Below are 56,253 nucleotides of genomic sequence, written 5' to 3' on the forward strand. Positions count from 1 at the left end.
TTCGGTCTTGCGTTTCCGACTCTATCAGACCGTTTCCGGTTCCGATTTCCTCGGTGCTTTCCAGGTTCTCGCTTTCGCGTTTCCCTTTCCGGCGGTTCCGACTCTATCAGATCCTTTCGGGCCTGACTCCCAGTCAGAGGGGCTTGTCCTCGCGGCTGTTGGGCCGTTCCGACGAGTGAGACTTTAGCGGACTCCGTGGCCCCGCGCTAATCGGGGCTGCGTTCTTTCGAACGCGGATTCCTCATTTCGCAAATACGCATGCCAATTAAACGACGGCAGCCGGATCGACGGCAGTCGACTAGTGGTTGGTACTTGCGGAATGGCTGTCCGGGGACCGACCGGAGTCGGCGCTCACGTCGGACAACTCGGAGAACACTACGTACCGGGGCGGGGAGTGTCAACTCACGTCCGGAGGGGACCCCGGAGGCGTACCCTGGTCCGCATGACGACGCGTACGTACACCCAGCTGTGGTGGGCCGCCTGACGGCGGCCTGAGCTACGTACGCACTCAACGGCCGCCGCTTCGGCGGCCGTTTTCGTATCTCCCTCCGGAGCTCCTGAGGGTCGGGCCGCCGGGACGGCGGTCTCGACCAGGAGACGGAGAGAAGAGATGACGCGGGTCTTCAGTGGGGTCAAGCCGACCGGGCATCTGACGCTGGGGAACTACCTGGGGGCCATGCGGCGGTGGGTCGCCGTCGATCAGCACCGGGCGGACGCGCTGTTCTGTGTGGTCGATCTGCACGCGCTGACCGTGGACCACGATCCAGCGCGCGTGCGGCGGCTCAGTCGGCAGGCTGCGACCTTGCTGCTGGCGGCGGGGCTGGATCCGGAGCTGTGCACCGTGTTCGTGCAGAGTCATGTGGATGAGCACGCGCGACTGTCGTACGTGCTGGAGTGCGTGGCCACGGACGGCGAGATGCGGCGGATGATCCAGTACAAGGAGAAGGCCGCGCGGGAGCGGGAGCGTGGGGGGAGTGTGCGGCTGGCCTTGCTGACGTATCCCGTGCTCATGGCGGCCGACATCCTCGCGTACGGGGCCGATGAGGTGCCGGTGGGGGATGACCAGACGCAGCATGTGGAGCTGACGCGAGATCTCGCGGTGCGGTTCAACCAGCGGTACGGGCATACGTTCGTGGTACCTCGGGCCACGCCTCCGGCGGTGGGGGCGCGGGTGATGAATCTGCAGGAGCCGCTCTCGAAGATGGGGAAGAGCGATGACACCGGTCCGGGGATCGTCTATTTGCTCGATGAGCCGGATGTGGTGCGGAAGAAGGTCATGCGGGCCGTGACCGACAGCGGGCGGGAGGTCGTGTACGACCGGGAGGCTCGGCCGGGTCTCGCCAATCTGCTGGAGATCCTCGCGGCGTGCACGGGTGGGAACCCAGAAGCGCTGAGCGGTGTATATGAGTCGTACGGCGCTTTGAAGAAGGACACCGCAGAGGCCGTGGTCGAGGTCCTCAGGCCCGTACAGGAGAGGCACAAGGAGTTGTGCGCGGATCCTGGCTATGTGGAGGGGGTGCTGCGGGATGGTGCGGAGAAGGCTCGGGCGATGGCCCGGCCAACCGTCGATGCGGCGTATCGGGCGATCGGGTTGCTGCCGGCGGCTGCCGCTGCCGATATCGGCGTGAGCGTTTAGGGAGTGGGCGGGGCCGCCCCTCCCTTGGGTTCCCTGGGGTGGGGCGGCCGGCTCGGTCAGCTGTTGCCGGAGGCCAGTTCGCGGCTGCGGTCGCGGGCGGCTTCGAGGGCGGCGATGAGGGCGGCTCGTACGCCGTGGTTCTCGAGTTCGCGGATGGCGTTGATCGTGGTGCCCGCGGGGGACGTGACGTTCTCGCGGAGCTTGACCGGGTGCTCGCCGCTGTCGCGGAGCATCGTGGCGGCGCCGATCGCGGACTGGACGATGAGGTCGTGAGCCTTGTCCCGGGGCAGGCCGAGCAGGATGCCGGCGTCCGTCATGGCTTCGACCAGGTAGAAGAAGTACGCCGGTCCTGAGCCGGAGAGGGCGGTGCAGGCGTCCTGCTGGGACTCGGGGACGCGGAGCGTCTTGCCGACGGCGCCGAAGATCTCCTCGGTGTGGGCGAGGTGGTCGGCGGTGGCGTGGGTGCCGGCGGAGATGACGGACATGGCCTCGTCGACGAGGGCCGGGGTGTTCGTCATGACGCGGACGACCGGGGTGCCCGCGGCGAGGCGCTCCTCGAAGAAGGATGTGGGGATGCCTGCCGCGCCGCTGACGACCAGGCGGTCGGCGGGGACGTGGGGGGCGAGCTCGTCGAGGAGGGTGCCCATGTCCTGCGGCTTGACCGTGAGGATCAGGGTGTCGGCGCTCTTGGCGGCCTCGGCGTTGGTGACGGGCGTGACTCCGTAGCGGGCGCGGAGTTCTTCGGCCCGCTCCGGGCGGCGGGCGGTGACGAGGAGGTCGGCGGGGGCCCAGCCGCCTCGGATCATTCCGCTGAGCAGAGCTTCGCCGATCTTGCCGGTACCGAGGAACGCGACTTTCTGGGTCATGGCTGCGGGTGCCCTCCGGGGGTTGCGTCGTCCGGGGTTCATCCTCGCACCGGGCGTGGGGGTGTGGCTCGGTTGTCCGGTGGGCGGGACGTGGGCACCCGGGCGGCTACTGGGTCCTGCGTCGGAGGGTCGCGGCCCCGAGTCCGAGGACCAGCAGGGCGCAGCCGGCCACGATCAGGGCGTCGCGGACGAAGGCGGCGGTCATGTCGGTGTGCTTGAGGACTTCGTTCATGCCGTCGACGGCGTAGGACATCGGGAGGACGTTGGAGATGGCCTCCAGGACGGGGTGCATGTTGTCGCGCGGGGTGAAGAGGCCGCAGAGGAGGAGCTGGGGGAAGATCACGGCCGGCATGAACTGGACGGCCTGGAACTCGGAGGCGGCGAAGGCCGAGACGAAGAGACCGAGGGCGGTGCCGAGGAGGGCGTCCAGGAGGGCCACCAGCAGCAGGAGCCATGGGCTGCCGGTGACGTCGAGGCCCAGGAACCAGACCGCCAGACCTGTGGCGAGGGCGGACTGGATGATCGCGAGGGTGCCGAAGGCGAGGGCGTAGCCGGCGATGAGGTCGCCTTTGCCTAGGGGCATGGCGAGGAGGCGTTCGAGGGTGCCGGAGGTGCGTTCGCGCAGGGTGGCGATGGAGGTGACCAGGAACATCGTGATCAGCGGGAAGATCCCGAGGAGGGAGGCGCCGATGCTGTCGAAGGTGCGCGGGCTGCCGTCGAAGACGTAGCGGAGCAGGAACAGCATCACGCAGGGGATCAGGATCATCATCGCGATGGTGCGGGGGTCGTGGCGGAGCTGGCGCAGGACCCGGGCGGCGGTGGCGGTGGTGCGGGAGACGCTGAGGGCGCTGGTCGGGGTCGGGGTCGGCGTTGGGGCGACGGTGGGGGTGGGGGTAGTGGTCGGCGTGCTCATCGCGTCGTCTCCTTCGTCTCTGCCTTCGTCGCTGGCTTCTCCTCTGCCGGGCCCTCTTCGTGGTCCTCTTCCCTTTCCTTCGTCTCGCCCTTCTCCCCCTGGCGTCCGGCCGCGACAGCCTCGTCGACGAGGTGCAGGAAGGCGGCTTCGACGGTGTCCGCGCCGGTGCGGGTGCGCAGGGCGTCAGGGGTGTCGTCAGCGAGGATCTCGCCCTTGCGCATGAGGAAGAGGCGGTGGCAGCGCTCGGCCTCGTCCATGACGTGGGAGGAGATGAGGAGGGTCGCTCCGCGTCGGGCGGCGATGTCGTGGAAGAGGTGCCAGAGGTCGCGGCGGAGGACGGGGTCGAGGCCGACGGTGGGTTCGTCGAGAACGAGCAGTTCGGGGGTGCCGAGGAGGGCCACGGCCAGGGAGACGCGGCTGCGCTGGCCGCCGGAGAGGTTGCCGGCGAGGGAGTCGGCGTGGCTGGTGAGGTCGACGTCGTCGATGACCCGGGTGACGTCGGTGTGGCGGCGGTCGGCCGCCTGGCGGCCCGGGGCGAGGATCGCGGCGAAGTAGGCGAGGTTCTGGCGGACGGTCAGGTCGTCGTAGACGGAGGGGGCTTGGGTGACGTAGCCGATGCGGGTGCGCAGGGTGGGGTGGCCGGCGGGGTGGCCGAGGACGTCGAGGGTGCCGGTGACCTTGGCCTGGGTGCCGACGATGGAGCGCATGAGGGTGGATTTGCCGCAGCCGGAGGGGCCGAGCAGGCCGGTGATCTGGCCGCGCGGGACGGTGAAGTCGAGGCCGCGCAGGACGGTCCGGGGGCCTCGGACGACGGTGAGGCCTTCGGCGCGTACGGCGATGTGGCCTTCCGCCTGGCCAGCGCGGGCGGCGGGGGTGTCGGGGGGGCCCGGAGAGTAATTCATCATGTGATGAATAATGCTCTCGCTCGCGGGGGTCGTCAAGCGGGGTGCGTACGGCGGGTTCGATGGCGCAGGCGCGCGATGGAGTGATCGGAGGTGGATGATCCGGTTCGCGCGCCTCCGGAGCCCTCCATGGACCGGCGGAACGGGCTGCGCGATCAACTCCCGTTCCTGACAATGGGTTTCAGTGCCGCGTACTCCCCCGACGCGGCGCGCCCACGCATCTCCATGACCGTCGTGTTGTCGCTGATCGTCGGAGGTGCTGTTGTCATGCGCAGTGGTGTACGCAAGGCCGATCTGTTCGCTTCCCTCGTCGTGTTCCTCGTCGCCCTGCCACTGTGCGTGGGCGTCGCCATGGCCTCCGGTGTGCCCGCCGAACTGGGGTTGCTGACCGGCATCGTCGGCGGGCTGGTCGCCGGGGCGCTGCCCGGCAGCAGCCTCCAGGTGAGCGGGCCGGCGGCGGGGCTGACCGTGCTGGTCTACGAGGCCGTGCACCGGTACGGCGTCGGGGCGCTCGGCGTGCTGGTGTTCGGGGCCGGGCTGGTGCAGCTCGGGCTCGGGGTGCTGCGGCTGGGGCGGTGGTTCCGGGCGGTGTCGGTGGCCGTCGTGCACGGGATGCTCGCGGGGATCGGGCTCGTCCTGGTCGCCGGTCAGGTCTATGCGCTGGGCGACGCGACCGCGCCCGGCGGTGGGCTGGGGAAGCTGGCGGGGCTGGTGTCGTTGCCCTCGCTGCTGGATCCGGTGGCGTTGTCAGTGGGGGGTGCCACTATGGCCGTACTGCTGCTGTGGCCGCGATGGAAGCGCGGGGCTCGCCTGGTGCCCGCGCCGCTGGTCGCGGTCGGCCTCGCGGCGGCGGTGACCGGGGTGTTCGGCCTGGAGGTGCGGCGGGTCGAGGTGCGGGGCCTGCTGGATGCCGTACGGCTGCCGGAGGCGGCGGATCTCGGGCGGCTCACGGAAGTGGGCGTGGTGGGGACGGTCGTCGCCTTCGCGTTGATCGCGTCCGCCGAGTCCTTGTTCAGCGCGGCGGCGGTGGACCGGCTGCACGACGGGCGGCGCACCGACTACGACCGTGAGCTGATCGCGCAGGGCGCGGGAAACGCGGTGTGCGGGGTGCTCGGTGCCTTGCCGATGACAGCGGTGATCGTGCGGAGCGCGGCGAATGTGCAGGCGGGGGCGCGGACCAAGGCGTCCCGGGTGCTGCACGGGGTGTGGCTGCTGCTGTTCACGGCCGTCGTGCCGGGGGTGCTCGGGTTCATTCCGGTGGCGGCGCTGGCCGCACTGCTGGTGCATGCCGGGTGCAAGCTCGTGCCGGTGCGGGAGGTGCGGGTGCTGTGGCGGGGCCACCGTGGGGAGGTGGTCGTGCTGGTGGTGACGGCGGTGGCGATCGTCGCCGGGAATCTCTTCGAGGGGGTGCTGTTGGGCCTGGCCCTGGCGGTGGCGAAGACCGCGTGGGACGCCAGCCATGTGCATGTGGAGACCGAGGACGAGGGCGAGGCGGGGATCGTCGTACGGGTGCTGGGGCATGCGACGTTCCTGCGGCTGCCGAAGCTGCTGGACGAGTTGGAGGCACTGCCGCGGGACCGGGAGGTGCGGCTGGAGCTGGGCGGGCTGCGGCATGTGGACCATGCGTGCGCGGCGGCCCTGGACGGGTGGGCCGCCGCGCGCGGTCAGGCGTCGTTGATGGCGACGAGCAGTTCGACGTCGTAGGTCTCCTCGACGACTCCGTCTGGGAACACCTCCAGCAGGTGCCGGCGCTCGGCGGTGAGGAAGGCCGTGGCGCGTTCCTCACCGGCGACGAGGAAGATCGAGTGGCTGCCGATGTTGGCGAGGTGGGTGTCGAGGGGGACGCGACGGCTCCAGCGGACCAGGCGCTTGGCGAAGCCCAGGCCGCCGGCCGGACCGGCGAGGGCGGCGCGGGCGCCGGCGCCGTTGAGCTCCACGGCCGGGACGGCGCCGATGTCGGCGAAGCTCTCGGCGATGCGCTGCGCCTGGGCGGCGATCCACGGCACATCGAGGGGATAGATGTTCCACCACAGTGCCAGCGCACCGCCCGGCCGGAGCACGCGGAGTGCCTCCGGGACCGCGAGGGCGGGGTCGGTCCAGTGCCAGGCCTGGGCGTAGGTGAGGAAGTCGGCGGAGGCGGTGGCCAGGGGAAGGACGTTGCCGTTGCCGCGGACGATCGGGATGTCGGGATGGCTGCGGCGGAACTCGGCGGCCATGCCGTCACCGGGCTCGACCGCGACCACCTCGGCTCCCCGGGCGTGCAGGAGCGCGGTCGCTATGCCGGTACCGGCGCCGATGTCCGCGACGCGGGCGCCGGTGAGGGGGCGGCCGGCGAGGTCCTCGATCGTGTCGAAGAGGGCGGACGGATAGGAGGGGCGGTTCGCCGCGTACTGGGCTGCGGCCGCGTTGAAGGAGTGGGCGCGGGCGGTGTGCGAGGGAGCCGTCATAGGGCCATGGTGGCCGAGGTGGGTGCAGGGTGCAGTGAGTTTTGGGTGAGAGGGGGAGAGCGGGAGAGCGTCGGGGCGGTTGGCGCGGAGGTGCGGCCTCAGAGGTGCCGCGGGTCAGTCCGAGGTCCCCGCGTCACGAACGGCGGCGCTTCTTCGACGGGTTGCCGGTGCGGCGGGTGCTGCGCTTCTCGTACTGCCGCAGTGCGGTCTCGTACTCCTCGCGGTGGAGTTTCTCGCCCGGGGCCTCGGTGAGGGAGCGGAAGAAGTAGGCGAGGAGAGAGCCGACGAAGCCGATGGCCAGGAGGCCGCGGAGGGAGGCCTGGCGGTCGGGGTCGGGGCGCTTGGTGAAGCCGTCCCAGGTGTGGCGGAAGGCGAGGGCGCTGCAGATCGCGAACATCACGACCATGAGGAGGGTGACGAAGCCGCCGATGTCCGCGATCTGGAGGCCCTGGTAGGCGAAGCGGAGGATCAGGCAGGAGGCGACGGCGGCGGCGAGGGAGCCGGCGGCGGCCCCGATACGGCGGCCGGTGTAGCCGTTGTCGTGGTCGACCCAGGTCGTGCCGAAAAAGCGGATGGGTTCCGGGCGGGGGCCGGGTGCGGAGCCCGCGGGGGTTGCCTGGGTGCCGTTTTCGTCGCTCACGCGTCGATTATGGCTCCGGGGCGGGCGCGGGCTCCGCGGGGGCTCAGCAGTGCTTGGCGACGTAGCCGTCGCTGCCCGTCTTCACGTAGGTGTCGGAGACGTAGACGTTGTCGGCGGTCTTGTCCCAGATGTTCGACGTGCCGAGCGGGCCGGTGATGGTCTCGCCGGGCGTCTGGCAGACGATCGAGATGACCTCGCCCGGCTTGTAGGTCTTGATGATCTGGTAGCTGGTTCCCGGGCCGCTACGGGCGTTCACGTTCGAGGTGCCGACGATCGGGTAGCCCGCGGCGGCGGCCTCGGAGGCGGTGCCGAGGACGGTGAGGAAGGCCGCGGCGGTGCTGGTGAGGAGGAGGGAGCGGCGCTTCAGGAGTTTCATGGGGGGTTCCTTTGGGTCTTGCCGGGACTTCGAGACGGACGAGATGGACGTCCGCCAGGTGGGGGTCAGGCGCAGCGTGGCGCGATGTAGCCGTCGCTGCCGGTGTTCACGTACGCGTCCGAGACGTACTGACCGTCGTCGATGTTGTCCCAGATGTTCGACGTGCCGTAGGGACCCGTCACCGTCGTACCCGGCGTCTGGCAGAAGATCGGCACCTTCGCGCCCTCGGCCAGCACGCGTTCGATGGTGTAGTTCGTGCCCGGGCCGCTGCGGACGTTGAGCCGGTAGCCGGGCGCCACGTCGTAGTAGCGCAGGCTCGCCGATTCCGCCACGGGCGCCATCGTCATGAGGAAGGCGCCCGTGGCGGCGGCGAGCAGGACGGATCTGCGTGTCCGGGAGGTCACTGAGGGGTCCCCTGGAAGTAGTGGGCTGGAGATCAGGAGCAGCGGTCGGCGACGTAGCCGTCGCTGCCGGTGAGTACATAGGCGTCGGAGACGTACTGCCCGTTGCTGATGTTGTCCCAGATGTTCGAGGTGCCGTACGGGCCGCTCACCGTGGTACCCGGCGTCTGGCAGTAGATCGGCACCTTGGAACCCTCGGCCAGCACGCGGACGATGCTGTAGCTCGTGCCCGGGCCGTTGCGGACGTTGAGACGGACGCCCGGCGCGATCGAGTAGTAGCGAACCGTCGCGGCGGCTGCCAGCGTCTCGGTCTCCTCGACGCTTCCTGACTCTTCGACGCGGTCAACAGACATGGAAAGCCTCCCCCCGTTGGTCCCCATGACTGCCATGGGGTCCCGTTGATTCCCCTGAATCACGCCATGAAACACATGTACGCAACTCGCGCACGGAGACTAGCAAGCCGCCTCTGTCTCGTACGAGTCATCGACTAGGCTCCGTGCGTCGCGCGCGCGAACGAACAGCACGGGGGTGGTTCCATGGCGCCACAGCACGACACCGGAGCGGGCGCGGAAGCGGAACTTCCCGAGTACGCCGGTCACTACAAGCTGGAGTCCCGCCTGGGATCGGGCGGGATGGGCGTCGTGCATCGTGCGCAGAGCGCCTCCGGGATGACGCTGGCGGTGAAGGTCGTACACGCCGAGTTCGCCAAGGACCCTGAGTTCAGGGGGCGGTTCCGGCAGGAGGTCGCCGCGGCTCGGCGGGTGAGCGGTGCCTTCACCGCGCCTGTCGTGGATGCCGATCCGGAGGCCGAACGGCCTTGGATGGCGACGCTGTTCATTCCCGGGCCGACCCTCGCCGACGAGGTGAAGCGGAACGGGCCCATGGCGACCGGTCAGTTGCGGCGTCTCATGGCCGGGCTCGCGGAGGCGTTGCGGGACATTCACCGGGTCGGGGTCGTGCATCGGGACCTGAAGCCGAGCAACGTACTGCTGGCCGAGGACGGGCCGAAGGTCATCGACTTCGGCATTTCCCGGCCAAAGGACAGTGAACTGCGTACCGAGACCGGGAAGTTGATCGGTACGCCGCCGTTCATGGCGCCGGAGCAGTTCCGGCGGCCGCGGGAGGTGGGGCCGGCCGCGGACATCTTCGCGCTGGGGTCCGTTTTGGTGCACGCGGCCACGGGGCGTGGGCCGTTCGACTCGGACAGTCCGTATGTCGTGGCCTACCAGGTCGTTCATGACGAGCCGGACCTGACCGGCGTACCGGAGAATCTCGCTCCGCTCATCGGGCGGTGCCTGGCCAAGGAACCCGAGGACCGGCCCACGCCGGACGAGTTGATGCGGGAGCTGCGGTCCGTCGCGGCCTCGTACGACACGCAGGCGTTCATACCGACGCAGCGCACGGGCGATCCGCCTAAGCCCGCTCCGAAGGCCACGGACCCGGTACGTCGGCCCAGGCGGCGCCTGCGCACGATCGCGCTGCTCGTCGCCGGAGCGCTGGTGCTGGTCGCCGGTGGCATCGTCGCCTCCGTCCAACTGCTCGGCGAGGGGCGTTCCCCGTCGAAGGAGACCGCGCCGCAGCCCGAGGTGACCGCGTTCCGCCCCTGGGCGGCGAAGCCGGTTTCCGGGAGCAAGGGTGCGTCGCGGTGCTCGTACGGGGCGAAGGAGCTGCTCTGCTCCCAGTCTGGGCTGGTCTTCGCCCTCGATCCGTCCGACGGGAGCTTGCTGTGGCGGCACTCCGTCGCCCCGTCGAGCGTGAGCAGACCGCCCGTCCTCACCGGCGGCCTCGTTCAGCCGCTCGTGGACGAAGGCCGACGCCTGGAGGCGCTCGACCCCGCCTCGGGCGAGACGCGTTGGCAGCGGACCATGCCCGAACACAACTCCCTGCAGACCGCTGGGGAAACGCTGCTGGTCACCCGCCTCGACGGCACGGTCACCGGCTTGGACGCCACGACGGGCGATACGAAGTGGACCCGTCGGATACCGGGTCAGCCGTCGCCGTTCTTCTTCTCGTTCGCCGGGGATCCGCTGGCGTACGCGACGGCTCTCTCCGGCGACGCGTCGACCACGCGGGTCACCGCGGTGGACCCGGCCACCGGCGCCGTGCGCTGGGACGCGCGGCTCCACGGGAACCTGACGCCCATCGGCGTTCACGACGGCTCCGTCTTCTTCCGCTCCATCAATGAGGTCTACGGCGACACGGACGCGGTGGTCCGCTACTCGCCGGCGTCCGAGTCGTCGCGCCGGGTGGCACTCCCCGTGGCGCGCCCGGACGCCCAGGCCACGGTGCGGGGGAACGTCGTCTACGTGCTGGCGGCGAGCGGATCCCTGGATGCCGTGGACACGCAGTCACGCAAGCGGATCTGGCATCTCGAGACATCCGTCAGCCGCGGTTCGGTGCCGGTCGCGGACAGCCGTCATGTGTACTTCACGGCGGCCGACGGGCGACTGCTCGCCGTCGACGCCGGCGAGGGGCGGCTCGTCGGACAGACGCCGGCCCGCCTGGGTTCGTCCTCGGGCACGGTCGCCGGCTTACTGCCGGAACCCGTCCTCACCCCCTCCCACATCTACGCCACCGCCCCCGACGGCACCGTCTTCGCCGTGCCCGCGAGCGACCCCGCGACCTGGTGACACGACACGACAGGGGCCGCCCCCGAGGAGGCGGCCCCTGTCGGACCTAGAACTTGACCTGGAACCGGACCCAGAACCCGGCGATAGACCTCAGCCCAGCTTGGACACGTCCCGCACCGCGCCCTTGTCCGCGCTGGTCGCCATGGCGGCGTAGGCGCGCAGCGCGGCGGAGACCTTGCGCTCGCGGTTCTTCGGGGCGTAGACCCCGCCCAGTGCGGCCTCCCGGCGGGCCAGTTCCGCGTCGTCGACGAGGAGTTCGATGGTGCGGCCGGGGATGTCGATGCGGATGCGGTCGCCGTCCTCGACGAGGGCGATGGTGCCGCCGGCCGCCGCCTCCGGGGAGGCGTGGCCGATGGAGAGGCCGGACGTGCCGCCGGAGAAGCGGCCGTCGGTGATCAGGGCGCAAGCCTTTCCGAGGCCGCGGCCCTTCAGGTACGACGTGGGGTAGAGCATCTCCTGCATGCCGGGGCCGCCCTTGGGGCCCTCGTAGCGGATGACCACGACGTCGCCCTCCTTGACCTCCTTGAGGAGGATCTTCTGGACGGCTTCCTCCTGGGACTCGCAGACCACCGCCGGGCCCTCGAACCGCCAGATGGACTCGTCGACGCCCGCCGTCTTCACGACACAGCCGTCGACGGCGAGGTTGCCCTTGAGGACCGCGAGGCCGCCGTCCTTGGAGTACGCGTGCTCGGCGGAGCGGATGCAGCCGCCCTCGGCGTCCTCGTCGAGCGTGTCCCAGCGCTCGGACTGGGAGAAGGCCTCGGCGGAGCGGACGCAGCCGGGGGCCGCGTGCCACAGGTCCACCGCTTCCGGGGACGGGGAGCCGCCGCGCACGTCCCACGTCTTCAGCCAGTCCGCGAGGGACGGGCTGTGGACCGAGTGGACGTCCTCGTTCAGGAGGCCCGCGCGGTGGAGTTCTCCCAGCAGAGCCGGGATGCCGCCTGCCCTGTGCACGTCCTCCATGTAGTACGTGCGGTTCTTCGCGACGTTCGGCGCGACCTTCGCGAGGCACGGCACCCGGCGCGAGACCGCGTCGATCTCGTCGAGGCCGAAGGGGACCTCCGCCTCCTGGGCCGCCGCCAGCAGGTGCAGGATCGTGTTGGTCGAGCCGCCCATGGCGATGTCGAGGGCCATGGCGTTCTCGAAAGCCGCGAAGGAGGCGATCGAGCGCGGCAGGACCGTCTCGTCGTCCTGCTCGTAGTAGCGGCGGGTGATGTCCATGACCGTGCGGGCCGCGTCCTCGTACAGGCGGCGGCGGGCCGTGTGCGTGGCCAGGGTCGAGCCGTTGCCGGGGAGGGAGAGGCCGATGGCCTCGGTCAGGCAGTTCATCGAGTTGGCGGTGAACATGCCCGAACAGCTGCCGCAGGTCGGACAGGCGTTCTCCTCGATACGGAGCATGTCCTCGTCGGAGATCTTCTCGTTCACCGCGTCGGACATCGCGTCGACCAGGTCGAGCGTACGGACCGTGCCGTCGACCAGGGTCGCGCGGCCGGACTCCATCGGGCCGCCGGAGACGAAGACGGTCGGGATGTTCAGGCGCAGGGCCGCGTTCAGCATGCCCGGCGTGATCTTGTCGCAGTTGGAGATGCAGATCAGGGCGTCGGCGCAGTGGGCCTCGACCATGTACTCCACCGAGTCCGCGATCAGGTCGCGGGAGGGAAGGGAGTACAGCATTCCGCCGTGTCCCATCGCGATGCCGTCGTCGACCGCGATGGTGTTGAACTCGCGCGGGATGCCGCCGGCCTCGACGATCGCCTCGCTGACGATCCGGCCGACCGGCTGGAGGTGGGTGTGGCCCGGGACGAACTCCGTGAAGGAGTTCGCGACGGCGATGATCGGCTTGCGGCCGATGTCCGCGCCCGGTACACCGGAGGCGCGCATAAGGGCGCGTGCGCCCGCCATGTTGCGGCCGTGGGTGACTGTGCGGGACCTCAGCTCGGGCATCGTCGCTCGCTCCTTCAGACAGTTGTGGCTGCTATCGAGCGTACGCCGGTCATCCAGAGGGCGGACAGAGTGTCCGGAATACGGGACACCTGTCTCACCTCGGAAGCCGCCGACAGTCCGCTCACGGCCCCGCTCGCAGTCCGCTCACGACCCCGTTCGGAGGGCCCTCACGGCCCCGTCAGATGCCCCTGCACCACCGGCGCCACCCGCGCGATGATCTGCTCCACGTCCGCCGACGCGAGCGGCTCGATCCGGATGACGTACCGCATCATCGCCACCCCCACCAGCTGCGCCGCCGCCAGCTCGGCCCGCAGCTCCGCGTCCGGGACGTCCAGCTCGCCCGCGATCCGGCGCAGCAGCTGCGCGGAGACGAGCCGGCGGAAGACGGTGGCCGCGGCCTCGTTGTTCACCGCCGACCGGACGATCGCGAGGAGCGGCTTACGGGTCACCGGGTTCTCCCAGAGCCCGAAGATGACCCTGGTCATGCGCTCGCCGACGTCGTCCAGCGGCCCTTCGAGGACCGCGTCCCGCACCTTCACCGCCGGTGAGAAGGCGACCTCGACGGCCGCCTCGAAGACCTGCTCCTTGGTGCCGAAGTAGTGGTGGACCAGGGCCGAGTCCACGCCCGCCGCCTTCGCGATACCGCGCACCGACGTCTTCTCGTACCCCCGCTCGGAGAACTCCTCGCGGGCGGCGTTCAGGATGCGGTCCCGGGTGTCGGCCGATTCCGTACGAGGGGGGCGGCCCCGTTTCCGGGCGATGGCGCCGTCGGTCACGGCAGCCTCGGCACCTTCACCGCGGACGCGAGGTGCAGCCGCGTGAACGCCAGCGCCTCCGCCAGGTCGGCCTCACGTTCGGCGCTGGACATGGCACGCCGGGTGTTGACCTCGATGACGACATGGCCGTCGAAGCCGGTCAGGGCGAGACGTTCCAGCAGCTCGGCGCAGGGCTGGGAGCCGCGGCCCGGGACGAGGTGCTCGTCCTTCGCGGAGCCCTTGCCGTCGGCGAGGTGGACATGGCCGAGGCGGTCCCCCATGCGGTCGACCATCTGCATCGCGTCGGAGCGGGCCGTCGCGGAGTGGCTGAGGTCGATCGTGAAGTGCCGGTAGTCCTCTTTCGTCACGTCCCAGTCGGGGGCGTACGCCAGCATCTCCCGGTCGCGGTAGCGCCAGGGGTACATGTTCTCCACGGCGAACCGGACGTCCGTCTCGTCCGCCATCCGCCAGATGCCGCTCACGAAGTCACGGGCGTACTGGCGCTGCCAGCGGAACGGCGGGTGTACGACGACCGTGGACGCGCCCAGCTTCTCGGCGGCCGCCTGGGCGCGCTGGAGCTTGACCCAGGGGTCGGTGGACCAGACGCGCTGCGTGATGAGCAGGCAGGGGGCGTGCACGGCGAGGATCGGGATCCGGTGGTAGTCGGAGAGGCGGCGCAGGGCTTCTATGTCCTGGCTCACCGGGTCCGTCCACACCATGACCTCTACGCCGTCGTAGCCGAGGCGCGCGGCGATCTCGAAGGCCGTCGCCGTGGACTCCGGGTAGACGGAGGCCGTGGAGAGGGCGACCTTCGCATCCGGGATCCGTACGACTGGTTCTGCCACGGGGGTCAGCCTAAAGGGTTCGGTCGGGTGGGTGCGGGGTGCCTATTCGCCGTTGTGGTGCTTGCCATAGGCGGGTGCGGGGGCGTTTGTGGTTGCTCGCGCCCACGCGGCGGAGCCGCACATCGATACAGCCCCGCGCCCCTGGGTAGCTACACCGAGCCCATGTGGTCAAGTCGACGCAGGATTACGCCCTCCCTGAGCGCCCACGGGCAGATCTCCAGGTTCTCCACGCCGAACAGGTCCATCGCGCCCTCCGCCACCAGCGCCCCCGCCAGCAGCTGCCCCGCCCGCCCCTCCGAGACGCCCGGCAGCTCCGACCTCTGTGCCGTCGTCATCCCGGTCAGCTGCGGTACCCACGCCTCCAGGGACTCCCGCTTCAGCTCGCGCTGGACGTAGAGGCCCTCGGTGGAGCGGGCGGCGCCTGCGAGGCGGGCCAGCTGCTTGAAGGTCTTGGAGGTGGCGACGACGTGGTCGGGGGCGCCGAAGCGGCTGAACTCACCGACGGTGCGGGCGATCTGGGCGCGGACATGGCGGCGCAGCGCCCTTATGTCCTCGGGGTCCGGGGGGTCGCCGGGGAGCCAGCCCGCGGTCAGGCGACCGGCGCCGAGCGGGAGGGAGACGGCCGCGTCGGGCTCCTCGTCGATGCCGTAGGCGATCTCCAGGGAGCCGCCGCCGATGTCCAGGACCAGCAGTTTCCCCGCCGACCAGCCGAACCAGCGGCGGGCGGCGAGGAAGGTGAGACGGGCCTCCTCGGCGCCGGTGAGGACCTGGAGCTCCACGCCGGTCTCGGCCTGCACGCGCGCGAGGACGTCGTCGGCGTTGCTGGCCTCGCGGACGGCGGAGGTGGCGAACGGGAGGAGGTCCTCGACGCCCTTGTCCTCGGCGGCCTGGAGGGCCTCCTTGACGACTCCGATGAGTTTCTCGATCCCCTCGGGGCCGATCGCGCCGCCCTCGTCGAGGAGTTGGGCAAGGCGCAGTTCCACCTTGTGCGAGTGCGCGGGCAGCGGGCGCGCGCCAGGGTGTGCATCCACCACCAGCAGATGCACCGTGTTCGATCCCACGTCGAGGACACCGAGTCTCATGTACGGAACGCTACTGCCACCTGCGCGATCCAGGTGGGGCGGGGCGTAAGCCCCTCCTTGAGGGGTGGTGGTCGGGCGACGGGCGGGCCCTCGGAGCCTTGCCAAGCCACTTACCCTGGACGCGTGCCAAAGACGAAAAAGGCGAAGACCGACAAATCTTCCAGCGGTTCCTCGTCACCGAAGAAGTCGAAGAAAGCCCTGGCAGCGGACGAGAAGGGGCTCGACTTCGCGCGCGCGTGGGTGGAGTTCCCTGATCCGGCGGACGACGAGCAGGTCTTCCGGTGCGATCTGACATGGCTGACCTCTCGCTGGAACTGCATCTTCGGCAGCGGCTGCCAGGGCATCCAGGCGGGCCGCGCGGACGACGGGTGCTGCACGCTGGGCGCGCACTTCTCCGACGAGGACGACGAGAAGCGGGTGGCCGGTCATGTGGCCAGGCTCACTCCGGAGATCTGGCAGTTCCACGACGAGGGCACCGAGCACGGCTGGATCTCGGAGGACGAGGACGGCGACCGCCAGACCCGCCCCTACAAGGGCTCGTGCATCTTCCAGAACCGTCCCGGCTTCGCCGGGGGCGCGGGCTGCTCGCTGCACATCCTGGCGCTCAAGGAGGGCCGCGAGCCGCTGGAGACCAAGCCGGACGTCTGCTGGCAGCTGCCGGTGCGCCGGACGTACGAGTGGATCGACCGGCCCGACGACACGCGCGTGCTCCAGGTGTCGATCGGCGAGTACGACCGCCGTGGCTGGGGTCCGGGCGGCCATGACCTGCACTGGTGGTGCACGTCGGCGACCTCGGCGCACGGCGCGGGCGACCCGGTGTACGTCTCCTACCGGCCCGAGCTGACCGAGCTGATGGGCAAGGCGGGCTACGACCGGCTGGCCGAGCTGTGCGAGGAGCGGCTGGCCTCGCAGCTGCCGCTGCTGGCTCCGCATCCGGCCGACCCGGTCGACCAGGACAGGCCCTAAGGCGCTCGGCACGGCTTACGACGTCGACGGGCTCGGGTCGCCGCTGTCGCTCGGCGGTGGTGTCGAGCTCGGCGGGTCGGACGGGGTGGCGTCCGTCGGCGTCGGGTCCGGGTCGGACGTCGAGGGCGGCGGATCGCTGGGGGTCGGGTCCGTGGGGGCCGAGGTCGTGGGGGTCGGGTCCGGGTCCGGTGTGGACGGAGGCGGATCGACGGGGGTGCCGGGGTCGGTCGGGGTGGGTGCGGTGCCGTAGCCCTCGATGGAGACGACGGCGCCGGCGGGTGAGACGGCCACACGCGCGCTCCAGTAGCCGGAGGGCTCGCGCAGATGGTCGACGTACACCTTGATCGTCAACGTTTCGCCGGGGGCCAGGGTTCCCGAGGACTGGCTGAGATAGAGCCAGGCCGCTCCGGTGGTCGCCGACCAGCGCACCGGGGTGTCGCCGGTGGCGGTGAGGGTGATGAGCGTGGTGTCGCCGTCGCTGCCGGCCGCGACCTCCAGGTGCCCGGCGCTCTTCTGGCCGGCGCCGGTGACGCTGATGACCTTCACCGAGACATCGGGCTTGCCGCCCTTGGTGAAGCGGTCGGCGGGCCGGGGGCTGGCGTTGCCCGCGTTCTCGTAGCCGCCGCTCGCGGCCTCGCCGTCGAGGCTGTCGGGGCCGCGCGCCTCGCTGGCGCTGGCCGAGCGGCCGTCGGCGCCCTCGGCGGCGGGGGCGCCCCGGTAGGCGGCCCAGAGGGCGAGCACGGGAGCCGCGACGACGGTGGCGACGACGGTCGTGGTGACGGCACGCGCGCGGAGACGGTCGCGGCGGGCCGCGCGGTCCTTGGGGTCCATCGGGAAGCCACGGCGGTCGAAGCGCGGCGCGGCCGCCCGGGAGAAGTGCGCCATGGCGATGTGCAGCGCCGCGCGCGGGGCCTCCAGGACGGGCAGCTCGGAGGGGGTGATCATGGCGCCGGGCCAGCGGCCCGCGACCGCGCGTTCGGCGGTACGGCGGCAGCGCGGGCAGTCGTCCACGTGCCGTACGAGCTCGCGCCGCACGGCCGTGCTGAGCACCAGCTGCTGGTCGCCGGTGAGGCGGGCGACGCCCGGGCAGGTGCCGGTCTCGACGACGGCGAGGGCCGCGCGCGTGCGCTCGACCTCGCAGGCCGCGGAGGCGAGCAGTTCGCGGGCGGCGGCCAGGTCCATGCCGAGCACGGCGGCGACCTCGTGGGCGGCCAGGTGGTGGCGCACGGCGAGTTCGAGCGCCTCGCGCTGCTCCGGGGTGGTGCCTGCCGCCTCCGGCCAGGCGAGCAGGGCGAGTTCGCGCCGGCGCTCCTCCTGGACGGCCTCGGAGACGGGCACGGCCGGCTGCTTGGCGCCGCTGTGCCGGCCCGCCGCGTGGGTGGCCTGACGTTTCTGCTTGGCCTCGGCCAGCTTGCGCAGACACGCCCAGCGGGCCAGCGCGTACAGCCAGGCGCGGCGGTCGCCGGCCGCCTCCGGGCCGCGGCGGCGCTCGGCGAGCGCGAGGACGTCGCCGAGCGCGGCGGTGGCGGCGTCGTGGTCGCACAGGACGGACAGGCAGTAGGTGAACAGGCCGTCCAGGTACGGCTCGTAGCGCGCCGGCGTGCGCTGCGCCAGCGTGCGCGCCGCACCGCGGTCGCGCGCCTCCCGTTGCGCCCGGTGCGCGCCGGTGGTGCGGGTCGAGGTCTCCGGACTGCTGCTCATCACCCGTGGACCGTAGGACGCACGCGATGGCCCCTTCTTCCCCCTTGAGCACTTTTACTCCGTACGGGTGAAACGATCCCTCATAAGGGGACAGGAACCCGGCATTCCGTGGCCGGTTCCCGACGTCGGTGGCCGGTTGACGCCGGGCGCGCGCGGCCGCCGAGGGGGATTGCGCGGCCGCCGACGGGCATTGTCAGTGTCGCCCGTTACGGTTCGTGCATGGCTGCCCGTACGAAGACCGCCAAGGACCGACCCGCCTTCCGCTGCACGGAGTGCGGCTGGCAGACGGCGAAGTGGCTCGGCCGCTGCCCCGAATGCCAGGCGTGGGGCACGGTCGAGGAGTACGGCGCGCCCGCGGTGCGTACGACGGCCCCGGGCCGCGTCACCACCTCCGCGCTGCCCATCGGCCAGGTCGACGGCCGCCAGGCCACCGCCCGCTCCACCGGCGTGCCCGAGCTGGACCGCGTCCTCGGCGGCGGCCTGGTCCCCGGCGCGGTCGTGCTGCTCGCGGGCGAACCGGGCGTCGGCAAGTCCACGCTCCTGCTCGACGTGGCCGCCAAGTCGGCGAGCGACGAGCACCGCACCCTGTATGTCACGGGCGAGGAGTCGGCCAGCCAGGTCCGGCTGCGCGCCGACCGCATCAAGGCCATCGACGACCACCTCTACCTCGCCGCCGAGACCGATCTGGCCGCAGTCCTGGGCCACTTGGACGCGGTGAAGCCGTCCCTCCTCATCCTGGACTCCGTGCAGACGGTGGCCTCCCCGGAGATCGACGGCGCCCCTGGCGGCATGGCCCAGGTGCGTGAGGTGGCGGGGGCGCTCATCCGGGCCTCCAAGGACCGCGGCATGTCCACCCTCCTGGTCGGCCATGTCACCAAGGACGGCGCCATCGCGGGCCCGCGCCTGCTGGAGCACCTGGTGGACGTGGTGCTCTCCTTCGAGGGCGACCGGCACGCGCGCCTGCGCCTGGTCCGAGGCGTCAAGAACCGCTACGGCGCGACGGACGAGGTCGGCTGCTTCGAACTGCACGACGAGGGCATTACGGGCCTCGCGGACCCGAGCGGACTTTTCCTGACCCGTCGTGACGAACCGGTCCCCGGCACCTGTCTGACGGTCACCCTGGAAGGCCGCCGCCCGCTGGTCGCCGAGGTCCAGGCCCTGACGGTCGACTCCCAGATCCCCTCACCGCGTCGCACCACCTCCGGTCTGGAGACCTCCCGGGTCTCGATGATGCTCGCCGTACTGGAGCAGCGGGGCAGGATCAGCGCACTCGGAAAGCGGGACATCTACTCCGCGACGGTCGGCGGAGTGAAGCTCTCGGAGCCCGCCGCGGATCTGGCCATCGCCCTCGCGCTGGCGTCCGCGGCGAGCGACACCCCGCTGCCCAAGAACCTCGTCGCGATCGGCGAAGTGGGCCTCGCGGGCGAGGTCAGACGGGTCACGGGCGTCCAGCGCAGACTGGCCGAGGCACACCGTCTGGGCTTCACCCACGCGCTCGTGCCGGGCGATCCCGGCAAGGTCCCTGCGGGGATGAAGGTCCTGGAAGTCGCCGACATAGGGGACGCTCTGAGGGTCCTTCCGAGGTCGCGTCGGCGAGAGGCCCCACGGGACGAGGAGGAGCGCCGGTAGACTTTGCCCTGGTCTCGCCCGTCCGTACGAACCGTATGTGCGAAACGGGAGCGCCCCAGAACCTGCGACCGGAGGAGTGCAGTGGCAGCCAACGACCGGGCAGCAGCTCCCGGAAAGTCCGGTGGGAGCTCCGGTGCCGATGGCCTGATGCGCGCCTCACTGAGCGCCGTGGCACCCGGCACGGCCCTGCGCGACGGCCTCGAACGGATTCTCCGCGGCAACACGGGCGGGCTCATCGTGCTCGGCTCGGACAAGACCGTCGAGGCGATGTGCACGGGCGGTTTCGTCCTGGACGTCGAGTTCACCGCCACGCGCCTGCGTGAGCTGTGCAAGCTCGACGGCGGCATCGTCGTCTCCTCGGACCTGTCGAAGATCCTGCGGGCCGGCGTCCAGCTGGTCCCCGACCCCACGATCCCGACGGAGGAGACGGGCACCCGCCACCGCACCGCGGACCGTGTCTCGAAGCAGGTCGGCTTCCCGGTGGTCTCCGTCTCCCAGTCCATGCGCCTGATCGCGCTGTACGTCGACGGCCAGCGCCGCGTCCTGGAGGACTCGGCGGCGATCCTGTCCCGCGCCAACCAGGCCCTCGCGACCCTGGAGCGCTACAAGCTCCGCCTCGACGAGGTCGCGGGAACGTTGTCAGCGCTGGAGATCGAGGACCTGGTGACGGTCCGGGACGTCTCCGCGGTGGCCCAGCGCCTGGAGATGGTCCGCCGCATCGCGACGGAGATCGCCGAATACGTGGTGGAGTTGGGCACGGACGGCCGCCTCCTGGCCCTCCAGCTCGACGAGTTGATCGCCGGCGTCGAGCCCGAACGCGAACTGGTGGTCCGCGACTACGTCCCCGAACCCACCGCCAAGCGCTCCCGCACCGTCGAGGAAGCCCTCTACGAACTCGACGCCCTCACCCACGCCGAACTCCTCGAACTCCCGACAGTGGCCCGCGCGTTGGGCTACACGGGCTCCCCGGAGGCCCTCGACTCGGCGGTCTCCCCCAGGGGCTTCCGCCTCCTGGCGAAGGTCCCGAGGCTCCCCGGCGCGATCATCGACCGCCTGGTGGAACACTTCGGCGGCCTACAAAAGCTGCTGGCGGCAAGCGTGGACGACTTGCAGACGGTGGACGGAGTGGGCGAGGCAAGGGCGAGGAGCGTACGAGAGGGCCTGTCCCGCCTGGCAGAGAGCTCAATCCTGGAACGGTACGTGTAAGCGCCCCGATAGGGGCGCGGGGCTGTATCGATTTGCGGCTCCGCCGCGCGGGCGCGACCAGCCACAACGAATCCGCAGCCGACCGACAACACCGCGCCCCACTACATCAGTCGCTCTCCAGCACAAACGACGTCTGCACCTTCGCATACCCCGGCGCAGCCAACTCCACGAGATACGTCCCGGCCCCAGCCGACCCCGCGGGAGGCGTCGCACACTGCGGAGCACTCGGCTTCCGGTCCCACTTCACGGTGTACGTGATGCTGCTCCCAGCAGGCGCCTCGAACACCAGATTCCCCGCGGTCTTCGGGCAGTCGGCGGAGGACCAGTAGTCGTCGTCGGCCGCGGCCTCGGTGATCGTCACCACCGCGTTCTTGGGCCCGAGATCGACCTTGCAGGCACTGCCGGAGGAGTTCACGGCGGTCACGAGCAACGTCGGCGTCTCACCGGGCCCGTACCCGTTGTGCAGACTGCTCACGGTCAACTTCACCGCGCTCGCCGTGCAGTTGGGCAGCGTGGACCCCGCCGGAACGGTGTCGTCCTGCCCGACCCCACTGCCCGTACCGCCACCGGCGCCCCCGGCACTGCCGTCGTCCGAACCGCCCGCGCTGCCGGAACCGCCCCCCGTACCGGAGGTCGAGGAACCGTCGCCAGCGCCGTCGTCGGAGCCCGACCCGCCGGAGTCACCCGGCGTCGACTCGTCGCGCCCGCCCGGGGCTTGACTGATCGCGGGCCCGGAACCCGAGGGACCGGGTGTGATCGAGGGCGCGGGATTCTTGCCGTTGGTCCCGTCGGCGTCGTTCTTTCCGCCACCGCCGCCCGAGGAGACGATCCAGGCGACCACGAGCGCCAACAGGGCCAGTACGGACAGCAGTACGGCCCTCCGTCGCCAGTAGATGGAGGAGGGAAGCGGCCCGACCGGATTGCGCAGAGATCCCACGGCGCAAACTGTACGAGAGATCGGCGGCTCAGCTGCCCCTACCCGCCGCCCGGGTCACAACTTTTCCGGATCATCATTCCGGAGCGAGCCGATCTCATCCCGGCTCGGCGACCGAGGCAGCCCCCGGCGTCCCCCTCAGGGGTGGCGGTACGCACGCGTGCCCGCTCCCGCATGGCAGGATCGGAAGGCCATGACTGCGCCCACGAAGTCCGACGCCCTCGCCCCTTCCGGCTCTCCCCTCGGCGAGAACCTGCACCTCCCCGTCATCGACTGGTTCGACGAGCACGCCCGCGATCTGCCGTGGCGCCGCCCGGAGGCCGGGCCGTGGGGGGTGATGGTCAGCGAGTTCATGCTCCAGCAGACGCCGGTCAGCCGTGTGCTGCCGGTGTACGAGCAGTGGCTGGCCCGCTGGCCGCGCCCCGCCGACCTCGCCGCGGAGGCCCCCGGCGAGGCCGTACGCGCGTGGGGGCGGCTCGGCTATCCCCGTCGCGCGCTGCGGCTGCACGGGGCGGCCACGGCGATAACGGAGCGGCACGGCGGCGACGTACCGACCGACCATGCCCAGCTGCTCGCGCTGCCCGGTATCGGGGAGTACACCGCGGCGGCGGTCGCCTCCTTCGCGTACGGGCAGCGGCACGCCGTCCTCGACACCAATGTGCGGCGCGTGTTCGCGCGGGCCGTGACCGGGGTGCAGTACCCGCCGAACGCCACGACGGCCGCCGAACGCAAGCTGGCGCGCGCCCTGTTGCCCGAGGAGGAGCGGACGGCCGCGCGCTGGGCCGCGGCCTCCATGGAGCTCGGCGCGCTGGTGTGCACCGCCAAGAACGAGTCCTGCCACCGCTGTCCGATCGCCGCGCAGTGCGCCTGGCGGCTCGCGGGCAAGCCGGAGCACGACGGTCCGCCGCGGCGCGGACAGACGTACGCCGGTACGGACCGGCAGGTGCGCGGCAAGCTGCTCGCCGTGCTGCGCGAGGCCCACGCGCCCGTGCCGCAGGCCGCGCTCGACCGGGTGTGGCATGAGCCCGTACAACGCGCGCGTGCGCTCGACGGGCTGGTCGCGGACGGGCTCGTCGAGCCTCTTCCCGGCGGTTTGTATCGGCTGCCGTTGACGTAACGGCGCCACATCACAGCCGCACCACCCCGCCAAATCACTCCGAACCGGCGCTATTCGGTGCGCCGGTTTACCCCTTTCCTACTTCCGTTACACAACCGACGGACAGCCGAGCGCTGGCCGCGCGCTGTCCCGCACAGCCCCGTGACAACTGCTCCGTAGCTTCATTGGCGTACCGCGGAAGAGCGGCGCACAGGCATTGGAGAACCGGCAGCGGGCGGGTCGGAAACGGGGATGGAGGCGGTCGATCATGGCGCAGGGCGAGGTGGCCGAGGTGCTCGACTTCGAGGAGTACGTGCGTACCCGGCAGGACGCGCTGCTGCGCAGTGCCCGTCGCCTGGTCCCGGACCCGGTCGACGCCCAGGACCTGCTCCAGACGGCGCTGGCGCGGACGTACCACCGCTGGGACGGCATCGCCGACAAGCGGCTCGCGGACGCTTACCTGCGCCGGGTCATGATCAACACGCGGACCGAGTGGTGGCGGGCCCGCAAGCTGGAGGAGGTGCCGACCGAGCAGCTCCCTGACGCCTCGGTCGACGACGCCACCGACCAGCACGCGGACCGCGCCCTGCTGATGGACATCATGAAGGTGCTCGCCCCCAAGCAGCGCAGTGTCGTCGTGCTGCGACACTGGGAGCAGATGTCCACGGAGGAGACGGCCGCCGCCCTCGGCATGTCGACGGGCACGGTCAAGAGCACGCTGCACCGGGCCCTCGCCCGGCTCCGCGAGGAGCTGGAGAGCCGCGATCTGGACGCACGCGCGCTGGAGCGTGAGGAGCGGGAGCGTTGCACGGCGGCCTGACCGACGCGGACCCCTCACCGGGCCGGGGCACTTTCCAGGCGGCGATCACGGCAGTGGCCGTGCTCGCCGCCCTCGCCCTTTTCGTCTCCGCCTGCGCCACCGGCGGCACCGGCACCCGTGACGAGGGCCCGGCGTACGTCGAGTCCTCGGCCGGCACCGACATGGCGGCGGGCGCCGTGCCCTCTCCCGCCCCGTCCGTCTCGGCGTCCCTCACCCATGTGGAGGCGGTCGAACTGGTCAAGGACGACCCCGCGGTCTCCGCCGAGGTCAAGGACGACCTCAAGCCGTGCGTCGCGGACGAGTACCCGGTGGACGTGGCCTACGGCGACCTGACCGGAGACTCGGCGGAGGACGTCGTCGTCAACGTGCTGACCTGCGGTGACGGCGTCGGCGTCGGCTCGTACGTGTATCACGAGGAGGGCGGCGCGTACGAGAATGTGTTCAGCGCCGAGGAGTCCCCGGTCTACGCCGAGATAGACAGCAGCGGCAACCTGGTCGTGAGCAAGCAGGTCTACAAGAAGGGTGACCCGGTGTCGGCCCCGTCCGGTGAGGACGTGATCACCTACCGGTGGGCGGCGGGCCGCTTCGTGAAGTGGCGGTACACGCACAACGAGCTCGGCGACATAGGGACCGAGCCGACCGAGCCGTCGCCGGTTCCTTCGGCATCAGCGGCTCCTTCGGCATCGGTGGTCCCGACGGAGTGAACCGATCGGGTCCCTCGATCCGATCACCTATCGAGAGCAACCGACCGGTCCAGCCGGATCAGCCCCATCGACACCCCATCGACACCCCATCGACAGCGACACGAGGACAGAGAGCAGCGGGATGGCAGACCAGACCCACGTTCTGTTCGTCGAGGACGACGACGTCATCCGCGAGGCCACCCAGCTCGCCCTGGAGCGGGACGGCTTCGCGGTCACCGCCATGCCCGACGGACTGTCGGGCCTGGAGGCATTCCGCGCCGACCGCCCCGACATCGCCCTGCTGGATGTGATGGTCCCGGGCCTGGACGGCGTCAGCCTATGCCGGCGGATCCGGGACGAGTCGACCGTGCCGGTGATCATGCTGTCGGCGCGCGCGGACTCGATCGACGTGGTGCTGGGCCTGGAGGCGGGCGCCGACGACTACGTCACCAAGCCGTTCGACGGCGCCGTCCTGGTCGCCCGGATCCGCGCGGTGCTGCGCCGGTTCGGCCACGCGGGCGGCGGCGACCGCGCCGAGGACACCGGTACGGCCGGTGACGGCGGGGTGCTGACCTTCGGCGAGCTGGAGATCGACACCGAGGGCATGGAGGTCCGCAAGGGCGGGGAGCCGGTGGCGCTCACCCCGACCGAGATGCGCCTGCTCCTGGAGTTCTCCTCCGCGCCGGGCACGGTCCTGTCGCGCGACAAGCTCCTGGAGCGGGTGTGGGACTACGGCTGGGGCGGGGACACCCGCGTCGTCGACGTCCATGTGCAGCGGTTGCGTACGAAGATCGGCCAGGACCGGATCGAGACGGTCCGTGGTTTCGGCTACAAGTTGAAGGCCTGAGCGGGGCGGACATGCGGGGGACATTTCGGCGCCTGGTCCCGGCGCGGCTGGAGCGTACGGGCATCCGTACGGGACTCAGATGGAAGCTCAGCGCCGCCATCGCGCTGGTCGGCGCGCTGGTCGCGATCGCGCTGAGCCTGGTCGTGCACAACGCGGCGCGGGTCTCGATGCTGGACAACGCCCGCGACCTCGCGGACGAGCGCATCAAGATCGCCCAGAACAACTACGAGAAGTCCGGGCGGGCCAACTTCCCCAACGTCAAGCGGAACGACCCGTCGCTGCCGACGCCGTTGCGGGACAAGGTCGAGCAGGGGCGCCGGGCGACCTATGTGACAGACGGGCCGGGCGGGGCGCCGGACATCTGGGCCGCCGTGCCGGTGTCGGACGGCTATGTGCTGTCCCTGCACACCGGGTTCACCGACCGCAGCACCGACATCCTCAACGACCTCGACCAGGCCCTGGTGATCGGCTCCATCGCGGTCGTCCTCGGCGGCAGCGCGCTCGGCGTGCTCATCGGGGGGCAGCTGTCGAGCCGGCTGCGCAAGGCCGCGGCCGCCGCCAACGAGGTCGCGAGCGGGGAGACGGACGTACGGGTGCGGGACGCGATCGGCGGGGTGGTGCGGGACGAGACGGACGACCTCGCGAGCGCCGTGGACGCCATGCGGGACGCCTTGGAGCAGCGCCTGGAGGCGGAGCGCCGGGTCACCGCGGACATCGCGCACGAGCTGCGGACCCCGGTGACGGGCCTGCTCACGGCAGCCGAGCTCCTTCCCCCCGGCCGGCCGACCGAGCTGGTCCTGGACCGCGCGAAGGCCATGCGCACGCTCGTCGAGGACGTCCTGGAGGTGGCCCGTCTCGACAGCGCCTCCGAGCGGGCCGAGTTGCAGGACATCCTGCTGGGCGAGTTCGTGTCCCGGCGGGTGGCGGCGAAGGACCCGGAGATCGAGGTCCGGGTGGTTCACGAGTCGATGGTCACGACCGATCCGCGGCGCCTGGAGCGAGTGCTGTTCAACCTGCTCGCCAACGCCGCCCGGCACGGCAAGCCGCCCATCCAGGTCACCGTCGAGGGCCGGGTCATACGGGTGCGCGACCACGGTCCCGGCTTCCCGGAGAACCTCCTCGCGGAGGGCCCGAGCCGCTTCCGCACGGGCAGCAGCGACCGCGCGGGCCACGGCCACGGCCTCGGCCTGACCATCGCGGCCGGTCAGGCCCGGGTCCTGGGCGCGCGGCTCACCTTCCGCAACGTCCGCCCGGCGGGCGCACCCGAGGGCGTCCCGGCGGAGGGGGCGGTGGCGGTGCTGTGGCTGCCGGAGCACGCGCCGACGAACACGGGGAGCTATCCGATGATGCCGTAGCCGTGGCCACAGTCGCTCAGAACTCCTTGGAGAAGTCCAGCTCCTCGCTGCGCTGGGTCAGCGAGTACCAGTTGCCGTTGTCGTCGCGGAAGATCGCCTCGATGCCGTACGGCCGCTCCTGGGGCTCCTGGATGAACTCGACCCCGCGTGCTTTGAACGTCTCGTAGTCCCCGCGGCAGTCGTCGGTCCGGAAGGCCCCGGCACCGATGACGCCCTTCCCCACCAGCGTCTTCAACGCCTCGGACGACTCGGCGTCGAGCCCGGGCCCGTCGAGGCTCATCAGCGCCAGTTCGACGTCGGGCTGGTCCTTGGCGCCGACGGTGACCCAGTGCATGTCGCCCATCGAGATGTCGTCACGCACCTCGAAGTCGAGCTTCTCGGTGAAGAAGGCCTTGGTGCGCTGCTGGTCGAAGGTCCATACGGTGGTGATGCCCAGGCCCTGGATCATGGCTCTGCTCTCCTGCCCGATGCGGTGGTCGGATGCGGTGCTCGGATGCGGTCGCTTCCTCTTCGTCACCGTAGGCGCGGCAGGCGTCAGGGCGCTTCTCCAGAGTTGCGGTCCTTGCGGGGAAACCCGCCCGCCCAGAACAGCGCGTAGCACCCGGGAATCAGAGCCGCCCCCTGCCCCACATGCTTGGCCCGGTACTCGCTCGGCGTCAGCCCGGTCCGTGTCTTGAAGCGGGCGGAGAAGGTGCCGAGGCTGCTGAACCCGACGAGGTGGCAGATCTCGGTGACGGACAGATCGGCGCTGCGCAGATACTCCTCGGCCCGTTCGATCCGCCGGTGCGTCAGATACTGCCCGGGCGTCTCGCCGTACACCTCTTTGAAGGCGCGGATGAAGTGGTACCGCGAGTACCCGGCATGGGCGGCCACCGTCTCCAGATCGAGCCCGGGGTCGGCCCAGTCCCGGTCCATGGCGTCCTTGGCCAGACGGAGCTGCCGGGTCCTGTCCATGCGACCGATGGTGGCACGCGGCAAGAAGAAGGCCCCCCGGGGCGGACACCTGCCGGGGGGCCTTCAGCTCACTGGGCTTGCTCGCTCAGCGCCGGATCGGACAAGGCCGGATCAGACGGCCTCGACCATGGGCGCCGGAGCCGATGCGTCCGCCTCCGCCTTGGGTCCCGCCCCCTTGAGCGGGACCTCCTTCACGAACACGGCCGCGATCAGCGCCACGACGGCCACCACGGATCCGAGCAGGAACGCGGAGTGCGTGCCGGCCGACACGGCGTGCTGGTACGCCTCCCGCGCCACCACCGGCAGCTTCGCCAGGCTCGCCGCGTCCAGCTGCGCGGACTGCTCGGTGACCTTGGACCCGAGCGACCCGGCCCGCTCGGCCATGACGTCCTGGACCCGGCTGTTGAACAGCGCGCCCATGATGGCGACGCCGAAGGAGGATCCCAGCGTCCGGAAGAGGGTCGTGGACGAGGACGCGACGCCCATGTCCTTCATCTCGACGCTGTTCTGGGCGACCAGCATGGTGATCTGCATGAGGCAGCCCATGCCGAGCCCGACGACGGCCATGTAGACACCGGAGGTGAACCGCGAGGTGTCGGTGTCCATCAGCGACATCAGGTACAGACCGACGACCATCAGCACACTGCCGAGGACCGGGAAGACGTAGTACCGGCCGGTGTTGGTGGTCACCCGCCCCGCGACCATCGAGGTCACGAGCATCGCGCCGAGCATCGGAAGCAGCAGCAGCCCGGAGTTGGTCGCGGACGCGCCCTGCACGGACTGCTGGTACAGCGGCAGGAACAGCGTCGCGCCGAACATCACGAACCCGGTGACGAAGCCGATGAGGGACATCAGCGTGAAGTTGCGGCTGCGGAAGATGTGCAGCGGCAGCACCGGCTCGGCGGCCTTGGTCTGCCAGAACACGAACCCGATCAGCGAGGCGACGCCGATGCCGATGAGCTCCATGATCCGCGCGGACGTCCAGGCGTACTCCGTGCCGCCCCAGGTGGTGACCAGCACGATCGAGCTGATGCCGACGGTCAGCAGGACGACACCGAGGTAGTCGATGCGCGCCTTGGCCCGCTTCTTCGGCAGATGCAGCACCGCGCTGATCGCGGTGAGCGCGACCACGCCGAGCGGCAGGTTGATGTAGAAGGACCAGCGCCAGCCCCAGTTGTCGGTGATGGTGCCGCCGACCAGCGGTCCGCCGATCATCGCGATGGCCATGACGCCGGCCATCATGCCCTGGTACTTGCCGCGCTCCCGCGGCGGGATCAGGTCACCGATGATCGCCATGACGCCGACCATCAGACCACCGGCGCCGAGGCCCTGAACGGCCCGGAACCCGATGAGCTGCCCCATGTCCTGGGCCATGCCGCTGAGCGCGGACCCGATCAGGAAGATCACGATCGACGACATGAAGGCGCCCTTGCGCCCGTACATGTCGCCGAGCTTGCCCCACACGGGCGTGGAGGCCGCGGTCGCCAGCGTGTACGCCGTCACGACCCACGACAGATGTTCCAGTCCGCCGAGCTCGCCCACGATCGTCGGCATCGCGGTGCCCACGATCATGTTGTCGAGCATCGCCAGCATCATCGTGATCATCAGCGCGAGCAGGACGACCCGCACGCTCCTGGGTTGTTTGCCGTCTTCCGGCACGGCCGCCGTCTGTGTGTCCGCCATACTTCCCACTCCCCCAGCTACTTACTTGCCGCCCGGCAAGTTGACTACACTGGGGAAGGTAGACCCCGAACTAGCCGGGCGTCAAGTAAGTTTTGCTCAAAGCCAAGGGCTTCACGGAGGATGGGCGGCACCATGGACGGCACCAAGCAGCGGCGCCGCGGGGACACCCGCCAGCGCATCCAGGACGTGGCGCTCGAACTCTTCGCCGAGCAGGGCTACGAGAAGACCTCCCTGCGCGAGATCGCCGAGCGCCTGGAGGTCACGAAGGCGGCCCTCTACTACCACTTCAAGACCAAGGAAGAGATCCTGGTCAGCATCTTCGACGATCTGACCCAGCCGATCCTCGACCTGATCGAGTGGGGCAAGGCGCAGCCGCTCACCCTGGAGACCAAGCAGGAGATCGTACGCCGCTACAGCGACATCCTCGTCGGCGCGACCCCCCTGTTCCGCTTCATGCAGGAGAACCAGGCGACGGTCCGCGAGCTGCGCGTCGGCGAGACCTTCAAGGAGCGCATGCAGGGCCTGCGCGACATCATGATCGACCCGGAGGCGGAGCTGGTCGACCAGGTCCGCTACGTCAGCGCGATCTTCACCCTGCACGCCGGGATGTTCTTCATGCAGGACATCCCCGGCGATCCGGAGGACAAGCGCAAGGCGGTCCTGGAGGTGGCCGCGGACCTGGTCACCCAGGCCCACGAAGGCACCCGCAGGACGCCTTAGCCGCTCACCACCATCCTCAGACGGTCACGCCTTTGGACCGCAGAAACGCGACGGGGTCGATCGCCGACCCGTAGTTCGCGGTCGTACGGATCTCGAAGTGCAGGTGCGGACCGCTGGAGTTGCCGGTGTTCCCGGACAGCGCGATCCGCTGCCCCGTCTTCACGACCTGGCCGACCTTCACGTCGATGCGCGAGAGGTGGGCGTACTGCGAGTAGGTCTTGCTGCCGTGCTTGATGACGATGGCGTTGCCGTACGCCGACCCGTCACCGGCGCCGTTCCCGCCGGCCTTGACGACGGTGCCGCCGTGCGCGGCGTAGACGGCGGTGCCGCTGGAGACGGCGAAGTCCTGCCCGCTGTGGGTGGACTGCCACATGGCACCGGCCTGCGCGAAGCTCGCGCTGAGCTTGTACTTCTTCACCGGGTCGACCCAGGAGGCGGCCGAGCCCGCACCCGCGGCGGCCGCGACCCCGGTCCCCAGCACGGCCGAGACCCCCAGACCGGCGGCGACCACGGCCACGCGGTTGCGGAGCAGGGACGTACGGGAAGAGCGGGACGGAACGCGCTGGGACATCGGAACCTCATGGGGACGGGGACAGAAAAACCACCCGGCGCACGGACGACCGCCGGATGGGGCATCCCTTGGTAACCCCGAGGCGCCCGAAGCCCCAAACCACCGATCTACGACGGAAGCTAGTACTTCACCCTAAAACTTCCCGGTTCTTGACAGAGCACCCATCAGGGATGAATCCACCCAGGACGCCAGAACCCACCCGGGGGTTGCGGGCCGAAAGTCCCTTTTGCCCAATCCTCGACTTCCACTATTCGCCCTAGTAACGGACAAATCGCCTGTGCGTCATGTCACCGGCCGCCGGGATCCTCGTATCCCCCTTCCTCAAATCATGTGACGCACACCTCTTGGCACTTACCCTCCAGTAACCCTACGGTTCCCCTCGCGCCACCCACGCCGACCAGCATGCACCCGACAACGGCAGCGTTCATGACGTGAGAGGACCCCCCACCGATGACGAACCGACGCCCCCTGGTGCGCCGTATGACCGTCACCGCCATATCCACGGCGGCCCTCGTGGCACTCGCCGCCCCGGCCGACGCCGCGACCACCGAAGACGTCGACTACGCCACCTGGCAGCAGGACTGCCGGACGGTCATGGACCAGGCGCTGCCGTACCTCAAGCAGCGGATCGCGGCAACCAAGCCCGGCGAGAAGCAGGCCATCGTCTTCGACATCGACAACACCACCCTGGAGACCGACTTCGGCTTCAGCTACCCCCAGCCGGCCAACCAGCCCGTCCTGGACGTGGCCGAGTACGCCCAGGAGCACGGCGTATCCCTCTTCTTCGTGACCGCCCGCCCCGGCATCATCTACTCGGTCACCGACTACAACCTCGAACACGTCGGCTACGACGTCTCCGGCCTCTACGTCCGCAGCTTCATCGACCTCTTCAAGGACGTCGCCGCCTACAAGACCGCCCAGCGCGTCGCCATCGAGAACAAGGGCTACACGATCATCGCGAACATCGGCAACAGCGCCACCGACCTGTCGGGCGGCCACGCCGAGAAGACGTACAAGCTCCCTGACTACGACGGCCAGCTGTCCTGACGCCCCAGGTCAACTCCCGGTAGCCTCACCTCCGTTCGCACGATCACGGGGGTGGGGCGGATGGATCCGTCAGTACTCGGCAGCAAACTCGCGTCCGGCCTGGTCGCCTCCGCCGTGCGGAAACTCTTCGTGCCGCACGCCCCGGGGGCGGGCCTCGTCGACAAACCGGTGCGTCTGTCCGCCCTGGTCTCCTTCCGCGGCGAGAAGCGGACGCTGGGCGAGAAGGAGGTCCGCGCGCTGGCCCGACGGCTCGTCTCCGGATCGACGGACTCCCCGGGCGAGCCCCCGTTCCCGGCCGACGAAGAACCCGCGCTCGTCGAGGCCATGACCGCCCGCCTGCTCGCCCTCGGCGATCTGGAGATGGACGACGTCCAGGCCGTACGCCTCGGCCACCGCGAACTCGCCAGAAAGCTCCGCGACCAGGCGCCCCCGCCCGCCGGCCTCTCCACCGACGCCTGCTACTTCCTGGACTCCGCGACCGAGTGGGCCTGCCTCCACATCCTGGAGTTCTTCACCCGCCGGTCCACCTTCGTAGCCCGCACGCTCGTCGAGCAGACCCGCTACCAGGCCGAACTGATCGCGAAGATCGACGAGTTGATGACCCGCACGCCCCGCCCCGGCGCGCAGGACAGCACCTTCGACCGCCGCTACCTGCGCCACATCGCCGACCGCCACAACCACATCACCATCTACGGCATCGACCTGCGCGACTCCCCCGACCGCTGGCCCCTCGAAGTGGCGTACCTGAGCCTGGAGGCGACCGCGGTCGAGGAGCGGACCCTGCCGGAGGAACGCCCCAGCGGCCCGGTGACCGTCCAACTCCCCGCCGAGGACGCCCTGCTGACCCACGACAGGGTCCTTCTGCGCGGCGACGCGGGCTCGGGCAAGACAACGCTGGTCCAATGGCTGGCAGTGACGGCGGCGAGGGAGGGCACGCGCATCCCGTATGTCCTCCCCCTCCGGACGCTGATCCGCGCAGGCGTGCTGCCCGCCCCATCGGCCTTCCTCACAGCGGTGAGCTGCCCCCTGACTCCACCAGAGGGCTGGGCGGAACGCGTCCTGACGGCAGGGCGGGGCCTGATCCTGGTGGACGGCCTCGACGAGATCCCTTCCGCCGACCGCAACCACACCCGCGCCTGGCTCCAGTCCCTCATCCAGGCCTACCCCGGCAACCGCTGGCTCCTGACCTCCCGCCCCACGGCGGTACGTGCGGACTGGCTGGCGAGCGAGGGCTTCCGCGAACTGTCACTGGCCCCGATGCGCAGGTCGGAGGTCGCGACGTTCGTACGACGGTGGCATACGGCGGCACAGGCCCCGTCGTACGAAGGCCCCTTGCTGGATTCCCTCCGCACCAAACGCGACCTGGCCCGTCTCGCCACCAACCCCTTGATGTGCGGCCTGGTCTGCGCCCTGCACCGCGAACGACGCGGCTATCTCCCCACGGGCCGCAAGGAGTTGTACGACGCCGCCCTCGCGATGCTGCTCGCGCGCCGGGACCGGGAGCGGGGCATGGAAATGGAGGTGGAGCTGGGCGAGGAAGCTCAGCTGGAGGTGTTGCAGCGGCTGGCTTATGCGCTGGTGTTGAGCGGCCGCACGGAGATGGATGTCGAGACGGCCGAGAGCATCGTCGAGCGGTGCCTGCCGTCGATCGCGGTGCGGGGCGACGCCGGAACGGCGCTGCGGGCCCTGCTGCTGCGCAGCGGTCTGCTCCGCCAACCGGCGCACGGGGCCGTGGACTTCGTGCACCGCACGTTCCAGGACTACCTGGGGGCGCGGTACGCCGTGGAGGAAGGGCACCTGGACGTCCTGGTCAGTCACGCGGACGACACGCAGTGGGAGGACGTGATCCGGCATGCGGTGGCACATGCGCGTCCGCGGGAACGGGCTACTCTGCTGCGGCAGCTCCTGTCCAAGGGCGCCCCTCGCCTGACACTGCTGGCGCTGGCCTGCCTGGAGCATGCGACGGCCTTGGATCCGGCCGTGCGTTCGGCGGTCGAGTCGCGGGCGGCCGGGCTGATACCCCCGCGCACGGCGGAGGAGGCGAAGGTCCTGGCGGATGCGGGGCCTCTGGTGCTGGAGCTGCTGCCGGGGCCGGAGGGGCTGACGGCGGAGGAGGCGCTCGGCGTCACGATCACCGCATCGCGGCTCGGCGGAGAGGAGCCCGAGGGGTCGTTGGCGGTGCTGCGGCGGTTCCGGGAACATCCGGATCTCGCCGTGCGGCGCCAGCTCGCGGGGACGTGGTCGCGGTTCGACGGTGCGGAGTACGCCACCGAGGTGCTGGACCATCTGGAACGCAGGAATCTCTTCATCACGTGCAAGTCGGCCGAGCAACGCACGGCTCTTGCCCGGATGCGCCCTTGGTCCGACCTGAGGTTTCAGGGGGCGCACACGGTCGAGGACATCTTGGCCTGCCTTCACGCGCCAGAGGCAGTGCGGCTGGTGTCCTTCTGGGACAATCCCCTGCTCACCGATCTGAGTGCCCTGCTGTCCTTCAGCTCGCTGAAAGGGTTGGGCTTGGTCAACTGCCCGACGCTGGCAGGCTTGCACCTGCTGTCCACCCTCGTCCACCTCGACGTCCGCTCCGTCGGAGACCTGACAGGACTGCAATCGCTGCGGTCCATCGGTTATCTCTCCGTCGACCAGGAACTGCCCGGCCCCGACCTCGGAACCACCTTGCCTGTCGACGCACCACTGGAGTTCCTCTCCTTGGGCCGCAACAGCACGGACACCACAGGCCTCCGTGGCCTCCACCACTGGTCCACTCTGCGCACCCTCAGCCTCGGCCCGCTGACCACCGAACTGACGGTCACCGACTGGCAGGCCGTCACCGAGCTGCCCGAGCTGTCCGCGCTGCACCTGAACGCGGAGATCATTCGCGAATTCCCGCACGCCATCGAGGCCATGCCCGAACTCCCCGGCATCGAGAAACTGCAGATCCCCGACATGCACGGCGCCGAAGATCTCTCCGCCCTGGTCCCCCGCCTCCCGAACCTCCGCTCGGTAACCCTTCAGAGCCGCCCCGACGTACCCATCTCCGACTTCCTCTACGCCGGCCTCTTCCCGAACGTGGATATCAATGTGGACCAGCGCTGAAACCAAAAAGGAACCGCCCCAGAACCGAAGTCCCAGGGCGGCCCCCAATCCGCGCAATCCCCGAAGGGCTACGCGTCCTTGCTCAAATTCGGCCCGGCCCCACCGGCCGCCTGCTCGATCGGCGGAACATCCGGCAGCGCCGACTTCTCCTCGCCGCGGAAGGTGAAGGTCGCGGTGTCGCCCTCGCCCTCCGTGTCGACGACCACGATGTGACCGGGACGCAGCTCGCCGAAGAGGATCTTCTCCGACAGCGTGTCCTCGATCTCGCGCTGGATCGTGCGACGCAGCGGCCGCGCGCCCAGCACCGGGTCGTAACCCTTCTTGGACAGCAGCTCCTTGGCGGACTGGGAGAGCTCGATGCCCATGTCCCGGTCCTTGAGGCGCTCGTCCACCTTGCCGACCATGAGGTCGACGATCGCCAGGATGTCCTCCTGGGTCAGCTGCGGGAAGACGACCACGTCGTCGACGCGGTTGAGGAACTCGGGGCGGAAGTGCTGCTTGAGCTCGTCCGAGACCTTGTTCTTCATGCGCTCGTAGTTGGACTTCGTGTCACCCGTGGCCGCGAAGCCGAGGTTGAAGCCCTTGGAGATGTCCCGGGTGCCGAGGTTGGTCGTCATGATGATGACCGTGTTCTTGAAGTCCACGACCCGGCCCTGGGAGTCGGTCAGACGACCGTCCTCCAGGATCTGCAGCAGCGAGTTGAAGATGTCCGGGTGGGCCTTCTCGACCTCGTCGAAGAGGACCACCGAGAACGGCTTGCGCCGCACCTTCTCCGTCAGCTGGCCGCCCTCTTCGTAGCCCACGTAACCGGGGGGCGAACCGAAGAGCCGCGAGACCGTGTGCTTCTCGCTGAACTCCGACATGTCGAGGGAGATCAGCGCGTCCTCGTCACCGAAGAGGAACTCGGCGAGGGCCTTGGACAGCTCGGTCTTACCGACACCGGACGGGCCGGCGAAGATGAACGAACCACCGGGACGCTTCGGGTCCTTGAGGCCCGCACGCGTACGACGGATCGCCTTCGACAGCGCCTTGACGGCGTCCTTCTGGCCGATGACCCGCTTGTGGAGCTCGTCCTCCATGCGCAGCAGACGCGAGGACTCCTCCTCGGTCAGCTTGAAGACCGGGATGCCGGTGGCGGTCGCGAGAACCTCGGCGATCAGCTCGCCGTCGACCTCCGCGACGACGTCCATGTCGCCGGCCTTCCACTCCTTCTCGCGCTTGGCCTTCGCGGCGAGGAGCTGCTTCTCCTTGTCGCGGAGCGAGGCCGCCTTCTCGAAGTCCTGGGAGTCGATGGCCGACTCCTTGTCGCGACGCACGCCCGCGATCTTCTCGTCGAACTCGCGGAGGTCCGGCGGCGCGGTCATCCGGCGGATGCGCATCCGGGAACCGGCCTCGTCGATCAGGTCGATCGCCTTGTCCGGCAGGAAGCGGTCCGAGATGTACCGGTCGGCCAGGGTCGCGGCCTGGACGAGGGCCTCGTCCGTGATCGAGACGCGGTGGTGGGCCTCGTAGCGGTCACGGAGACCCTTGAGGATCTCGATGGTGTGCGGGAGCGAGGGCTCGGCGACCTGGATGGGCTGGAAGCGGCGCTCCAGGGCCGCGTCCTTCTCCAGGTGCTTGCGGTACTCGTCCAGCGTGGTGGCGCCGATGGTCTGGAGCTCACCGCGGGCCAGCATCGGCTTCAGGATCGACGCCGCGTCGATGGCGCCCTCGGCGGCACCCGCACCCACGAGCGTGTGCAGCTCGTCGATGAACAGGATGATGTCGCCGCGGGTGCGGATCTCCTTGAGGACCTTCTTCAGGCGCTCCTCGAAGTCACCGCGGTAGCGGGAGCCGGCGACCAGCGCGCCGAGGTCCAGGGTGTAGAGGTGCTTGTCCTTGAGGGTCTCGGGCACCTCGCCCTTGACGATGGCCTGGGCGAGGCCCTCGACGACGGCGGTCTTGCCGACGCCGGGCTCACCGATCAGGACCGGGTTGTTCTTGGTACGGCGGGACAGCACCTGCATGACCCGCTCGATCTCCTTCTCGCGCCCGATGACCGGGTCGAGCTTGGACTCACGAGCGGCCTGGGTGAGGTTCCGGCCGAACTGGTCGAGGACCAGGGACGTCGAGGGAGTGCCCTCGGCAGGCCCGCCGGCGGTGGCGGTCTCCTTGCCCTGGTAGCCCGACAGCAGCTGGATGACCTGCTGACGGACACGGTTGAGATCTGCGCCCAGCTTGACCAGGACCTGGGCGGCGACGCCCTCGCCCTCACGGATCAGGCCGAGCAGGATGTGCTCCGTGCCGATGTAGTTGTGGCCCAGCTGAAGGGCCTCGCGGAGCGACAGCTCCAGGACCTTCTTGGCACGGGGGGTGAAGGGGATGTGCCCGGACGGGGCCTGCTGGCCCTGGCCGATGATCTCCTCCACCTGCTGGCGGACCGCCTCGAGCGAAATCCCGAGGCTCTCAAGGGCCTTGGCGGCGACACCCTCACCCTCGTGGATCAGGCCCAGGAGGATGTGCTCGGTGCCGATGTAGTTGTGGTTGAGCATCCGGGCTTCTTCCTGAGCCAGGACGACAACCCGCCGCGCGCGGTCGGTGAACCTCTCGAACATCGTTAATCGCTCCTCAGAGCGGTCAGGCAGTGGGGGGAACTTCCCCTCCCTGTCCTTCCGCAGCTTAGTCCCGCAAGCGGGGACCGCTCATTCCAACTGCCGACACCGTGGATGGCCTCCTGACCCGTGACGCCGACATCTGCTCCAACCCGATGGTGCGAGACGATGTTCCCGCAGGCCAGGCAGTTACCCCTACCTCCAGTACGCCGATGGCGAACGTGAGACGTCCTGTCCTGCGTGTCGCCCCCTCCCACTAGGGATGTCTTACCCGCTGGGACTGACACTCCATGCCGCGCGCACCGGTTCCCTCCGCTACGGGCGAACAACCTTGCGCCATGCCACACCCCCGGACGCCCCCTCCATCAGCACTCTGCGCAACGACAGGAACACCCAGCGTAACTCGCACGCCTCTCCGGCGGTTGCACTTGGCATGGTTGGCACAGTCCCCCCGGTGGGCTCCCCGGTTCCGACGGTCACGACGGTCCCCTTCCCCCGCCGGCCGCTCGAAGCGAGCGATCAGGTCCGCCGGTGGTACGAGAACGAACTGGGGTGGCCGACGGTGCCCGGGAGCCCGGGTTCTCCGGTACGGCTTTCCGTGGGCCGGCGCTTCGACGTCCTGGACGTGCCGCTGGACGCGGGCCGGGCGGGGCTGCGCAGGCTGGCGCCGGAGTCTCCGGTCGCGGTGCAGGGCGACCGGATGCGGCTGCTGCTGGCCGCGGGCAGCGCGGACGAGGTGCCGGGAGTGCTGGACTGGCTGGAGTGGGGGGCGCTGCCGCTCGATCTGACGGCGGTCGGCGAGGGCGGGCTCATGGACGCGCCGCCGCCCCCGGAGCCGGGCTCCACCGGACCTCGACCGCTTCCCGCGGCTCGCTCCGGGACCCTGGACACCCTGCAGGGGGCCGCCGTGTGGCTGCGGCCCCCCGTGCCGGGGCGCGAGGTCGAGGCCTCGCTGCCGACGTTGTCGGCCTTGGGGGGCGGTGGGGGCGCCCCCGATCTCGTAAGGCTGCTGGACACGGTGGCGACGCAGTGCCACCGGCTGCGGCTGCGCGCGCGTGCTCAGCCGCCCGCCCGCTGATACGACCGCCGATCGGGCGTCGTGCTCAGGCGTTGGCCTTCTCGTACTCCGCGCGAATGTTCGCGGGGACACGGCCGCGGTCATTGACCTCGAAACCGTTCTCCTTCGCCCAGGCGCGGATCTGCGCGGTGTCCTGGCTGCCGCCGGAAGCTGCGCGCGCCTTTCCGCGAGCGCCCGCGGCACGGCCTCCGGTGCGACGGCCGCCCTTCACGTAAGGCTCGAGAAGGCCACGCAGCTTGTCCGCATTGGCAGTCGTGAGATCGATCTCGTACGTCTTGCCGTCCAGCGCGAACGTCACGGTCTCGTCCGCCTCGCCGCCGTCGAGGTCGTCGACAAGAAGGACCTGAACCTTCTGTGCCACCGGATTTCCTTTCATCGATAACTTCAGGACCTGGGGTCTGCGGCGTCCGCCGTTTCGCCGCCCCCTGTTATATGCAGTACTGCAGTACGTCGGAAAGCAAACCGCTTTTGCTGGAAAAACACAAACCCCTGGGAGAGACAGACTGGTCACCGATGGTCCGGAAACGTGCGCGTTTCGGACATAGGGAACCTGGGCAGGGCCGTCCCGTGGAATAGCACATGACGATCACAGATGCAGAAGCATCCGGCTGTTGCCCAAGGTGTTCGGTTTCACTCGTTCGAGACCGAGGAACTCCGCGACACCCTCGTCATAGGAACGCAGCAGCTCCGCGTAGACATCGGTGTCGACCGGCGTCTCCCCGATCTCGACGAACCCGTGCTTGCTGAAGAAGTCCACTTCGAAGGTCAGACAGAAAACCCGGCGAACGCCGAGCCAGCGCGCGGTGTGCAGCAACTTCTCCAGCAACCGATGACCGACACCGGCGCCCTTCAGGCCTTGCTTCACGGCGAGAGTGCGCACTTCCGCGAGGTCTTCCCACATCACGTGCAGTGCGCCGCAGCCGACGACCTCCGCGTCCGGCCCCTCGCCGCGTTCGGCCACCCAGAACTCCTGGATGTCCTCGTAAAGCGTCACCGTGGCTTTGTCGAGCAGGATGCGCCGCTGGACGTACTCGTCAAGCAGGCTGCGCACCGCCGGGACATCGCTGGTGCGGGCCCGTCGGACGGTGATGGCTTTTGCGGTGACTTCGGGGCTCTGTGGTGACGAGCTCTCTGCTGACATGTTGCGGACGCTATCGCCCGAGGGCCTCGGACGCCGAGCCGGGGTTCTCGCCACCGGTTTCGCGAGCGGTATCCGGGGCGGCTTCGGCAGTTTCCGGTCCTTGGACGATCCGTACGGCGTCGCGCAGGGCCGTTCGCTGTTCCTCGCTCATCATGCCGAAGAACGCGACGAGAGCGGCGGCGGGGTTGTCACTCTGCGACCAGGCGTCGTTCATCAGGGCCGCGGCGTAGGCGGCGCGAGTGGAGACGGCCTCATATCGATAGGCCCGTCCTTCGGCCTCGCGGCGCACCCAGCCCTTCTGATGGAGATTGTCCAAAACGGTCATCACCGTGGTGTAGGCGATGGACCGTTCCTGCTGAAGGTCTTCCAGGACTTCTCGAACGGTCACCGGGCGGTTCCACTTCCACACCCGCGTCATGACCGCGTCTTCGAGTTCTCCCAATGGGCGAGGCACAGCTCGACACAATAGTGGGAGATCTCGGTATTCGCGTGCCGGACGTGCAGCTTCTCCAGCAAACAGGAACAAAAAGGGCGTACGACTCGGAAAACGAGGGAGTCGTACGCCGGTGAGGCCGCGGTGGCCGGAAGGCTCAGGCGTCGGTGGGCGCGGAGGCCTGCTTGGTGCCCTCCACGCGCGCGAGGGCGGCGTCCACGGCCGCGTCCTCCTTGGCCTTGTTGGCCCCGCCCTGGGTCTTCACGATCACCCTGATCACGCCGATGAAGAACACGGCCATGACGACCGGGGGCACGAGCGCGGAGACGTAGTCCATGCGTCCAGGGTAGCCACGGGGCGGACGCGGGCGGGGCCGGGGGTGGCGGTGGCTGCGCTCAGCCCGCGGCGAGCTGCTGCGGCGGGTTGGGCGGCGGCGGGGTCGGCTTGCGGCGGGGGAAGACCTCGCCGGGCGTAGGAATGGGGCGCCCGGGGGCCGGCTTGGGGGCGGCGGGTTTCTCCACGGGTTTCCTCTCCGGCTGCTCGGGCTTCTCGGCGGCTTCCTCCGCGTGGTCCTCACCGGCGTCCGAGGACGGCTCCGAAAGGCCCCCGGGAAGGGCCAGGAGGCGGGTACGGGAGGCCGGCACGGCCGGGGCGGTCCGCCGGGCCGTACCGCGGGCGAGACGGGCGCGTACGTCCTGCTCGGCGAGGGTCAGACAGCGGTCGAGGAGGGCGGCGGCGACGGGGTTGCCGCGCAGGGCGCGCAGGGCGGCGAGGTCGTCGACCTCCGGGCGGTACCCGGCGCTCAGCGCCTCCTCCAGGAGGGTGAGATAGCCGGCGGCGGTGCCGGGCAGGGCGGCGCGGTACCGGGCGAGGTCGGCCACCAGGAAGGCGCGCAGCCGGGCACCCTCGCGCATCGCCTCGTCGAGGGAGTCGGCTAGGCGGAGACAGTCCTGGACGTCCTCGGCCGAGGCGGTTCGGGGGTGAAGGGCGAGGGCGAGAGCGCGGCGGAGCACACGCAGCTCCTCCACACCGAACGCCATGCCGCCGCGGGATCCGTATGGCGTGGGCATGCGGCGACAGTACGCGCTAATCAGACAAATTCGTCATAGCGGGCGGGTGTGGCGTGGGGGAGCCACCCGGCCGGACGCGCACGCGCGGGAACGCGCCGCGCGGAGGCGCGGAGGCGCGGGGGCGCCCTACATGCGCGACACGTTGCGTTCGTACACCAGGCGCAGCCCCACCAGCGTCAGCCACGGCTCGTGCTCGTCGATCACCGAGGACTCGCCCAGCACCATGGGGGCCAGGCCGCCGGTGGCGATCACCGTCACGTCGTCCGGGTCCTCGGCTAGCTCGCGGGCCATCCGGGTGACGACACCGTCGACCTGCCCGGCGAAGCCGTAGATGATCCCGGACTGCATCGCCTCGACGGTGTTCTTGCCGATCACGCTGCGCGGCCGCGCCACCTCGATCTTCCGCAGCTGCGCGCCCCGCACCCCGAGCGCCTCGACGGAGATCTCGATACCGGGCGCGATGACACCGCCGACGTACTCCCCGCGCGCGGACACCGCGTCGAACGTCGTCGCCGTGCCGAAGTCGACGACGATCGCGGGACCGCCGTACAGCTCGACCGCCGCGACCGCGTTGATGATCCGGTCCGCGCCGACCTCCTTGGGGTTGTCGGTGAGGATCGGGACGCCCGTCTTCACGCCCGGCTCCACCAGCACCGCGGGCACGTCGCCGTAGTACCGCCGCGTCACCTCGCGCAGCTCGTGCAGCACCGACGGCACGGTCGCGCAGATGGCGATGCCGTCGATGCCGTCGCCCAGTTCGTCACCGAGCAGCGGGTGCATGCCCATGAGGCCCTGGAGCAGGACCGCCAGTTCGTCGGCGGTGCGCCGGGGGTCCGTGGAGATGCGCCAGTGCTCGACGATCTCCTCGCCGTCGAAGAGCCCGAGGACGGTCTGCGTGTTCCCTACGTCGATCGTGAGCAGCATCGCGACTACTCCGCCGCACGCAGGTCGAGACCGATGTCCAGGATCGGCGAGGAGTGGGTGAGGGCTCCTACGGCGAGGTAGTCGACGCCGGTGTCGGCGTACGCGCGCGCGTTGTCCAGCGTGAGCCGGCCCGAGGCCTCCAGCGCGGCCCGGCCCTGCACGAGCGCCACCGCCTCCTCGCACTCCCCCGGCGTGAAGTTGTCCAGCAGGATCAGGTCGGCGCCCGCGTCCACGACCTCGCGCAGCTGGTGCAGGGTGTCGACCTCGACCTCGATCGGCACGTCCGGGAAGGTCTCGCGGACGGCCTTGAAGGCCGGGGCGACGCCGCCGGCGGCGACCACGTGGTTGTCCTTGACGAGGGCCGCGTCGGACAGCGACATGCGGTGGTTGACCCCGCCGCCGCACCGCACCGCGAACTTCTCCAGCGACCTGAGCCCGGGCGTGGTCTTCCGGGTGTCACGCACGCGTGCCTTCGTGCCGTCCAGCGCGTCCGCCCACGCGCGCGTGGCGGTCGCGATGCCGGACAGCCGGCACAGCAGGTTGAGCGCGCTGCGCTCGGCGGTGAGCAGGTCACGCGTGCGCGTGGTGACCGACAGGAGCTTCTGCCCGGCCTCCACCCGGTCGCCGTCCTCGACGTGCCGCTCGACCTCGAACTCGTCCTCGCAGACCACCGAGACGACCGCCTCGGCGACCCTGAGGCCCGCCACGACGCCCGCCTCGCGCGCGACGAAGTCGGCGGTGGCGACGGCGTCCTCGGGGATGGTCGCGACCGTCGTCACGTCCACGCCGTGGTCGAGGTCCTCCTGGATGGCCACGTTGGCGATGTCCTCGACCTCGACGGGGTCGAGCCCGGCGTCGGCCAGGAGCTGGGCGAGCGCGGGGTCGAGCCCGCACTCCAGGTATTCGGCGTCGGCGTCGCCGTCGGCGCCGCACGCACAGCCGTCGCCGCAGCCGCCGGACGGAACGAGGGGAAGGTCGTCGGTGCTCACTGCTGTCACTGCTCCTGAAGGGGCTGCCGGGTCGGGGGGAAGTCTGCGGTATCCGTGGTGTGTACGGCGAGTGCGCGGTCGGGATTCAGCCGTACGACGATGTGGCGGCGCCATGCCGGGTCGTCGCGGTCGGGCCGGTCCTCGCGCCAGTGGCAGCCGCGCGTCTCCTCACGCACGCGTGCGGCGGCGACCAGGACGCGGGCCACGCACAGGAGGTTGGTGGCCTCCCAGGTGTCGACGCCGGGCTCGGCGGTCTTGCCGTTCTCGTCGAGGGAGTCGCGGGCGTCGCTGTGCAGCTGCTGGAGCTGTTCGGCGGCCTTCTGAAGGGAGTCGGCCGAGCGCAGGACGCCCGCGCCGGTGCTCATGATCCGCTGGATCGCAAACCGGGCCTCGGGCGCCTGAAGGGGGTGCGCGGGCTTCTTGGGGTGCTCGACGGGTGCGGGCACCCGCGCGTGGAGGCCGTTCGCCGCGTGGGCGGCCGTGATGTCCTCCACGATCCGCTCGGCGTAGACCAGGCCCTCCAGGAGGGAGTTCGAGGCGAGCCGGTTCGCGCCGTGCACGCCGGTGCAGGCGACCTCGCCGCACGCGTACAGGCCCGGGACGGTCGTACGGCCCTTGGAGTCCGTGCGGACGCCGCCGGAGGCGTAGTGGGCGGCCGGGGCGATCGGGATGGGTTCGGTGACCGGGTCGATGCCGTGGGCGCGGCAGGCGGCGAGGATCGTCGGGAAGCGGTGCTCCCACATGTCGGCGCCGAAGTGCCGGGCGTCGAGGAACATGTGCTCGGCGTCCTGCTCCTGCATGCGGCGCATGATGCCCTTGGCGACGATGTCCCGGGGCGCGAGTTCGGCCAGCTCGTGCTGCCCGACCATGAAGCGCACGCCGTCGCCGTCGACCAGGTGGGCGCCCTCGCCGCGGACCGCCTCGGAGACGAGCGGCTGCTGGCCCTCGGCGTCGGGGCCGAGGAAGAGCACGGTCGGGTGGAACTGGACGAACTCCAGGTCGCTGACCTCGGCGCCCGCGCGGAGGGCGAGTGCGACTCCGTCGCCGGTGGACACGGACGGGTTCGTGGTCGCCGAGAAGACCTGGCCCATGCCGCCGGTCGCGAGGACGACCGCGGGGGCGTGCACGGCGCCCACGCCGTCGTGCTGGCCCTCGCCCATGACATGCAGCGAGACACCCGCCGTACGGCCGTCCGCGTCCGTGAGCAGGTCCAGGACGAGCGCGTTCTCGATCGTGCGCAGTCCCGCCCGTCGCCCACCACCACCCTTGGCCGAGAGCGCTTCGCGCTCGCCCCTCCCGTTTGCGCGTACGGCTTCCACGAGCGCCCGGGAGATCTCCGCGCCGGTCGCGTCGCCGCCCGCGTGCGCGATCCTGCGGCGGTGGTGGCCGCCCTCGCGGGTGAGCTCCAGGCCGCCTTCCTCGGACTCGTCGAAGTGCGCGCCGGTCTCGATGAGGCGGCGTACGGCGTCGGGGCCCTCGGTGACGAGGATGCGTACGGCCTCCTCGTCGCACAGGCCCGCGCCCGCGACCAGGGTGTCGTCGAGGTGCTGTTCGGGGGTGTCGCCCTCGCCGAGGGCCGCGGCGATGCCGCCCTGGGCCCAGCGGGTGGAGCCGTCGTCGAGACGGGCCTTGGTGACGACGACTGTGCGCAGGCCCGCGGCCTCGCAGCGCAGGGCCGCGGTGAGGCCGGCGACGCCGGAACCCACGACCACGACGTCCGCGTCGATCGACCACCCCGGTGCGGGCGCGTGCAGTCGTATGCCTGTGCTGGTCACGAGGCGGCTCCGAGGGTTCCGAAGGTGAGGGGGAGGTTGTCGATCAGGCGGGTCGTCCCGACCCGCGCGGCGACGGCGAGGACGGCCTCGCCGGTGAAGTCGTCGGCGATCTCGGTGAAGTCGGAGGGATCGACGAGCGCGAGGTAGTCCAGGGCGATCGGCGGGTCGAGGCGGAGGGCCTCGTCGAGGACCTGGCGGGCGGCGGCGCGGACGGCGGAGGGGGCGCCCGGGAGCGCCTTCGCGACGGCGTGCGTGTCGGCGGCCGCGCGGGACTCCCCTATGGCGCTGAGCGCCTCGGCACGCGCGTGCGTGGCGGGCACTTCGCGCGCCCTGGCGCGCAGCGCCTCCTGCGCCGCGTGCCGGTCGCGGCCCGCGAACAGCGCCTGGGAGAGCGCGAGCGCGGTGCGCCGCTCCTGGGGCGAGAGATAGCGGTTGCGGCTGGACAGGGCCAGCCCGTCCTCCTCACGGACGGTCGGCACGCCGACGATCTCGACGCCGAAGTTCAGGTCCCGCACCATGCGCCGGATCAGGGCGAGCTGCTGGGCGTCCTTCTGGCCGAACAGGGCGACGTCGGGGCGGGTGAGGTGCAGCAGCTTGGCGACGACGGTGAGCATGCCGTCGAAGTGCCCGGGGCGCGAGGAGCCCTCCAGGCGCTCCCCCATGGGGCCCGCGCTGACGCGGACCTGGGGTGCGCCGCCGGGGTAGACCTCGTCCACGGAGGGCGCGAACACGGCGTCCGCGCCCGCCTGTTCGGCGATCTTGATGTCGGCGTCGAGGGTGCGCGGGTAGCGGTCGAGGTCCTCGCCCTCGCCGAACTGGAGGGGGTTCACGAAGACGGTGACGACGACCTCGCCCTCCGGCCCGGCGACCTCGCGCGCGGCGCGGATCAGGGTGGCGTGGCCCTCGTGCAGGGCGCCCATGGTCATCACGACGGCACGGCGGCCGCGGCGTACGCGCGCGTGGAGCTCGTCGGCGGTGCGCAGCAGGGTGGTGGTCATCCGGCATCTCCCTTGGTGCCGTCGGCGCCGTGGGGCCCGTCGGTCCCGTTGGCGAGTACCCCGAGGAGGTCCTCGGCGAGCTCGGGCTTGAGCAGCCCGTGGGCAAGCGCACGGTCGGCCGTCGCGCGCGCCATCGCCAGGTACCCCGCGACGGTCTGCGGAGCGTGCTTACGCAGTTCGGTGACGTGCGCGGCGACGGTGCCCGCGTCCCCGCGCGCGACGGGGCCGGTCAGGGCCGCGTCGCCGGAGCGCAGGGCGTTGTCGAGGGCGGCACCGAGCAGCGGGCCGAGCATCCGGTCGGGGGCCTCGACACCGGCCGAGCGGAGCAGCTCCATGGACTGGGCGACCAGGGTGACCAGATGGTTGGCGCCGAGCGCGAGGGCCGCGTGGTAGAGCGGGCGGCGCTCCTCGGCGATCCACTCCGGTTCGCCGCCCATCTCGATGACGAGGGCCTCGGCGGCCATGCGCAGCTCGTCGGGCGCGGTGACCCCGAAGGAGCAGCCGGCGAGCCGCTGGACGTCCACCGGGGTGCCGGTGAAGGTCATCGCGGGGTGCAGGGCCAGCGGCAGCGCGCCCGCGCGCAGGGCGGGGTCCAGGACCTTCGCGCCGTACCGCCCGGAGGTGTGCACCAGCAGCTGGCCGGGGCGTACAGCGCCGGTCTCGGCGAGGCCCTCCACGAGGCCGGGCAGGGTGTCGTCCGGGACGGTGAGCAGCACCAGGTCGGCGCGGTCCAGGACCTCGGCGGGCGGTACCAGCGGCACGTCGGGGAGCATCAGCGCGGCCCGCCTGCGGGAGGCGTCGGAGACCCCGGACACGGCCACCGGGCGGTGCCCGGCGAGCTGGAGCGACGCGGCCAGCGCGGGGCCGACGCGCCCGGCGCCGACGACGCCGACGGTGAGCCGCGCGGGGCGGTCCTTGGGGTCTGGCAGTTGGCTAGTACTCACTCGACGGCGGCCTTCCCGTTCCAGTCCGCTCCGGGTACCGGACGATTTCTCGTCATGTTAACGCGATTGGTTCGACGGGCATCCGGTTGTCCACAGGCTGTGGGTTGTCCCACGTCATGGGGGCGCGGAAATGCGGGTGCCCCCGGGAAGCGGGCCGGGGGATGATCCGGGGCATGAGCGATACGGCGGAGCAGGTTGCGGAGCAGGTCGAAGAGCGTTCGGCGGAGGAGCGGTTGCGGGAGCGGCGCCGGAACGCCGTACGGGCGGCGCGGCGGGTCCTGTGGCGCGGCGGACTCGCCCTCTCGGTCGGGCAGCGGCTCGCGGCGCTGGCGGAGGCCGCGCCCGAGGTCTACGACCTGGACGAGCCCGCGGACATCTACGGGAACGGGGTCGTGGCGGCCCTGGAGGACCGGGTGGCGGCCCTGCTCGGCAAGGAGGCCGCCGCGTTCTTCCCCACGGGCACGATGGCCCAGCAGGTCGCCCTGCGCTGCTGGGCGGCCCGCACCGGCAACCCGACGGTCGCGCTGCACGGCCTCGCCCACCCCGAACTCCACGAGCGGAACGCCTTCACCCAGGTCAGCGGTCTGCGCCCGGTACGCCTGACCAGCGAGCCCCGGCTGCCCACCGCCGACGAGGTACGCGACTTCGAGGAGCCCTACGGCGCGCTGATGCTGGAACTGCCCCTCAGGGACGCCGGTTTCGTCCTCCCCACCTGGGAGGAGCTCACCGAGCTCGTGGCGGCGGCGCGCGAGCGCGACGTGGTGGTGCATTTCGACGGCGCGCGCCTGTGGGAGACCACCGTCCGCTTCGGCCGCCCCCTGGACGAGATCGCGGACCTGGCCGACAGCGTCTACGTGTCGTTCTACAAGTCCCTCGAGGGCTTCGCCGGGGCGGCGCTCGCCGGCCCGAAGACGCTGGTGGAGGAGGCGAAGACCTGGCGCCACCGGTACGGCGGGACGGCCTTCCAGCAGTTCCCCACGGCCCTGTCGGCGCTCGTCGGCCTGGAGAGGGAACTGCCCAGGTTGCCGGAGTACGTCCGGCACGCGCGCGTGGTGGCCGCCGCGCTGCGCGAGGGGTTCGCCGAGACCGGCGTGGCCTGGGCGCGCGTGCACCCCGAGGAGCCGCACACCCACCAGTTCCAGGTCTGGCTGCCGTACGACCCCGACGTACTGATCGACGCGGCGGTGCGGCAGGTGGAGGAGACGGGGATCTATCTGTTCACCGGCTACTGGGAGCGCGGCGGGCCCGGCCTGGCCCTCACCGAGGTCACCGTCGGCGCCGCCGGCCTGGAGTGGACGGCCGACGACGTGAAGGCGGCGGTGGCGGACTTCGTGACCCGGCTGCCCGGCGTCAGCAGCTAGGACCTGTCCTGGGGCGCGGGTGCCGGTGCAGCCACCGGCCCAGGGTCTGCCGTATCCGTCCGTGGGCCGGTCGCCCGGCCACCACGGCCCGGAACTGCCGGTAGTCCCGCAGCTCGCGCACGACCTGCCAGTCGTGGGCGCCGGGCGCGGGCGGGGCGGGCTGGCCGAGGCGCTGGGCACGGTAGGTGTCGAGGAGGTACTGCTGGGTGAGGCTCATGGCGTATCGCCTTCTCGGGACGCTTGTCGATGGGTCGGGTCGATGGGTCGGGCTCCGCGGCTGCCCCGGTGGTTCCAGGTTGCGCCGGTGCGCGGCCGTCGTCGCGCCGATTGACGGCCGCCGTCAATCGGCGGGGGCGTTGTCAGTGGCGGGGTGCACCATGAGGTCATGAGCGTGCGCATCGACATCGCGGGGCTGCGGCCGGAGGGGGTCGCCGTCGTGCCCTCACCGCTGGCCGAGCTCGGCATGGCGCTGCACGCGCTGTCCGAGCCGGGGCACCATCCCGGTCTCCAGGGCTGGGTGACCGGCGTGACCGCCCGCCTCGACCCGCATCTGGCCGACCGGATGTGCGACGCGGACTTCCTGTGGCGGTCGACGTTCTCGGACCTGTTCCTGCCATACGCGGGCATCCCCGGCGGCACCGCCCTGCCGGGGGCCACGCTCGCCGAGGAACTGGACCTGCTGGACAAACTGACGGACCGGCAGTTCGTGGACGCGGCCCTGGAGTTCAGCTGCGCCCTGCCCTACGGCCGCGGACCCAGCCCGCTCGTCGACGCCGAGATGGGCCGGCTCTCCCTGGAGCTGGCCGCCGCGCGGGGGCCGCGCCAGGAGCGGTTCACCGAACTGCTGCTGACCGACCCGCCGAAGATCCGGGCCTGGCTGCGGCAGTTCCTCCAGGACTGCGACGAGGCGTTCTTCGCGGAGGCCTGGTCCCGGCTGCGCCACCAGCTCACGGCGGACGCCCGCCACAAGACCGACCTGGTGCGCCGCAAAGGTCTGGCCGAGGCGCTGGCCGCCGCGTCCCCGGCGATCACGCTCGACGAGGCCGCCGCCGAGATCACCGTCGACAAGCTGAGCGTGGGCCGTACGACGACGGGGGACGGCAACCTCCTCCTCGTGCCGACCAGCCTCGGCTGGCCCCATCTGGCCGTCCTGTACCGGCCGGGCTGGCAGCCGGTGGTGCACTACCCGGTCGGCTCCCCGGAGCTCGCGGCCCCGCCCTCCGTCGACCAGCTCGCCCTGCGGCTGACCGCGCTGTCCCACCCGGTCCGGATGCGGATCTGCCGCTATCTGGCCCGCAGCGCCCACACCACGAGCGAGCTGGCGCAGTCGCTCGGCATGACGGCCCCGGAGATATCCCGGCACCTGGGCGTCCTGAAGAAGGCGGACCTGATCACCACGCGCCGCCGCGGCCGGTACGTCCAGCACCAGCTGGACATAGCCGTCGTGGCGCGGCTGGGCAGCGACTTCCTGGAGGGCATCCTGCGCTGAGCGCGCCGGACGTCCAGCGCTGAGGCGCCAGGCATCCGGCTCAGTCGAACCGGATGTGCTTGACCCCGATCCGCGCCTGCCGCAGCCGTGTCCGCAGCGCGCCCTCCTTGTTGGGCCGCAGCGTCAGCCCGGCCAGGACGGCGATGCGGTCGGCCGTCTTCGGCACGGTCGAGTGGTCCGTCCACAGATGTTCGGCGAACTCGGGCTCGCTCAGCCGCTCCAGACAGTGGTCGAGTTGTCGCACGGCCCAGGTCTCGCGTCCCAGACCGGCGTTCTTCCCGCCGACGTACTGAAGGAGGTGCCCGAGGCCGCGCTCGCGCAGCCGCTTGATGACGGTCTCGCGCTGCGCGAGGAGCGTGAAGTGCCGTACGTCATGGCCGAGTTCGCCCAGCCGCCCCACGGTCTCCTCGAAATACCGGGAGTTCGTGACCGTCATGGGCGCGATGACCACGCCGTCGTGCTTGGCGAGGGCGAGGTCGAGCACCTCGACGACGCCCTGCCGCCACGCCGTCAGGTCCTGGAAGTCCCCGCGGAGTTCGGGCGGCAGCATGCGGCGCAGGCCGAAGCCCGCGTGCTCGGGGTCGCAGACCACGCTGCCCGGCAGACGGCGCTGGATCTCGTATGCCGTCTGCGTCTTGCCGCCCCCAAAGGGGCCGTTGATCCAGAGGAGCATGCGCAGACCCTAGTGGCCATCGGTTACACGGGAGTCACGGATGCCCCGGCTCAGCCGTGGCCGCCGGCCCGCACCAGCCCCGTCTCATAGGCGAGGACCACCACCTGCACCCGGTCCCGGAGCCCGAGCTTGGTCAGGATGCGGCCCACGTGGGTCTTCACGGTCGCCTCGGACAGGACGAGGCGGGCGGCGATCTCGCCGTTGGACAGGCCCTGGGCGACCAGCACCATGACCTCGCGCTCGCGGTCGGTGAGCCGCTCCAGCTCCTTGTGCTGGGGCTCCTTGCCGGTGCTCGGCAGCATCGGCGCGAACCGGTCGAGGAGACGGCGGGTGGTCGAGGGGGCCACCACCGCGTCGCCGCTGTGCACCGCGCGGATCGCGGCGAGGAGCTCGCCGGGCGGGACGTCCTTGAGCATGAAGCCGGACGCGCCCGCCTTCAGCCCGGAGAAGGCGTACTCGTCGAGGTCGAAGGTGGTCAGGATCAGCACCTTCGGCGGGTTGTCGTCCTGGCAGATGCGGCGGGTGGTCTCCACACCGTCGAGCTTCGGCATGCGCACGTCCATCAGCACCACGTCGACGGTCGTGGCCCGCAGCACCTGGAGGGCCTCGACGCCGTCGCCCGCCTCCGCGACGACCTCCATGTCCGGCTGGGCGGCGAGCACCATCCGGAACCCGGTGCGCAGCAGCACCTGGTCGTCGACGAGCATCACGCGGATCGTCATCGGGTCCTCTTCTTCCGGGTTACGGATTCTTCCGTCTTACAGGTGTCAACAGGGGGCGTGCGTCGGCGTCAATGCGCCGGTTTGAGCGGGAGCAGCGCGCTGATACGGAACCCTCCGCCGGGACGCGGTCCCGCGTCCAGGGTGCCGCCGACCATGCCGACCCGCTCGCGCATGCCGATCAGGCCGTGGCCCTGGCCGTCGGTGCCGCCCTCCTCGTACAGCTCGTGCGGGGCGCCCTTGCCGTCGTCCTCGACGAGCAGGCCGAGGCCGTCGTCGAAGTAGACCAGGCGCACGCTGGCGCCCGCGTTCGGCCCGCCGTGCTTACGGGTGTTGGTGAGCGCCTCCTGCACGATCCGGTACGCCGTGAGCTCGACGCCGCTGGGCAGCGGGCGCGGGGTGCCCTCCACCTTGAAGTCGACCGGCAGCCCGGAGGTGCGGCACTGCTCGACGAGGTCGTCGATCTGCTCGACGTCGGGCTGCGGGACGTACTCGCCGACCTCCTGGTGCTCGCCGGTGCGCAGCACGCCCAGCAGGCGGCGCATCTCGGCGAGGGCCTGGCGGCCGGTGGAGGAGATCGTCTCCAGGGCCTTCTTCGCCTGGTCGGGCGCGGCGTCGAGGACGTAGGCGGCGCCGTCGGCCTGCACCACCATCACCGACACGTTGTGCGCGACCACGTCATGGAGCTCGCGCGCGATACGGGCGCGTTCGGCGGCCACCGCGACCTTCGCCTGCGCCTCGCGCTCCTTCTCGAGCCGGCTCGCGCGCTCCTCCAGCTGCGCGAAGTAGGCGCGGCGGGTGCGGATCGAGTCGCCGAGCACCCAGGCGAGCGCGAACGGCACCGTCAGGAAGATCGCCTTCGCGACGTTGCCCACCGCGCTGCCGTCCAGCGGCCAGCGCGTCTGCGCCATCGGCGCCGCGCACAGCCCGACGGCAAGGGCGAGCCGGGAGGACCAGCGGGTTCCGGTCGCGGCCACCGTGTAGACGATCACCAGCATCGCGAAGTCGGCGGCCATCGTCTGGACGTTCAGCACCAGCTGCGCCAGTCCGATCCCGACCGACAGCAGCAGCATCTTCTCCGGCAGCCGCCGGCGCAGCGCGATCACCAGGCACAGCAGGAACGTGATCGGAACGATCAGCGCCGGCGAATCGGTGCCCCGCTCCGCCGAACTGGCGGTTCCGCTCAGCAGCGAGATCCCGAACAGGAAGACGGCCCAGAAGGTGTCGACCCCGGTCGGGTGTCTGCGGAGGAAGTCATAGAGGCGCTGCACGTAACCCAGCGTAGGGAAGCGTGAAGCGTGCGGGGGTCAACCGGAGGACCGATCCATGCGCCCCCCGCATACTCCCCAAGGTGGAGGCTCCGTTCCTCTGTACGCCTAACCTGACGGCGTGACGGACGAGACAGCGGACGAGTGGCGCGGCTGGCGGGAGGCCACGGAGGCCGCCCTGTACGGGCCCGAGGGCTTCTACCGCCGCCCGGAGGGGCCGGCCGGTCACTTCCGTACGTCCGTGCACGCCTCACCGCTCTTCGCCGAGGCCGTGGCCCGGCTGCTCTGCCGGGTCGACGAGGCCCTGGACCGGCCCGCGACGCTCGACTTCGTCGACATGGCCGCGGGCCGGGGCGAGCTGGTCACCGGGGTCCTCGCCGCGCTCCCCGCCGACGTGGCCGCCCGCACGCGCGCGTACGCCGTCGAACTCGCCGACCGCCCGCCCGGCCTCGACCACCGGATCGAGTGGCTCACCGAGCCCCCGCGCGGGATCACCGGACTGCTGTTCGCCAACGAGTGGCTCGACAACGTGCCCGTGGAGGTCGCCGAGACCGACTCCTCGGGTGTGGCCCGCCGGGTGCTCGTACGACGTGACGGTGCCGAACGCCTCGGGGAACCCTTCTCCGGTGCGGAGGCGACGTGGCTCGCGCGGTGGTGGCCGCTGCCGGCCGAGGAGGGGCTGCGCGCGGAGGTAGGCCTGCCCCGCGACGAGGCCTGGGCCGCCGCGGTCGCCGCGGTCGGCCGGGGGCTCGCGGTCGCCGTCGACTACGCGCACACAGCCGACACACGCCCCCTGTTCGGGACCCTCACCGGCTTCCGCGCGGGCCGCGAGACTCCACCCGTCCCGGACGGCTCGTGCGACATCACGGCACACGTAGCCCTGGACGCATGCGCCGCGCACGCCCTCCACGCGCACGCCGAGCGCACGCGCCCTGGTCCCGCGCCCGCCGAGATCATGCGCGCCGGAGCCACAGGCGACGAACCCGCGCATGCTCGACCCTCGCGCGCCGGAGCGACGGGGGGCGAGCCTGCGCATACCGAGCCCTCTCGCGCCGGAGCGACGAGTTCAGAGCCCGCGCACTACAGATCCGCAGGCGCCGGAGCCGCGCCCCCCACACCCGCGCGCCCCCTGCCCGAGGGGCGCGTGCTGACGCAGCGCGCCGCTCTGCGCGCCTTGGGCGTCGCAGGCGCACGCCCCCCGCTCGCACTCGCGACCACACAACCCGCCGCCTACGTACGCGCCCTCGCGAGCGCCGGTGAGGCCGCCGAGCTCACCGCCCCCGGCGGCCTCGGCGACTTCGGCTGGCTGCTCCAGCCGGTCGGGATCCCGGACGTGCTGGAAGGCTGACCGCCCACCGACACTGCTCCCGCCCGCGCTACTTGTCGATGTCCCCGACCACGAAGAACAGCGACCCCAGGATCGCCACCATGTCCGCGACCAGCGTGCCCGGGAGCAGTTCCACGAGGGCCTGGATGTTGTTGTACGAGGCCGAGCGGAGCTTGAGGCGGTACGGGGTCTTCTCGCCCTTGCTGACGAGGTAGTAGCCGTTGATGCCGAGCGGGTTCTCGGTCCACGCGTACGTGTGGCCCTCGGGCGCCTTCAGGACCTTGGGGAGGCGCTGGTTGATGGGGCCGGGCTCCAGTTCGGCGAGCCGGTCGAGGCAGGCGTCGGCGAGGTCGAGGGCGTTGTGGGTCTGCTCCAGGAGGACCTCGAAGCGGGCGAGGCAGTCGCCCTCCTCGCGGGTCACGACCTTCAGGGTGTCCTGGAGCTCGCCGTACGCGAGGTAGGGCTCGTCGCGACGCAGGTCGAAGTCGACGCCGGAGGCGCGCGCGATGGGCCCGCTCACGCCGTACGCGTGCACGGTCTGCGGCGCGAGGGCGCCCACGCCCCGCGTACGCCCCCGGAAGATCTCGTTGCCGAGCACCAGGTCGTCGTACACGTCCATGCGCGAGCGCACGGCGGCGACGGCGGCACGCGCGCGTGCGGTCCAGCCGGCCGGGAGGTCCTCCTTGAGGCCGCCGACGCGGTTGAACATGTAGTGCATGCGTCCGCCGGAGACCTCCTCCATGACGTTCTGGAGGACCTCGCGCTCCCGGAACGCGTAGAAGACCGGCGTGATGCCGCCGAGCTCCAGCGGGTACGAGCCGAGGAACATCAGGTGGTTGAGCACCCGATTGAGTTCCGCGAGCAGCGTGCGCGTCCACACCGCGCGCGTGGGGACCTCCATGCCGAGCATGCGCTCGACGGCGAGGACCACGCCCAGCTCGTTGGAGAAGGCCGACAGCCAGTCGTGGCGGTTGGCGAGCATGATGATCTGGCGGTAGTCGCGCGCCTCGAAGAGCTTCTCCGCGCCGCGGTGCATATAGCCGATCACCGGCTCCGCGTGCTGGATCCGCTCGCCGTCCAGGACGAGCCTGAGGCGCAGCACACCGTGCGTCGACGGGTGCTGGGGCCCGATGTTGAGCACCATGTCGGTGCTCTCCGCGGCACCGCCGATGCCGACCGTGGTCTCCGACGTAGGAGTCATGGACACAGTCTCTCCTACGTACGCTGGCCGTATGGAGACGGGGAGCGGGCGGGACACGGAGATGACCGAGGGCGAGCCGGTGTGGAACGGCCTGCCGCCGGGGCTGCTGCGGATGCGGCGGCTGTTGCTGGTGGTGTGGCTGGGGCTGCTGGCCGTGGCGGTCGGTCTGCTGCTGAACCTGCTCGCGGGACCCGCGTGGGCGGCGTTCGCGCTGCTGCCGCTCGTCCTCATGGCGTGGGGCTGGGTGATGCTCGGCCGCAACTGGCGTTCGTGGCGGTACGCCGAGCGCTCCGACGACCTGCTGATCAGCCGGGGCGTCCTGTGGCGCGAGGAGACCGTCGTGCCGTACGGGCGGATGCAGCTGGTCGAGGTCACCTCGGGGCCCGTGGAGCGGCACTTCGGGCTGGCCAGCGTCCAGCTGCACACGGCGGCCGCGGCGACCGACGCGACCATCCCCGGCCTCGACCCGGCCGAGGCCGAGCGGCTGCGCGACCGGCTCACCGAACTCGGCGAGGCCCGATCGGCGGGCCTGTGACAGCGCCCGAGCCTGTGACAGCGCCGGGCGTCGACGACGCCGTACGGGAGAAGCCGCCCGTGACCGAGCGGCGGCTGCATCCCGTGACGCCGCTCCGGCGGGCGTGGGCGCCCGTCACCGTGCTCATCGGGTGGGCGGTGCACGACCCCGACCAGGCGCAGCGCCAGCTGACCCGGGCGACGCCGACGGTCCTGCTGATCGCGCTCGCCGTGCTCGTCCCGGCCGCCGCCCTCTACGGCTTCCTCACCTGGTGGTCCACGCACTTCGCGGTGACCGAGTCCGAACTGCGCATCCGTACCGGGCTGGTGTTCCGGCGCACCGCGCACATCCGGCTGGAGCGCATCCAGGCGATCGACGTCACTCAGCCGCTCCTCGCGCGCGTGGCGGGCGTCGCCAAGCTGAAGCTCGACGTCATCGGCACGGACAAGAAGGACGAGCTGGCCTTCCTGGGGGAGCGCGAGGCGCGTGCGCTGCGCGCGGAACTCCTCGCGCGCGCCGCCGGGTTCGCGCCCGAGACGGCGCACGAAGTCGGCGAGGCTCCGGCTCGCGAGCTGCTGCGCACGCCCCCACGTGACCTCGCGATCGCCCTCGTGCTCACGGGCGCCACCTGGGGCACCCTGGCCGCCGCCCTCGTCGTACCGCCCTTCCTGTGGTTCGCCACCCACAGCCTGTGGACGGTCCTCGCGACCGGCGTACCGCTGCTCGGCGCGGCGGGCGCGAGCAGCGTGGGGCGGTTCGTCGGCGAGTACGACTGGACCGTGGGCGACTCGCCCGACGGACTGCGCATCGACCACGGGCTCCTGGACCGCACCCACGAGACGGTGCCGCCGGGGCGCGTGCAGACCGTACGGATCGTGGAGCCGCTGCTGTGGCGGCGGCGCGGCTGGGTGCGGGTCGAGCTGGACGTGGCCGGGTCGTCCAACTCCGTGCTGGTGCCGGTCGCTCCGCGCGAGGTCGCCGAGGCGGTCGTCGCGCGCGTGCTGCCCGGTGTGACG

At 70.9% G+C, this 56,253-nt stretch carries 53 protein-coding genes and 1 pseudogene (1 of these 54 only partly in view); 20 read left to right on the forward strand and 34 right to left on the reverse strand.

Annotated features, from left to right (window positions below; all coding sequences use genetic code 11):
* The first annotated feature begins 610 nt into the window (after positions 1-610).
* Positions 611-1,636 (forward strand): tryptophan--tRNA ligase, encoded by a 1,026-nt coding sequence (trpS, locus tag ABZ928_RS08630; protein WP_361516182.1) that lies wholly within the window; start codon positions 611-613, stop codon positions 1,634-1,636.
* A 56-nt stretch (positions 1,637-1,692) separates the two neighbouring features.
* Here the strand turns inward: trpS and proC are convergent, their stop codons facing one another.
* From proC to ABZ928_RS08645, 3 genes are all read right to left on the reverse strand, one after another.
* Positions 1,693-2,502: a pyrroline-5-carboxylate reductase gene (gene proC, locus ABZ928_RS08635; protein WP_361516184.1), complete on the reverse strand. Its 810-nt coding sequence runs from the start codon at positions 2,500-2,502 to the stop codon at positions 1,693-1,695.
* 106 nt (positions 2,503-2,608) lie between these two features.
* The gene (locus ABZ928_RS08640; RefSeq protein ID WP_361516185.1) at positions 2,609-3,415 is read right to left on the reverse strand and encodes an ABC transporter permease; all 807 of its coding nucleotides are present in this window, start codon (positions 3,413-3,415) and stop codon (positions 2,609-2,611) included.
* Entirely contained in the window at positions 3,412-4,320 is a 909-nt protein-coding gene (locus tag ABZ928_RS08645) for an ABC transporter ATP-binding protein (RefSeq protein ID WP_361516187.1), read from the reverse strand. Before ABZ928_RS08645 ends, ABZ928_RS08640 begins: the two co-directional genes overlap by 4 nt.
* 264 nt (positions 4,321-4,584) lie before the next feature.
* Between ABZ928_RS08645 and ABZ928_RS08650 the strand changes: the two genes are divergently transcribed.
* Entirely contained in the window at positions 4,585-6,021 is a 1,437-nt protein-coding gene (locus ABZ928_RS08650; protein WP_361516189.1) for a SulP family inorganic anion transporter, read from the forward strand.
* Here the strand turns inward: ABZ928_RS08650 and ABZ928_RS08655 are convergent.
* From ABZ928_RS08655 to ABZ928_RS08675, 5 genes are all read right to left on the reverse strand, one after another.
* Positions 5,982-6,764 (reverse strand): class I SAM-dependent methyltransferase, encoded by a 783-nt coding sequence (locus ABZ928_RS08655; RefSeq protein ID WP_361516191.1) that lies wholly within the window; start codon positions 6,762-6,764, stop codon positions 5,982-5,984. The two genes, ABZ928_RS08650 and ABZ928_RS08655, sit on opposite strands and share 40 nt — an antisense overlap.
* Before the next feature lie 133 nt (positions 6,765-6,897).
* Positions 6,898-7,404, reverse strand: a complete 507-nt coding sequence (locus tag ABZ928_RS08660) for an EamA/RhaT family transporter (protein WP_361516193.1) — start codon at positions 7,402-7,404, stop codon at positions 6,898-6,900.
* Positions 7,405-7,447: 43 nt separating this feature from the next.
* Complete coding sequence (locus ABZ928_RS08665) at positions 7,448-7,780, reverse strand: hypothetical protein (RefSeq protein WP_361516195.1); 333 nt, start codon at positions 7,778-7,780, stop codon at positions 7,448-7,450.
* Positions 7,781-7,845: 65 nt separating this feature from the next.
* Positions 7,846-8,127 (reverse strand): SH3 domain-containing protein, encoded by a 282-nt coding sequence (locus ABZ928_RS08670; RefSeq protein ID WP_361517591.1) that lies wholly within the window; start codon positions 8,125-8,127, stop codon positions 7,846-7,848.
* Positions 8,128-8,216: 89 nt separating this feature from the next.
* Complete coding sequence (locus ABZ928_RS08675) at positions 8,217-8,534, reverse strand: SH3 domain-containing protein (RefSeq protein WP_361516197.1); 318 nt, start codon at positions 8,532-8,534, stop codon at positions 8,217-8,219.
* 183 nt (positions 8,535-8,717) lie between these two features.
* On the opposite strand from ABZ928_RS08675, the gene ABZ928_RS08680 reads away from it, so the two are divergent.
* Positions 8,718-10,811: a serine/threonine-protein kinase gene (locus ABZ928_RS08680; protein WP_361516199.1), complete on the forward strand. Its 2,094-nt coding sequence runs from the start codon at positions 8,718-8,720 to the stop codon at positions 10,809-10,811.
* A gap of 90 nt (positions 10,812-10,901) precedes the next feature.
* On the opposite strand, the gene ilvD is transcribed toward ABZ928_RS08680, so the two are convergent.
* The 4 genes from ilvD to ABZ928_RS08700 all read right to left on the reverse strand — a co-directional run bounded on the left by ilvD (position 10,902) and on the right by ABZ928_RS08700 (position 15,437).
* A complete protein-coding gene (ilvD, locus tag ABZ928_RS08685) occupies positions 10,902-12,755 on the reverse strand; it encodes a dihydroxy-acid dehydratase (RefSeq protein ID WP_361516201.1) in 1,854 nt (617 codons plus the stop codon).
* A 167-nt stretch (positions 12,756-12,922) separates the two neighbouring features.
* Positions 12,923-13,531 (reverse strand): TetR family transcriptional regulator, encoded by a 609-nt coding sequence (locus ABZ928_RS08690; RefSeq protein WP_361516203.1) that lies wholly within the window; start codon positions 13,529-13,531, stop codon positions 12,923-12,925.
* Positions 13,528-14,355: a sugar phosphate isomerase/epimerase gene (locus ABZ928_RS08695; protein WP_361516205.1), complete on the reverse strand. Its 828-nt coding sequence runs from the start codon at positions 14,353-14,355 to the stop codon at positions 13,528-13,530. Before ABZ928_RS08695 ends, ABZ928_RS08690 begins: the two co-directional genes overlap by 4 nt.
* A gap of 149 nt (positions 14,356-14,504) precedes the next feature.
* A complete protein-coding gene (locus ABZ928_RS08700) occupies positions 14,505-15,437 on the reverse strand; it encodes a Ppx/GppA phosphatase family protein (RefSeq protein WP_361516207.1) in 933 nt (310 codons plus the stop codon).
* A gap of 123 nt (positions 15,438-15,560) precedes the next feature.
* On the opposite strand from ABZ928_RS08700, the gene ABZ928_RS08705 reads away from it, so the two are divergent.
* Entirely contained in the window at positions 15,561-16,403 is an 843-nt protein-coding gene (locus tag ABZ928_RS08705) for a hypothetical protein (RefSeq protein ID WP_361516209.1), read from the forward strand.
* A gap of 15 nt (positions 16,404-16,418) precedes the next feature.
* Here the strand turns inward: ABZ928_RS08705 and ABZ928_RS08710 are convergent, their stop codons facing one another.
* Positions 16,419-18,104 (reverse strand): hypothetical protein, encoded by a 1,686-nt coding sequence (locus tag ABZ928_RS08710; RefSeq protein ID WP_361516210.1) that lies wholly within the window; start codon positions 18,102-18,104, stop codon positions 16,419-16,421.
* 219 nt (positions 18,105-18,323) lie between these two features.
* Here ABZ928_RS08710 and radA point away from each other — a divergent pair, with 219 nt between their 5' ends.
* Together radA and disA are read left to right on the forward strand one after the other, a co-directional pair.
* The gene (radA, locus tag ABZ928_RS08715) at positions 18,324-19,733 is read left to right on the forward strand and encodes a DNA repair protein RadA (protein WP_361516212.1); all 1,410 of its coding nucleotides are present in this window, start codon (positions 18,324-18,326) and stop codon (positions 19,731-19,733) included.
* An 81-nt stretch (positions 19,734-19,814) separates the two neighbouring features.
* Positions 19,815-20,939, forward strand: a complete 1,125-nt coding sequence (gene disA, locus ABZ928_RS08720) for a DNA integrity scanning diadenylate cyclase DisA (protein WP_289924041.1) — start codon at positions 19,815-19,817, stop codon at positions 20,937-20,939.
* A gap of 106 nt (positions 20,940-21,045) precedes the next feature.
* Here disA and ABZ928_RS08725 read toward each other — a convergent pair whose 3' ends face one another.
* Positions 21,046-21,876 (reverse strand): hypothetical protein, encoded by an 831-nt coding sequence (locus ABZ928_RS08725; protein ID WP_361516214.1) that lies wholly within the window; start codon positions 21,874-21,876, stop codon positions 21,046-21,048.
* A 190-nt stretch (positions 21,877-22,066) separates the two neighbouring features.
* On the opposite strand from ABZ928_RS08725, the gene ABZ928_RS08730 reads away from it, so the two are divergent.
* The 5 genes from ABZ928_RS08730 (at position 22,067) to cseC (ending at position 26,674) form a co-directional block, all read left to right on the forward strand.
* The gene (locus ABZ928_RS08730) at positions 22,067-22,990 is read left to right on the forward strand and encodes an A/G-specific adenine glycosylase (RefSeq protein WP_361516216.1); all 924 of its coding nucleotides are present in this window, start codon (positions 22,067-22,069) and stop codon (positions 22,988-22,990) included.
* A gap of 247 nt (positions 22,991-23,237) precedes the next feature.
* Complete coding sequence (locus tag ABZ928_RS08735; RefSeq protein WP_361516218.1) at positions 23,238-23,789, forward strand: SigE family RNA polymerase sigma factor; 552 nt, start codon at positions 23,238-23,240, stop codon at positions 23,787-23,789.
* Positions 23,774-24,493, forward strand: a complete 720-nt coding sequence (locus tag ABZ928_RS08740) for a hypothetical protein (RefSeq protein ID WP_361516220.1) — start codon at positions 23,774-23,776, stop codon at positions 24,491-24,493. Before ABZ928_RS08735 ends, ABZ928_RS08740 begins: the two co-directional genes overlap by 16 nt.
* A gap of 121 nt (positions 24,494-24,614) precedes the next feature.
* Positions 24,615-25,319 carry a two-component system response regulator CseB gene (cseB, locus tag ABZ928_RS08745; RefSeq protein WP_361516221.1) on the forward strand — a complete coding sequence of 235 codons (705 nt, stop codon included), beginning with the start codon at positions 24,615-24,617 and terminating at the stop codon, positions 25,317-25,319.
* Positions 25,320-25,330: 11 nt separating this feature from the next.
* Entirely contained in the window at positions 25,331-26,674 is a 1,344-nt protein-coding gene (cseC, locus tag ABZ928_RS08750; RefSeq protein ID WP_361516223.1) for a two-component system sensor histidine kinase CseC, read from the forward strand.
* Positions 26,675-26,690: 16 nt separating this feature from the next.
* Here the strand turns inward: cseC and ABZ928_RS08755 are convergent, their stop codons facing one another.
* The 3 genes and pseudogenes from ABZ928_RS08755 to ABZ928_RS08765 form a co-directional block, all read right to left on the reverse strand.
* Complete coding sequence (locus ABZ928_RS08755) at positions 26,691-27,122, reverse strand: VOC family protein (protein WP_361516225.1); 432 nt, start codon at positions 27,120-27,122, stop codon at positions 26,691-26,693.
* Positions 27,123-27,213: 91 nt separating this feature from the next.
* Positions 27,214-27,628, reverse strand: a pseudogene (locus ABZ928_RS08760) (helix-turn-helix transcriptional regulator); the annotation flags it as partial.
* A gap of 111 nt (positions 27,629-27,739) precedes the next feature.
* Positions 27,740-29,311, reverse strand: a complete 1,572-nt coding sequence (locus ABZ928_RS08765) for an MDR family MFS transporter (protein WP_361516227.1) — start codon at positions 29,309-29,311, stop codon at positions 27,740-27,742.
* A gap of 120 nt (positions 29,312-29,431) precedes the next feature.
* Between ABZ928_RS08765 and ABZ928_RS08770 the strand changes: the two genes are divergently transcribed.
* Entirely contained in the window at positions 29,432-30,031 is a 600-nt protein-coding gene (locus tag ABZ928_RS08770; protein ID WP_361516229.1) for a TetR/AcrR family transcriptional regulator, read from the forward strand.
* A 16-nt stretch (positions 30,032-30,047) separates the two neighbouring features.
* On the opposite strand, the gene ABZ928_RS08775 is transcribed toward ABZ928_RS08770, so the two are convergent.
* Complete coding sequence (locus ABZ928_RS08775) at positions 30,048-30,602, reverse strand: M23 family metallopeptidase (protein ID WP_361516230.1); 555 nt, start codon at positions 30,600-30,602, stop codon at positions 30,048-30,050.
* Between the two features lie 450 nt (positions 30,603-31,052).
* Here ABZ928_RS08775 and ABZ928_RS08780 point away from each other — a divergent pair, with 450 nt between their 5' ends.
* Entirely contained in the window at positions 31,053-31,649 is a 597-nt protein-coding gene (locus tag ABZ928_RS08780; protein WP_361516232.1) for an HAD family acid phosphatase, read from the forward strand.
* 60 nt (positions 31,650-31,709) lie between these two features.
* Positions 31,710-34,742, forward strand: coding sequence for an NACHT domain-containing protein (locus tag ABZ928_RS08785; protein ID WP_361516233.1), 3,033 nt, complete (start codon positions 31,710-31,712; stop codon positions 34,740-34,742).
* 68 nt (positions 34,743-34,810) lie between these two features.
* Here the strand turns inward: ABZ928_RS08785 and ABZ928_RS08790 are convergent, their stop codons facing one another.
* Positions 34,811-37,336: an ATP-dependent Clp protease ATP-binding subunit gene (locus tag ABZ928_RS08790; protein WP_361516234.1), complete on the reverse strand. Its 2,526-nt coding sequence runs from the start codon at positions 37,334-37,336 to the stop codon at positions 34,811-34,813.
* 430 nt (positions 37,337-37,766) lie between these two features.
* Between ABZ928_RS08790 and ABZ928_RS08795 the strand changes: the two genes are divergently transcribed.
* Positions 37,767-38,411, forward strand: coding sequence for an SCO3374 family protein (locus tag ABZ928_RS08795; RefSeq protein ID WP_361516236.1), 645 nt, complete (start codon positions 37,767-37,769; stop codon positions 38,409-38,411).
* A gap of 25 nt (positions 38,412-38,436) precedes the next feature.
* On the opposite strand, the gene ABZ928_RS08800 is transcribed toward ABZ928_RS08795, so the two are convergent.
* The 10 genes from ABZ928_RS08800 to ABZ928_RS08845 form a co-directional block, all read right to left on the reverse strand.
* Positions 38,437-38,772, reverse strand: a complete 336-nt coding sequence (locus ABZ928_RS08800) for an Lsr2 family protein (protein WP_361516238.1) — start codon at positions 38,770-38,772, stop codon at positions 38,437-38,439.
* Positions 38,773-38,997: 225 nt separating this feature from the next.
* On the reverse strand, positions 38,998-39,552 hold the full coding sequence (locus ABZ928_RS08805; RefSeq protein WP_361516239.1) for an amino-acid N-acetyltransferase: 555 nt from the start codon (positions 39,550-39,552) through the stop codon (positions 38,998-39,000).
* Positions 39,553-39,562: 10 nt separating this feature from the next.
* Positions 39,563-39,994 carry a BlaI/MecI/CopY family transcriptional regulator gene (locus tag ABZ928_RS08810; protein WP_361516241.1) on the reverse strand — a complete coding sequence of 144 codons (432 nt, stop codon included), beginning with the start codon at positions 39,992-39,994 and terminating at the stop codon, positions 39,563-39,565.
* 148 nt (positions 39,995-40,142) lie between these two features.
* Positions 40,143-40,322 carry a hypothetical protein gene (locus ABZ928_RS08815; protein ID WP_361516242.1) on the reverse strand — a complete coding sequence of 60 codons (180 nt, stop codon included), beginning with the start codon at positions 40,320-40,322 and terminating at the stop codon, positions 40,143-40,145.
* Positions 40,323-40,380: 58 nt separating this feature from the next.
* A complete protein-coding gene (locus ABZ928_RS08820) occupies positions 40,381-41,025 on the reverse strand; it encodes a hypothetical protein (RefSeq protein WP_361517592.1) in 645 nt (214 codons plus the stop codon).
* 156 nt (positions 41,026-41,181) lie between these two features.
* Complete coding sequence (locus tag ABZ928_RS08825; RefSeq protein ID WP_361516243.1) at positions 41,182-41,979, reverse strand: type III pantothenate kinase; 798 nt, start codon at positions 41,977-41,979, stop codon at positions 41,182-41,184.
* A gap of 5 nt (positions 41,980-41,984) precedes the next feature.
* Positions 41,985-42,968 carry a carboxylating nicotinate-nucleotide diphosphorylase gene (gene nadC, locus ABZ928_RS08830; RefSeq protein WP_361516244.1) on the reverse strand — a complete coding sequence of 328 codons (984 nt, stop codon included), beginning with the start codon at positions 42,966-42,968 and terminating at the stop codon, positions 41,985-41,987.
* Positions 42,969-42,973: 5 nt separating this feature from the next.
* The gene (locus tag ABZ928_RS08835; RefSeq protein ID WP_361516246.1) at positions 42,974-44,743 is read right to left on the reverse strand and encodes an L-aspartate oxidase; all 1,770 of its coding nucleotides are present in this window, start codon (positions 44,741-44,743) and stop codon (positions 42,974-42,976) included.
* Complete coding sequence (gene panC, locus ABZ928_RS08840) at positions 44,740-45,741, reverse strand: pantoate--beta-alanine ligase (protein WP_361516248.1); 1,002 nt, start codon at positions 45,739-45,741, stop codon at positions 44,740-44,742. Before panC ends, ABZ928_RS08835 begins: the two co-directional genes overlap by 4 nt.
* On the reverse strand, positions 45,738-46,685 hold the full coding sequence (locus ABZ928_RS08845; RefSeq protein WP_361516250.1) for a DUF2520 domain-containing protein: 948 nt from the start codon (positions 46,683-46,685) through the stop codon (positions 45,738-45,740). The genes panC and ABZ928_RS08845 overlap by 4 nt, the downstream gene beginning before the upstream one ends.
* Before the next feature lie 173 nt (positions 46,686-46,858).
* On the opposite strand from ABZ928_RS08845, the gene ABZ928_RS08850 reads away from it, so the two are divergent.
* Positions 46,859-48,046 (forward strand): beta-eliminating lyase-related protein, encoded by a 1,188-nt coding sequence (locus ABZ928_RS08850; protein WP_361516252.1) that lies wholly within the window; start codon positions 46,859-46,861, stop codon positions 48,044-48,046.
* Here the strand turns inward: ABZ928_RS08850 and ABZ928_RS08855 are convergent.
* A complete protein-coding gene (locus ABZ928_RS08855) occupies positions 48,036-48,263 on the reverse strand; it encodes a hypothetical protein (RefSeq protein ID WP_361516254.1) in 228 nt (75 codons plus the stop codon). The genes ABZ928_RS08850 and ABZ928_RS08855 overlap by 11 nt on opposite strands.
* Before the next feature lie 168 nt (positions 48,264-48,431).
* Between ABZ928_RS08855 and ABZ928_RS08860 the strand changes: the two genes are divergently transcribed.
* Positions 48,432-49,535 (forward strand): DUF5937 family protein, encoded by a 1,104-nt coding sequence (locus tag ABZ928_RS08860; RefSeq protein WP_361516256.1) that lies wholly within the window; start codon positions 48,432-48,434, stop codon positions 49,533-49,535.
* A gap of 40 nt (positions 49,536-49,575) precedes the next feature.
* Here ABZ928_RS08860 and ABZ928_RS08865 read toward each other — a convergent pair whose 3' ends face one another.
* The 3 genes from ABZ928_RS08865 to ABZ928_RS08875 form a co-directional block, all read right to left on the reverse strand.
* Positions 49,576-50,208, reverse strand: coding sequence for an AAA family ATPase (locus ABZ928_RS08865; RefSeq protein WP_361516258.1), 633 nt, complete (start codon positions 50,206-50,208; stop codon positions 49,576-49,578).
* A 50-nt stretch (positions 50,209-50,258) separates the two neighbouring features.
* Positions 50,259-50,930 carry a response regulator transcription factor gene (locus tag ABZ928_RS08870; protein WP_361516259.1) on the reverse strand — a complete coding sequence of 224 codons (672 nt, stop codon included), beginning with the start codon at positions 50,928-50,930 and terminating at the stop codon, positions 50,259-50,261.
* 68 nt (positions 50,931-50,998) lie between these two features.
* Positions 50,999-52,198, reverse strand: coding sequence for a sensor histidine kinase (locus ABZ928_RS08875; protein ID WP_361516260.1), 1,200 nt, complete (start codon positions 52,196-52,198; stop codon positions 50,999-51,001).
* Positions 52,199-52,316: 118 nt separating this feature from the next.
* Between ABZ928_RS08875 and ABZ928_RS08880 the strand changes: the two genes are divergently transcribed.
* Positions 52,317-53,543, forward strand: a complete 1,227-nt coding sequence (locus ABZ928_RS08880; protein WP_361516262.1) for an SAM-dependent methyltransferase — start codon at positions 52,317-52,319, stop codon at positions 53,541-53,543.
* A 28-nt stretch (positions 53,544-53,571) separates the two neighbouring features.
* Here ABZ928_RS08880 and ABZ928_RS08885 read toward each other — a convergent pair whose 3' ends face one another.
* Complete coding sequence (locus tag ABZ928_RS08885) at positions 53,572-54,723, reverse strand: NADH-quinone oxidoreductase subunit D (RefSeq protein WP_361516263.1); 1,152 nt, start codon at positions 54,721-54,723, stop codon at positions 53,572-53,574.
* Positions 54,724-54,754: 31 nt separating this feature from the next.
* Between ABZ928_RS08885 and ABZ928_RS08890 the strand changes: the two genes are divergently transcribed.
* Together ABZ928_RS08890 and ABZ928_RS08895 are read left to right on the forward strand one after the other, a co-directional pair.
* Positions 54,755-55,258 (forward strand): PH domain-containing protein, encoded by a 504-nt coding sequence (locus tag ABZ928_RS08890; protein ID WP_361516265.1) that lies wholly within the window; start codon positions 54,755-54,757, stop codon positions 55,256-55,258.
* Positions 55,259-55,272: 14 nt separating this feature from the next.
* Positions 55,273-56,253 carry the 5' portion of a PH domain-containing protein gene (locus ABZ928_RS08895; protein ID WP_361517594.1) on the forward strand. 354 nt of this gene lie beyond the right edge of the window, so the window shows 981 of its 1,335 coding nt (coding positions 1-981); the start codon lies at positions 55,273-55,275; the stop codon falls past the right edge of the window.

The organism is Streptomyces sp. NPDC046909 (assembly GCF_040644695.1).
In the GTDB taxonomy this organism is placed as follows: domain Bacteria; phylum Actinomycetota; class Actinomycetes; order Streptomycetales; family Streptomycetaceae; genus Streptomyces.

Coding starts and splice junctions, on each gene's coding strand:
- ABZ928_RS08865 (WP_361516258.1), bottom strand. CDS start 50,208: ATGCTCCTCTGGATCAACGGCCCCTTTGGGGGCGGCAAGACGCAGACG.
- ABZ928_RS08675 (WP_361516197.1), bottom strand. CDS start 8,534: ATGTCTGTTGACCGCGTCGAAGAGTCAGGAAGCGTCGAGGAGACCGAG.
- ABZ928_RS08785 (WP_361516233.1), top strand. CDS start 31,710: ATGGATCCGTCAGTACTCGGCAGCAAACTCGCGTCCGGCCTGGTCGCC.
- ABZ928_RS08645 (WP_361516187.1), bottom strand. CDS start 4,320: ATGATGAATTACTCTCCGGGCCCCCCCGACACCCCCGCCGCCCGCGCT.
- ABZ928_RS08860 (WP_361516256.1), top strand. CDS start 48,432: ATGAGCGTGCGCATCGACATCGCGGGGCTGCGGCCGGAGGGGGTCGCC.
- panC (WP_361516248.1), bottom strand. CDS start 45,741: ATGACCACCACCCTGCTGCGCACCGCCGACGAGCTCCACGCGCGCGTA.
- ABZ928_RS08790 (WP_361516234.1), bottom strand. CDS start 37,336: ATGTTCGAGAGGTTCACCGACCGCGCGCGGCGGGTTGTCGTCCTGGCT.
- ABZ928_RS08765 (WP_361516227.1), bottom strand. CDS start 29,311: ATGGCGGACACACAGACGGCGGCCGTGCCGGAAGACGGCAAACAACCC.
- ilvD (WP_361516201.1), bottom strand. CDS start 12,755: ATGCCCGAGCTGAGGTCCCGCACAGTCACCCACGGCCGCAACATGGCG.
- ABZ928_RS08885 (WP_361516263.1), bottom strand. CDS start 54,723: ATGACTCCTACGTCGGAGACCACGGTCGGCATCGGCGGTGCCGCGGAG.
- ABZ928_RS08755 (WP_361516225.1), bottom strand. CDS start 27,122: ATGATCCAGGGCCTGGGCATCACCACCGTATGGACCTTCGACCAGCAG.
- cseC (WP_361516223.1), top strand. CDS start 25,331: ATGCGGGGGACATTTCGGCGCCTGGTCCCGGCGCGGCTGGAGCGTACG.
- ABZ928_RS08890 (WP_361516265.1), top strand. CDS start 54,755: ATGGAGACGGGGAGCGGGCGGGACACGGAGATGACCGAGGGCGAGCCG.
- ABZ928_RS08710 (WP_361516210.1), bottom strand. CDS start 18,104: ATGAGCAGCAGTCCGGAGACCTCGACCCGCACCACCGGCGCGCACCGG.
- proC (WP_361516184.1), bottom strand. CDS start 2,502: ATGACCCAGAAAGTCGCGTTCCTCGGTACCGGCAAGATCGGCGAAGCT.
- ABZ928_RS08775 (WP_361516230.1), bottom strand. CDS start 30,602: ATGTCCCAGCGCGTTCCGTCCCGCTCTTCCCGTACGTCCCTGCTCCGC.
- ABZ928_RS08825 (WP_361516243.1), bottom strand. CDS start 41,979: ATGCTGCTCACGATCGACGTAGGGAACACGCAGACCGTCCTCGGGCTC.
- ABZ928_RS08650 (WP_361516189.1), top strand. CDS start 4,585: ATGCGCAGTGGTGTACGCAAGGCCGATCTGTTCGCTTCCCTCGTCGTG.
- ABZ928_RS08680 (WP_361516199.1), top strand. CDS start 8,718: ATGGCGCCACAGCACGACACCGGAGCGGGCGCGGAAGCGGAACTTCCC.
- ABZ928_RS08780 (WP_361516232.1), top strand. CDS start 31,053: ATGACGAACCGACGCCCCCTGGTGCGCCGTATGACCGTCACCGCCATA.
- ABZ928_RS08735 (WP_361516218.1), top strand. CDS start 23,238: ATGGCGCAGGGCGAGGTGGCCGAGGTGCTCGACTTCGAGGAGTACGTG.
- ABZ928_RS08795 (WP_361516236.1), top strand. CDS start 37,767: ATGGTTGGCACAGTCCCCCCGGTGGGCTCCCCGGTTCCGACGGTCACG.
- ABZ928_RS08855 (WP_361516254.1), bottom strand. CDS start 48,263: ATGAGCCTCACCCAGCAGTACCTCCTCGACACCTACCGTGCCCAGCGC.
- ABZ928_RS08655 (WP_361516191.1), bottom strand. CDS start 6,764: ATGACGGCTCCCTCGCACACCGCCCGCGCCCACTCCTTCAACGCGGCC.
- ABZ928_RS08815 (WP_361516242.1), bottom strand. CDS start 40,322: ATGGACTACGTCTCCGCGCTCGTGCCCCCGGTCGTCATGGCCGTGTTC.
- ABZ928_RS08850 (WP_361516252.1), top strand. CDS start 46,859: ATGAGCGATACGGCGGAGCAGGTTGCGGAGCAGGTCGAAGAGCGTTCG.
- ABZ928_RS08870 (WP_361516259.1), bottom strand. CDS start 50,930: ATGACGATCCGCGTGATGCTCGTCGACGACCAGGTGCTGCTGCGCACC.
- ABZ928_RS08700 (WP_361516207.1), bottom strand. CDS start 15,437: ATGAGACTCGGTGTCCTCGACGTGGGATCGAACACGGTGCATCTGCTG.
- cseB (WP_361516221.1), top strand. CDS start 24,615: ATGGCAGACCAGACCCACGTTCTGTTCGTCGAGGACGACGACGTCATC.
- ABZ928_RS08665 (WP_361516195.1), bottom strand. CDS start 7,780: ATGAAACTCCTGAAGCGCCGCTCCCTCCTCCTCACCAGCACCGCCGCG.
- radA (WP_361516212.1), top strand. CDS start 18,324: ATGGCTGCCCGTACGAAGACCGCCAAGGACCGACCCGCCTTCCGCTGC.
- ABZ928_RS08670 (WP_361517591.1), bottom strand. CDS start 8,127: ATGACGATGGCGCCCGTGGCGGAATCGGCGAGCCTGCGCTACTACGAC.
- ABZ928_RS08730 (WP_361516216.1), top strand. CDS start 22,067: ATGACTGCGCCCACGAAGTCCGACGCCCTCGCCCCTTCCGGCTCTCCC.
- trpS (WP_361516182.1), top strand. CDS start 611: ATGACGCGGGTCTTCAGTGGGGTCAAGCCGACCGGGCATCTGACGCTG.
- ABZ928_RS08770 (WP_361516229.1), top strand. CDS start 29,432: ATGGGCGGCACCATGGACGGCACCAAGCAGCGGCGCCGCGGGGACACC.
- ABZ928_RS08640 (WP_361516185.1), bottom strand. CDS start 3,415: ATGAGCACGCCGACCACTACCCCCACCCCCACCGTCGCCCCAACGCCG.
- ABZ928_RS08820 (WP_361517592.1), bottom strand. CDS start 41,025: ATGGCGTTCGGTGTGGAGGAGCTGCGTGTGCTCCGCCGCGCTCTCGCC.
- ABZ928_RS08805 (WP_361516239.1), bottom strand. CDS start 39,552: ATGTCAGCAGAGAGCTCGTCACCACAGAGCCCCGAAGTCACCGCAAAA.